This window comes from Pseudomonas sp. NFPP07 (assembly GCF_900115645.1).
Taxonomy (GTDB): domain Bacteria; phylum Pseudomonadota; class Gammaproteobacteria; order Pseudomonadales; family Pseudomonadaceae; genus Aquipseudomonas; species Aquipseudomonas chlororaphis.
The window spans coordinates 115344-171428 of the sequence record NZ_FOXG01000003.1; the positions used below are offsets into that span (position 1 = coordinate 115344).

General features: G+C 63.2%; 60 protein-coding genes and 1 pseudogene (2 of these 61 running past the window's edge). 59 read left to right on the forward strand and 2 right to left on the reverse strand.

All coding sequences use genetic code 11. The features are described from left to right. From BM019_RS08630 to BM019_RS08870, 49 genes and pseudogenes are all read left to right on the forward strand, one after another. On the forward strand, nt 1–648 hold the 3' end of the coding sequence (locus tag BM019_RS08630) for a TIGR00180 family glycosyltransferase (RefSeq protein ID WP_092418056.1). 2301 nt of this gene lie to the left of the window's left edge; the window shows 648 of its 2949 coding nt (coding positions 2302–2949); the start codon falls outside the window, past its left edge; the stop codon is at nt 646–648. Between the two features lie 30 nt (nt 649–678). Beyond that, a complete protein-coding gene (gene pseB / locus BM019_RS08635; protein ID WP_009042721.1) occupies nt 679–1680 on the forward strand; it encodes a UDP-N-acetylglucosamine 4,6-dehydratase (inverting) in 1002 nt (333 codons plus the stop codon). Continuing rightward, a complete protein-coding gene (gene pseC, locus BM019_RS08640; RefSeq protein ID WP_092418057.1) occupies nt 1677–2849 on the forward strand; it encodes a UDP-4-amino-4,6-dideoxy-N-acetyl-beta-L-altrosamine transaminase in 1173 nt (390 codons plus the stop codon). Before pseB ends, pseC begins: the two co-directional genes overlap by 4 nt. Further along, nucleotides 2846–3553 carry a pseudaminic acid cytidylyltransferase gene (pseF, locus tag BM019_RS08645; RefSeq protein ID WP_092418058.1) on the forward strand — a complete coding sequence of 236 codons (708 nt, stop codon included), beginning with the start codon at nt 2846–2848 and terminating at the stop codon, nt 3551–3553. Before pseC ends, pseF begins: the two co-directional genes overlap by 4 nt. Then, nucleotides 3550–4590: pseudogene (gene pseG, locus BM019_RS08650) on the forward strand (UDP-2,4-diacetamido-2,4,6-trideoxy-beta-L-altropyranose hydrolase); the annotation flags it as partial. The gene pseF and the pseudogene pseG, both read left to right, overlap by 4 nt. An 85-nt stretch (nt 4591–4675) precedes the next feature. Then, nucleotides 4676–5728 carry a pseudaminic acid synthase gene (pseI, locus tag BM019_RS08655; protein ID WP_092418060.1) on the forward strand — a complete coding sequence of 351 codons (1053 nt, stop codon included), beginning with the start codon at nt 4676–4678 and terminating at the stop codon, nt 5726–5728. A gap of 223 nt (nt 5729–5951) precedes the next feature. Then, entirely contained in the window at nt 5952–6878 is a 927-nt protein-coding gene (locus BM019_RS08660; protein ID WP_009042726.1) for a ketoacyl-ACP synthase III, read from the forward strand. An 81-nt stretch (nt 6879–6959) separates the two neighbouring features. Further along, complete coding sequence (locus BM019_RS08665) at nt 6960–8252, forward strand: motility associated factor glycosyltransferase family protein (RefSeq protein ID WP_009042727.1); 1293 nt, start codon at nt 6960–6962, stop codon at nt 8250–8252. Further along, nucleotides 8249–8518, forward strand: coding sequence for a hypothetical protein (locus BM019_RS08670; protein ID WP_009042728.1), 270 nt, complete (start codon nt 8249–8251; stop codon nt 8516–8518). Before BM019_RS08665 ends, BM019_RS08670 begins: the two co-directional genes overlap by 4 nt. Before the next feature lie 250 nt (nt 8519–8768). Next, entirely contained in the window at nt 8769–9620 is an 852-nt protein-coding gene (locus BM019_RS08675) for a flagellin domain-containing protein (protein WP_009042729.1), read from the forward strand. 72 nt (nt 9621–9692) lie between these two features. After that, the gene (locus tag BM019_RS08680) at nt 9693–10058 is read left to right on the forward strand and encodes a flagellar protein FlaG (protein ID WP_053277955.1); all 366 of its coding nucleotides are present in this window, start codon (nt 9693–9695) and stop codon (nt 10056–10058) included. Nucleotides 10059–10140: 82 nt separating this feature from the next. Further along, nucleotides 10141–11559, forward strand: a complete 1419-nt coding sequence (gene fliD, locus BM019_RS08685) for a flagellar filament capping protein FliD (RefSeq protein WP_009042731.1) — start codon at nt 10141–10143, stop codon at nt 11557–11559. A 128-nt stretch (nt 11560–11687) separates the two neighbouring features. Beyond that, on the forward strand, nt 11688–12083 hold the full coding sequence (fliS, locus tag BM019_RS08690; RefSeq protein ID WP_023968307.1) for a flagellar export chaperone FliS: 396 nt from the start codon (nt 11688–11690) through the stop codon (nt 12081–12083). Nucleotides 12084–12093: 10 nt separating this feature from the next. After that, complete coding sequence (gene fliT, locus BM019_RS08695) at nt 12094–12390, forward strand: flagellar protein FliT (RefSeq protein ID WP_007922640.1); 297 nt, start codon at nt 12094–12096, stop codon at nt 12388–12390. Nucleotides 12391–12563: 173 nt separating this feature from the next. Beyond that, a complete protein-coding gene (locus BM019_RS08700; protein ID WP_007922638.1) occupies nt 12564–14039 on the forward strand; it encodes a sigma-54 dependent transcriptional regulator in 1476 nt (491 codons plus the stop codon). A 128-nt stretch (nt 14040–14167) separates the two neighbouring features. Beyond that, on the forward strand, nt 14168–15361 hold the full coding sequence (locus BM019_RS08705; protein ID WP_175510622.1) for a sensor histidine kinase: 1194 nt from the start codon (nt 14168–14170) through the stop codon (nt 15359–15361). Nucleotides 15362–15366: 5 nt separating this feature from the next. After that, on the forward strand, nt 15367–16776 hold the full coding sequence (gene fleR / locus BM019_RS08710; protein WP_085530155.1) for a sigma-54-dependent response regulator transcription factor FleR: 1410 nt from the start codon (nt 15367–15369) through the stop codon (nt 16774–16776). A 128-nt stretch (nt 16777–16904) separates the two neighbouring features. After that, on the forward strand, nt 16905–17231 hold the full coding sequence (fliE, locus tag BM019_RS08715; RefSeq protein WP_007922633.1) for a flagellar hook-basal body complex protein FliE: 327 nt from the start codon (nt 16905–16907) through the stop codon (nt 17229–17231). Nucleotides 17232–17246: 15 nt separating this feature from the next. Next, nucleotides 17247–19034 (forward strand): flagellar basal-body MS-ring/collar protein FliF, encoded by a 1788-nt coding sequence (fliF, locus tag BM019_RS08720; protein WP_007922632.1) that lies wholly within the window; start codon nt 17247–17249, stop codon nt 19032–19034. After that, nucleotides 19027–20046, forward strand: a complete 1020-nt coding sequence (gene fliG / locus BM019_RS08725) for a flagellar motor switch protein FliG (protein WP_007922630.1) — start codon at nt 19027–19029, stop codon at nt 20044–20046. Before fliF ends, fliG begins: the two co-directional genes overlap by 8 nt. A gap of 9 nt (nt 20047–20055) precedes the next feature. Then, nucleotides 20056–20877 carry a flagellar assembly protein FliH gene (gene fliH / locus BM019_RS08730; RefSeq protein WP_092418062.1) on the forward strand — a complete coding sequence of 274 codons (822 nt, stop codon included), beginning with the start codon at nt 20056–20058 and terminating at the stop codon, nt 20875–20877. After that, nucleotides 20867–22225 (forward strand): flagellar protein export ATPase FliI, encoded by a 1359-nt coding sequence (gene fliI / locus BM019_RS08735; protein ID WP_009042736.1) that lies wholly within the window; start codon nt 20867–20869, stop codon nt 22223–22225. The genes fliH and fliI overlap by 11 nt, the downstream gene beginning before the upstream one ends. 6 nt (nt 22226–22231) lie before the next feature. Next, nucleotides 22232–22681, forward strand: a complete 450-nt coding sequence (gene fliJ / locus BM019_RS08740; protein ID WP_007922624.1) for a flagellar export protein FliJ — start codon at nt 22232–22234, stop codon at nt 22679–22681. A 118-nt stretch (nt 22682–22799) separates the two neighbouring features. Further along, on the forward strand, nt 22800–23105 hold the full coding sequence (locus BM019_RS08745) for an STAS domain-containing protein (RefSeq protein WP_009042737.1): 306 nt from the start codon (nt 22800–22802) through the stop codon (nt 23103–23105). 5 nt (nt 23106–23110) lie between these two features. Next, the gene (locus BM019_RS08750) at nt 23111–24817 is read left to right on the forward strand and encodes an ATP-binding SpoIIE family protein phosphatase (protein WP_092418063.1); all 1707 of its coding nucleotides are present in this window, start codon (nt 23111–23113) and stop codon (nt 24815–24817) included. Nucleotides 24818–24847: 30 nt separating this feature from the next. Next, the gene (locus tag BM019_RS08755) at nt 24848–25192 is read left to right on the forward strand and encodes an Hpt domain-containing protein (protein WP_007922619.1); all 345 of its coding nucleotides are present in this window, start codon (nt 24848–24850) and stop codon (nt 25190–25192) included. Nucleotides 25193–25303: 111 nt separating this feature from the next. Continuing rightward, a complete protein-coding gene (locus BM019_RS08760) occupies nt 25304–26662 on the forward strand; it encodes a flagellar hook-length control protein FliK (RefSeq protein WP_092418064.1) in 1359 nt (452 codons plus the stop codon). A 178-nt stretch (nt 26663–26840) separates the two neighbouring features. Next, complete coding sequence (fliL, locus tag BM019_RS08765; RefSeq protein WP_092418065.1) at nt 26841–27344, forward strand: flagellar basal body-associated protein FliL; 504 nt, start codon at nt 26841–26843, stop codon at nt 27342–27344. Between the two features lie 9 nt (nt 27345–27353). Further along, nucleotides 27354–28322 (forward strand): flagellar motor switch protein FliM, encoded by a 969-nt coding sequence (gene fliM / locus BM019_RS08770; RefSeq protein ID WP_009042741.1) that lies wholly within the window; start codon nt 27354–27356, stop codon nt 28320–28322. A 54-nt stretch (nt 28323–28376) separates the two neighbouring features. Continuing rightward, nucleotides 28377–28844: a flagellar motor switch protein FliN gene (fliN, locus tag BM019_RS08775; RefSeq protein WP_009042742.1), complete on the forward strand. Its 468-nt coding sequence runs from the start codon at nt 28377–28379 to the stop codon at nt 28842–28844. Then, nucleotides 28845–29282, forward strand: a complete 438-nt coding sequence (fliO, locus tag BM019_RS08780) for a flagellar biosynthetic protein FliO (protein WP_009042743.1) — start codon at nt 28845–28847, stop codon at nt 29280–29282. Next, nucleotides 29282–30031 (forward strand): flagellar type III secretion system pore protein FliP, encoded by a 750-nt coding sequence (fliP, locus tag BM019_RS08785; RefSeq protein ID WP_007922525.1) that lies wholly within the window; start codon nt 29282–29284, stop codon nt 30029–30031. The genes fliO and fliP overlap by 1 nt, the downstream gene beginning before the upstream one ends. A gap of 24 nt (nt 30032–30055) precedes the next feature. Beyond that, the gene (gene fliQ, locus BM019_RS08790; RefSeq protein WP_003184009.1) at nt 30056–30325 is read left to right on the forward strand and encodes a flagellar biosynthesis protein FliQ; all 270 of its coding nucleotides are present in this window, start codon (nt 30056–30058) and stop codon (nt 30323–30325) included. A gap of 3 nt (nt 30326–30328) precedes the next feature. Continuing rightward, nucleotides 30329–31111 (forward strand): flagellar biosynthetic protein FliR, encoded by a 783-nt coding sequence (fliR, locus tag BM019_RS08795; protein ID WP_085530161.1) that lies wholly within the window; start codon nt 30329–30331, stop codon nt 31109–31111. Between the two features lie 3 nt (nt 31112–31114). Beyond that, entirely contained in the window at nt 31115–32251 is a 1137-nt protein-coding gene (gene flhB, locus BM019_RS08800; protein ID WP_009042746.1) for a flagellar biosynthesis protein FlhB, read from the forward strand. Nucleotides 32252–32487: 236 nt separating this feature from the next. Further along, entirely contained in the window at nt 32488–34617 is a 2130-nt protein-coding gene (gene flhA / locus BM019_RS08805; protein WP_009042747.1) for a flagellar biosynthesis protein FlhA, read from the forward strand. 11 nt (nt 34618–34628) lie between these two features. Beyond that, nucleotides 34629–35945, forward strand: coding sequence for a flagellar biosynthesis GTPase FlhF (gene flhF, locus BM019_RS08810; RefSeq protein ID WP_009042748.1), 1317 nt, complete (start codon nt 34629–34631; stop codon nt 35943–35945). A gap of 118 nt (nt 35946–36063) precedes the next feature. Continuing rightward, nucleotides 36064–36894, forward strand: a complete 831-nt coding sequence (gene fleN / locus BM019_RS08815) for a flagellar synthesis regulator FleN (RefSeq protein ID WP_007922506.1) — start codon at nt 36064–36066, stop codon at nt 36892–36894. Next, nucleotides 36891–37631, forward strand: a complete 741-nt coding sequence (gene fliA / locus BM019_RS08820) for an RNA polymerase sigma factor FliA (RefSeq protein WP_007922505.1) — start codon at nt 36891–36893, stop codon at nt 37629–37631. The genes fleN and fliA overlap by 4 nt, the downstream gene beginning before the upstream one ends. Nucleotides 37632–37791: 160 nt before the next feature. Then, a complete protein-coding gene (locus BM019_RS08825; RefSeq protein ID WP_003183998.1) occupies nt 37792–38163 on the forward strand; it encodes a chemotaxis response regulator CheY in 372 nt (123 codons plus the stop codon). A gap of 29 nt (nt 38164–38192) precedes the next feature. After that, nucleotides 38193–38981: a protein phosphatase CheZ gene (locus BM019_RS08830; protein WP_009042749.1), complete on the forward strand. Its 789-nt coding sequence runs from the start codon at nt 38193–38195 to the stop codon at nt 38979–38981. A 12-nt stretch (nt 38982–38993) separates the two neighbouring features. Further along, nucleotides 38994–41285, forward strand: a complete 2292-nt coding sequence (locus BM019_RS08835) for a chemotaxis protein CheA (protein ID WP_092418066.1) — start codon at nt 38994–38996, stop codon at nt 41283–41285. A gap of 49 nt (nt 41286–41334) precedes the next feature. Continuing rightward, nucleotides 41335–42465: a protein-glutamate methylesterase/protein-glutamine glutaminase gene (locus tag BM019_RS08840; RefSeq protein WP_092418067.1), complete on the forward strand. Its 1131-nt coding sequence runs from the start codon at nt 41335–41337 to the stop codon at nt 42463–42465. Further along, entirely contained in the window at nt 42465–43205 is a 741-nt protein-coding gene (locus BM019_RS08845; RefSeq protein ID WP_007922500.1) for a flagellar motor protein, read from the forward strand. The genes BM019_RS08840 and BM019_RS08845 overlap by 1 nt, the downstream gene beginning before the upstream one ends. Nucleotides 43206–43220: 15 nt before the next feature. After that, nucleotides 43221–44105, forward strand: a complete 885-nt coding sequence (gene motD / locus BM019_RS08850) for a flagellar motor protein MotD (RefSeq protein ID WP_007922499.1) — start codon at nt 43221–43223, stop codon at nt 44103–44105. Between the two features lie 50 nt (nt 44106–44155). After that, a complete protein-coding gene (locus BM019_RS08855; RefSeq protein WP_007922498.1) occupies nt 44156–44944 on the forward strand; it encodes a ParA family protein in 789 nt (262 codons plus the stop codon). Between the two features lie 84 nt (nt 44945–45028). Next, nucleotides 45029–45925, forward strand: coding sequence for a CheW domain-containing protein (locus BM019_RS08860; RefSeq protein ID WP_092418068.1), 897 nt, complete (start codon nt 45029–45031; stop codon nt 45923–45925). 78 nt (nt 45926–46003) lie between these two features. Then, a complete protein-coding gene (locus tag BM019_RS08865) occupies nt 46004–46486 on the forward strand; it encodes a chemotaxis protein CheW (RefSeq protein WP_007922496.1) in 483 nt (160 codons plus the stop codon). Continuing rightward, nucleotides 46487–46879, forward strand: a complete 393-nt coding sequence (locus tag BM019_RS08870) for a DUF2802 domain-containing protein (RefSeq protein WP_037033950.1) — start codon at nt 46487–46489, stop codon at nt 46877–46879. Between the two features lie 100 nt (nt 46880–46979). Here BM019_RS08870 and BM019_RS08875 read toward each other — a convergent pair whose 3' ends face one another. Together BM019_RS08875 and BM019_RS08880 are read right to left on the reverse strand one after the other, a co-directional pair. Beyond that, nucleotides 46980–47309, reverse strand: coding sequence for an EscU/YscU/HrcU family type III secretion system export apparatus switch protein (locus BM019_RS08875; RefSeq protein WP_053260133.1), 330 nt, complete (start codon nt 47307–47309; stop codon nt 46980–46982). Then, nucleotides 47306–48877 carry a flagellar hook-length control protein FliK gene (locus BM019_RS08880; protein ID WP_092418069.1) on the reverse strand — a complete coding sequence of 524 codons (1572 nt, stop codon included), beginning with the start codon at nt 48875–48877 and terminating at the stop codon, nt 47306–47308. The genes BM019_RS08875 and BM019_RS08880 overlap by 4 nt, the downstream gene beginning before the upstream one ends. Before the next feature lie 198 nt (nt 48878–49075). Between BM019_RS08880 and ccmA the strand changes: the two genes are divergently transcribed. The 10 genes from ccmA to BM019_RS08930 all read left to right on the forward strand — a co-directional run. After that, complete coding sequence (ccmA, locus tag BM019_RS08885; protein ID WP_085530167.1) at nt 49076–49711, forward strand: cytochrome c biogenesis heme-transporting ATPase CcmA; 636 nt, start codon at nt 49076–49078, stop codon at nt 49709–49711. Further along, nucleotides 49708–50376, forward strand: coding sequence for a heme exporter protein CcmB (gene ccmB, locus BM019_RS08890; RefSeq protein WP_092418070.1), 669 nt, complete (start codon nt 49708–49710; stop codon nt 50374–50376). The genes ccmA and ccmB overlap by 4 nt, the downstream gene beginning before the upstream one ends. Nucleotides 50377–50452: 76 nt before the next feature. After that, complete coding sequence (locus tag BM019_RS08895) at nt 50453–51208, forward strand: heme ABC transporter permease (RefSeq protein ID WP_007922035.1); 756 nt, start codon at nt 50453–50455, stop codon at nt 51206–51208. Beyond that, a complete protein-coding gene (ccmD, locus tag BM019_RS08900) occupies nt 51205–51381 on the forward strand; it encodes a heme exporter protein CcmD (protein ID WP_007922041.1) in 177 nt (58 codons plus the stop codon). Before BM019_RS08895 ends, ccmD begins: the two co-directional genes overlap by 4 nt. Next, nucleotides 51378–51833 (forward strand): cytochrome c maturation protein CcmE, encoded by a 456-nt coding sequence (gene ccmE / locus BM019_RS08905; RefSeq protein ID WP_092418071.1) that lies wholly within the window; start codon nt 51378–51380, stop codon nt 51831–51833. The genes ccmD and ccmE overlap by 4 nt, the downstream gene beginning before the upstream one ends. A gap of 3 nt (nt 51834–51836) precedes the next feature. Further along, nucleotides 51837–53825 carry a heme lyase CcmF/NrfE family subunit gene (locus tag BM019_RS08910; RefSeq protein WP_009042759.1) on the forward strand — a complete coding sequence of 663 codons (1989 nt, stop codon included), beginning with the start codon at nt 51837–51839 and terminating at the stop codon, nt 53823–53825. Beyond that, on the forward strand, nt 53822–54358 hold the full coding sequence (locus BM019_RS08915) for a DsbE family thiol:disulfide interchange protein (protein ID WP_007922047.1): 537 nt from the start codon (nt 53822–53824) through the stop codon (nt 54356–54358). Before BM019_RS08910 ends, BM019_RS08915 begins: the two co-directional genes overlap by 4 nt. Beyond that, nucleotides 54355–54825 (forward strand): cytochrome c-type biogenesis protein, encoded by a 471-nt coding sequence (locus tag BM019_RS08920; RefSeq protein WP_009042761.1) that lies wholly within the window; start codon nt 54355–54357, stop codon nt 54823–54825. The genes BM019_RS08915 and BM019_RS08920 overlap by 4 nt, the downstream gene beginning before the upstream one ends. Continuing rightward, the gene (gene ccmI, locus BM019_RS08925) at nt 54822–56024 is read left to right on the forward strand and encodes a c-type cytochrome biogenesis protein CcmI (protein WP_092418072.1); all 1203 of its coding nucleotides are present in this window, start codon (nt 54822–54824) and stop codon (nt 56022–56024) included. The genes BM019_RS08920 and ccmI overlap by 4 nt, the downstream gene beginning before the upstream one ends. A gap of 11 nt (nt 56025–56035) precedes the next feature. Further along, a protein-coding gene (locus BM019_RS08930; protein WP_092418073.1) for a hypothetical protein crosses the window boundary here: on the forward strand, nt 56036–56085 show its 5' portion. Its footprint extends 352 nt past the window's final position; 50 of the gene's 402 nt are visible here — the first part of the coding sequence; it begins with the start codon at nt 56036–56038; its stop codon lies off the right edge, out of view.

The window sequence follows — 56085 nt, forward strand, 5'->3', positions numbered from 1 at the left end:
CGCGTGCTGCGCAGCCCGCGGCGCCTGAGCGCCTCGGCGCTGTACAACGCGGCGAGCCAGGAGGCCCGGGGCGAATACCTGGTGCTGCTGGCGGCCGACGGCGAAGTGGTCAATGCCGACTGGATGGAGAGCCTGCTCAATCAGGCGCAGCGGCCGGAGGTAGGGGTTGTCGGCGCGCGCCTGGTCGACGCCAAGGGTGCGACCACCTCGGCCGGCCTGGTTCTCGGGTTGAACGGGCATCTGGGGGCGGCGTTCGCCGGTGAGCCGAAAGGCGCCAGCGGCTACCTGAACGGCTTGCTCGCCGAGCAGGACTATTCGGCGGTCTCCGGCGCCTGCCTGATGATTCGCAAGGACGTCTACAACGCCGTCGGTGGCCTGGACGAAGAACACTTCGCCGAGGCATTCGCTGATGTCGACCTGTGCCTGAAAGTGGCCGATGCCGGGCTGTTGACGGTCTGGACCCCGCAGGTGCAGATCCTCCATCCGGGCATCCTGGCGGACGATACCCAGGTCGCGGCGGCGCTGCGTGACAAATGGCAGGCGCGCTTCGAACACGATGTAACTTACAACCAGAACCTGAGCCTCACCGGCAAGGGCTTCACTCCTGGCGCTCCTGCCAGTGTCGACTGGGCGCAACTGCTCGCATAAGCCTGGCTGACAGGAAAAAGGACTCAAGACATGTTCAACGGCAAATCGATTTTCATCTCTGGCGGCACCGGCTCGTTCGGGCGCAATTTCATCCGGCGCCTGCTGGAGCAATACCAGCCCAAGCGGGTGGTGGTGTTCTCCCGCGATGAACTGAAACAGTACGAAATGCAGCAGACCTTCAATGCGCCCTGCATGCGTTATTTCCTTGGCGACGTGCGTGACGCCGAGCGTCTGCGCCAGGCCATGCGCGGGATCGACTATGTGGTGCACGCTGCGGCCTTGAAGCAGGTGCCGGCGGCGGAATACAACCCCACCGAGTGCATCCGCACCAACGTCAACGGCGCGGAAAACATCATCGCCGCGGCCATCGACAACGGCGTGAAGAAAGTCATCGCCCTGTCCACCGACAAGGCGGCGAGTCCGGTCAACCTGTACGGCGCGACCAAGCTGCTGTCGGACAAGCTGTTTGTCGCGGCGAACAATATCGCCGGCGACCAGCCGACCCGTTTTGCCGTGGTGCGCTACGGCAACGTGGCCGGCTCCCGGGGGTCGGTGGTGCCGTTTTTCAGCCAGCTGATCGCCGAAGGCGCCCGCGAGTTGCCGATCACCGACGCGCGCATGACCCGTTTCTGGATCACCCTGGATCACGGGGTGCAGTTCGTGCTCGACAGCTTCTCGCGCATGCATGGCGGAGAGGTCTTCGTGCCGAAGATTCCGTCGATCCGGATCGTCGACCTGGCGCGCGGCATGGCGCAAAACCTGCCGCACAAGCAGGTGGGCATTCGTCCGGGGGAAAAACTCCACGAGCTGATGGTGCCGCTGGATGACGCGCGCATGACCCTGGAGTTCACCGATCACTACACCATCCAGCCGTCGATCCGCTTTACCAACGTCAACGTCGACTTTGCCGTGGACGGCCTGGGCGAACAGGGGCGGCCGGTGGGCGAGGCGTTCGAATACCGCTCCGACACCAATCCGCATTTTCTCTCGGTGGGCCAGATCGCCGAGCTGCATGCCAGGTTACCGGCATGATTCCCTACGGGCGCCAGAGTCTCGACCAGGCGGACATCGATGCGGTGGTCGCGGTGCTGCGGTCCGACTGGCTGACCCAGGGGCCGACCATCGAACGCTTCGAGCAGGCCATGGCCGCTCGCTGCGAGGCCGGCCATGGCGTGGCGGTGTGCAATGCCACGGCGGCCTTGCACATCGCCTGCCTGGCCGCCGGCCTGGGGCCGGGAGACCGGCTGTGGACCACGCCCAATACCTTCCTCGCCTCGGCCAACTGCGGACGTTATTGCGGCGCCGAGGTGGACTTCGTCGATATCGACCCGCACACCTGGAACATGGATGCCCGGGCGTTGGCGCACAAGCTGGAGGCCGCCGAGCGCATGGGCAGACTGCCCAAGGTGGTGGTGGCGGTGGCGTTCTCCGGGCAAAGCTGCGACATGCGCGCCATGGCGCAACTGGCGCAACGTTATGGCTTCGTGCTGATCGAGGATGCCTCCCATGCGGTGGGCGCGTCCTATGCCGGCCGGCCGGTGGGCTGTGGCGAATTCGCGGCGATGACGGTGTTCAGCTTTCATCCGGTGAAAATCATCACCAGCGCCGAGGGCGGCATGGTCCTGACCAACAGCCCGCAACTGGCGGACCATCTGCGCCGCTTGCGCAGCCACGGCATGACCCGCGACCCGGCGCAGATGACCGAGCCCAGCCACGGCCCCTGGTACTACCAGCAGACCGAGCTGGGTTTCAATTACCGCATCACCGATCTGCAGGCGGCCCTGGGCTTGTCCCAGCTGGACAAGCTCGACGCTTTCATTGCCCGGCGCCGGCAACTGGCGGCTCGTTATGACCGCCTGCTGGCCGATCTGCCGCTGACCCTGCCGCAGGCTCAGGAGCAGGCGCAGTCGGCCTGGCATCTGTACGTGGTGCGCCTGCAGCCCGAGCGCATCCGCCGCACCCATCGCGAGGTGTTCGAGGCATTGCGCGAGGCCGGGGTCGGGGTCAATCTGCATTACATCCCGGTGCATCTGCAGCCGTATTACCGCGACCTGGGATTTGCCGCGGGGGATTTCCCCGAGGCCGAGCGCTACTACGGCGAAGCCATCAGCCTGCCGCTGTTTCCGGCGCTGGACGATGAGCAGCAGACGTATGTGGCCGAGCAATTGCGCCAGCTTATCCAGGAGCCCGCCCAGCCTTGAGTGCCATCGCAATCATTCCCGCCCGTGGCGGCAGCAAACGCATAGCGCGCAAGAACCTCAAGCCGTTCGACGGCGTGCCGATGATTGCCCGCTCGATTGCCACGGCGCTGCGCTGCGGGTTGTTCGATCAGGTGCTGGTCAGTACCGACGACCCGGAGATCGCCGAGCTGGCAAGGGCCAGCGGCGCCACGGTGCCATTTATGCGTCCGGCCGAGCTGGCGGACGATTTCACCGGCACCGGGCCGGTGATCGTGCATGCCTTGAATGCGTTGCGAGAGCGTGGCGAGACCTTCGATTACGCCTGCTGCATTTACGCCACCGCGCCCTTGTTGCAACTGCGCTACCTGCGCCAGGGCTTGGCGGCGCTGGAGGCCCATCCTGAAAAGTCCTTCGCCTTTTCCGTGTGCAGCTTCGCTTTTCCGGTGCAGCGGGCCTTGACCCTGGACGAGCAGGGCGCGTTGACTTCGCTTTATCCGGAGTTTCGCAACACACGCTCCCAGGACCTGCCGCCGGCCTATCAGGACGCCGGGCAGTTCTATTGGGGGCGCAGCGAGGCCTGGTTGCGCGGCGACCTGGTGTTTTCCCCGCTCAGCCTGCCGGTAATCCTGCCGCGCCATCTGGTCCAGGACATCGACACCGAGGAGGACTGGCTACGCGCGGAGTATCTGTACGCGGCGCTGAAAGCCGGTGGAGAGCTGGAGTGAGAGTGCTGATCCGGGCCGACGCCTCGCCGACCATTGGTAGCGGCCATATCGCCCGCTGCCTGACCCTGGCTAGGGTCTTACGCGAGCAGGGCGCCACAGTGGCTTTCGCTTGCCGAAGCTTGCCCGGACAGCCATTGGATCGCCTGGCCGGACTGGGTTTCCAGACGTTCGCCCTGCCGGCGAGTTATCCGGGTGAATGCGCGCAGGACATCGAGGCGCCGCTGCCCTGGCAGGCGGATATCGCCGCCTTGCGGGCAGCGTTGCAGGATCAGCCGCGATTCGATTGGGTGCTGGTCGATCACTACGGCCTCGACCGGCAGTGGCAGCAGGCGGCGCGGCAATGGGCGCCACGGATTGCCGCCATCGATGACCTGGCCAACCGACGGCACGAGGTCGACCTGTTGCTCGACCAGAACTTCAGCGGCACGCCCCAGGCCTATGCCGGCCTGATCGACGCCGAGTGCCGGACGCTGCTGGGGCCGCACTTCGCCTTGCTGCGCGAGGAGTTCCGTTGTCCGCCGATCGCCATTCGCGAGCGAGCGAGTCGGGTGCTGGTGAATTTCGGCGGCTTCGATGCGGCCAGCCAGACCCACAAGGCGATGCTGGCCTTGAGTGCGTTGGACGACCTGCAGGTGGACTTTGTCGCCGGGGCCGGCAACCCGGCCTGGGCGCAGATGCAGGAACTGGCGGCCGGTCGCGGGCATTGGCGTTTGCACGCCTATGTCAGCGATTTTTCCCGCTTGATGGCCGAGGCGGACCTGTTTATCGGCGCCGGCGGCGGCACCAGTTGGGAGCGCGCTGCCCTGGGCCTGCCGACCCTGTGCATCAGCGTGGCCGGCAATCAAGAGGCCAATGCCCGGCTGCTGGCCGAGGCGGGCATGTATGTCTACCTGGGGCCCAGCGAGCAGGTGAGTGTCGAGCAGATCCGCCAGGCGGTCGCGGCGCTCGTTGGCGATTACCCGTTGCGCCAGAGCCTGGCGCAGCGCTCCCGGCAGCTGGTGGACGGGCAGGGTGCATTGCGGGTGGCGGCGGCCCTGTTCGAGATGACCGGCAATCCATTGCGCCGTGCCGGAGATGATCTGGGCACTGATGAATTTACGCGTGAATCGAAGGAAAACCCCAATGACTAGTTTCAAGATCGGCTCGCGCTCGATCGGCGCCGGCTCGCCGCCGTTCATCATTGCCGAGATGAGCGGCAACCATAACCAGTCGCTGGACGTTGCCCTGCAGATCGTCGAGGCCGCGGCCAAGGCCGGCGCCCATGCCCTGAAGTTGCAGACCTATACCGCCGACACCATGACCCTGGACCTGGAGCATGGCGAGTTCTTCATCAAGGATCCGGCCAGTCTCTGGGCCGGCTCTTCGCTGTATGCCCTGTATGAAAAGGCCCACACCCCCTGGCAGTGGCACGCGCCGATCTTCGCCCGCGCCAGGGAACTGGGGATGCTGGCGTTCTCCACGCCGTTCGATGAGAGCGCCGTGGACTTTCTCGAAAGCCTCGACGTGCCGGCCTACAAGATCGCCAGTTTCGAAAACACCGACCTGCCGCTGATCCGTCGGGTCGCGGCCACCGGCAAGCCGCTGATCATTTCCACCGGCATGGCCAGCATCGCCGAGCTGGACGAAAGCGTGCGCGCCGCCCGGGAGGCCGGCTGCAAGGATCTGGTGCTGCTCAAATGCACCAGCACCTACCCGGCTTCGCCGGAAAACAGCAACATCCTGACCATTCCCCATCTGCGCGCGCTGTTCGGCTGCGAGGTCGGTTTGTCCGACCACTCCATGGGCGTCGGGGTTTCCGTGGCCGCCGTGGCGCTGGGCGCCACTGTGGTGGAGAAACACTTCACCCTCGACCGCGCCGCCGGCGGGGTGGATGCGAGTTTTTCCCTGGAACCGGCGGAGCTGCACAGCCTGGTGGTGGAAACCGAGCGTGCCTGGCAGGCCCTGGGCCAGGTGCGTTACGGCGCGACCGAGGCCGAGCGGCAGTCGGTGTTGTACCGCCGTTCCCTCTATGTCACCCGCGATATGGCGGCGGGGGAGGTGTTCAGCAGCGATAACGTCAGGGCCATTCGTCCGGGCCTGGGGCTGGCCCCCAAGCACATCGACGCGGTCCTCGGGCGTTGCGCGCGCCAGGCCCTCAAGCGCGGTACCGCACTGGATTGGGCATTTGTCGAATAGTCGTTTGTATGGCTGATTCGGCAAAATAGCGTGACCTGCGAGTCATAACGCGCATCTTCACTGTATTGTATTGACCGGGGAGATGGCGCCTGGCCGGTAAACGGCGCAGTGATAGCCTTTTATTCTTCCCGCTGTCGCCTGTCAGGGGCGCCAGGATGTCTGTTTGTCGGCAGCCCCGGTCCGGTGGTCGGGGTATTCAGCTGTTTATTATTGGGAAGCCGTAATGATTGGCATAAAGAGCATTGCGAGCTACGTGCCTGTAGCCGGCGTAGACAATTACGCACAAGGTGCAAAATTCGAAAAGGATGAAGAGTTCATCCTGGGCAAGATCGGTTCGGCCTTCCTGCCGCGCAAAGACGCCACGCAGGAAACCTCGGACCTGTGTGTCGAAGCAGTCAATGCGCTGTTCGCCAACAACCCGCAACTGTCGCGCGAGTCGATCGACGCGCTGATCGTAGTCACCCAGAACGGCGACGAAGAAGGCTTGCCGCACACCGCCGCCATTGTCCAGGACAAGCTGGGCCTGCCGACCCACGTCGCGGCCTTCGATATTTCCCTGGGCTGCTCCGGTTATGTCTATGGCATCTACGCACTCAAGGGCTTCATGGAGGCCGCGGGCCTGAAGAACGGCCTGCTGGTCACCGCCGACCCTTACTCGAAGATCGTCGACCCGCAAGACCGCAACACCACCATGCTGTTCGGCGATGCGGCGACTGCTACCTGGATGGGCGAAGACGCTCCCTGGCAGCTGGGCAAGGCCAAATTCGGCACCGACGGTTCCGGCGCTCCGCACTTGAAAGTCACCGATGGCGTGTTTTTCATGAATGGCCGCCAGGTGTTCAACTTTGCCCTGCTGAAAGTCCCGGCGCATTTGAATGAGCTGCTGGATGAGTCCGGCCTGAAGGCGGAGCAGATCGATGCGTTCTGTATCCACCAGGGCAGTGCGGCGATCGTCGATGCCGTGGCGCGCCGTTTCGAAGGCGAGCCGGAGAAGTTCATCAAGGACATGGTCGAGACCGGTAACACCGTATCGTCGAGCATTCCGCTGCTGCTGGAAAAGCACGTGCTCGAGTCGAAGTGGCAACGTGTGGCCCTGAGTGGCTTCGGTGTAGGGCTGTCCTGGGGCTCGGCGATTATCTATCGCCCATGAGTTGATCCCGCGGCATCCAAAAATAGCGCCCAGGGTGTACCCTGAGCGCTATTTTTTTTGCATGAAGATAGGCGAGACAGCATGAGCGAAAGCTTCGAGGGCAATGCCCAGGCAATACAGGCTCGCTGGCCGCGACTGCTCGAGCGGTTGCTGGCGGAGGACAGTGCTGCGTTGCAGGCGGATCTGGTCGAAGGCCTGGGTTCGACCTTGAGTATTTCCGGCATTCAGCTGACCAGTCGCCACGATCGCACGGCGGAAGCACGAACCCAGGCGGCGAGCCTGCCGGCCGACAGCCCGGTGATCCATCTGTACGGTACCGGCTTGGGCGACTTGCAGCAGATACTGCTGGAGAACCCGGCACTGCAACGCTTGCAGGTGCACATCCTGAACGGCGCGGTGTTTGCGCTGGTGCTGCAATTGCTCGATCAGCAGGCCTGGTTGAACGATCCTCGAGTGGAACTGAGTTATGCCGGCGATCTGACGGAGATCCAGTTGCCGTTCTTCGCCTTGCCCTCCGAGTTGGTGCTGGCGGATGACTACAACGCCAAGATCCGCGATCGCCTGGTCAGTGAGGTGCACCTGGCCTTCAATAACCGCGACTTCGTGGCCGATTCCCCGGAGGTCGCCCAACGCCTGCAAGCGAGTGCCGAGCTGGTGGCCAGCGACAGTGACGTGGCGCAGCTGTTCGGTAGCCAGCCGGGGCGCGAGATTTTTGTGATTGCCACCGGGCCGAGCCTGGAGCGGCATTTCGAACGCTTGCGCGAGATTCGCGCCCAGGCCCGGCGGCCTCTGTTTATCTGTGTCGATACCGCCTACCGGCCGTTGCTCAAACAGGGGATCGAGCCGGATATCGTGGTCAGCATCGATCACCGGATTTCCAGCCTGCACCTGCCACCAGAAAAATCGGCAGCCATCACCCTGGTCTATCTGCCGATGGTCGATCCGCAGATTCTGACGCTCTGGCAGGGACCGCGTTACGTGGGGTATTCCGCCAGCCCGATTTACACGCGGATGCGCGGGCAATTGCCCAAGGCGCAGTTGTATGTCGGCGGCAGCGTGATCCATCCCGCGGTGGACCTGGCGGTAAAAATGGGCGCCGAGCAGGTTACCTTGTTCGGTGCCGACTTTGCCTTCCCGATGAACAAGACGCATGCCGGCTGGCTCGACGGTGAGCTGGGGCCGCAGCTGGGCGCGGCCCGGCACTGGGTACTGGACGGGCATGGCCAGCGGGTCAGGACCCAACTCAATTTCCGCAGTTACCTGTGCGAGCTGGAGCGTTTTATCGCCGGTCATCCGCGGGTGCGCTTCTATAACAGCAGTCGGGACGGGGCGATGATTGCCGGGACGACCTACCATCCGGAGTTCAGCCAATGAGCGCGATCGAGGGGCTGATCGCCCGCTTGCAGCAATGCGCCGAGGACTTTCGCCTGGGGCACGATGTCGAGACGGCCGTGACCATGGTCCAGTTGATGGGGGCGATCCAGCCGCTGATCGATACCGCGCCGCCAGAGCAGCGCCAGGACTGGGAGACGTTGCTTGGCCTGATGTTCGAATGTCAGCAAGGGCAAAACTGGCTGGCCCTGGCCGACTACCTGCAATACGAATGCGTTGAAGTGCTGCGTTCCCTCTCTGCTGGCTGAAACATTCCCTGCCTGCCCGGGCGATCTCCGCGCCCGGATCTTTTCCGGCATTTTCCTGGCGCCATTTTTCCACGGTTGGAAAACGCCGAGCCCTTGATTTACGAGGGGTGGCACGCTGATGGCAAATTTTTTTGAAAATCCCCTAAAGCAACTTGCATTGCCGACGATAACTATTACGAAGGTTCTCTAGGCCATACCCGGCGGTTGCCAGGGCCGGAAGCCGCAGTACCCAACCAACGAGGAATTCGTCATGGCTTTAACAGTAAACACTAACGTCACATCGTTGAACGTTCAGAAGAACCTGAACCGCGCTTCCGACGCTCTGTCGACTTCGATGACTCGCCTGTCTTCCGGCCTGAAAATCAACAGTGCAAAAGACGACGCCGCCGGCCTGCAAATCGCTACCCGTATGACTTCGCAGATCCGCGGTCAGACCATGGCGATCAAAAACGCCAACGACGGTATCTCCATCGCTCAGACCGCTGAAGGCGCTCTGCAGGAATCCACCAACATCCTGCAACGTATGCGTGAACTGGCTGTTCAAGCACGAAACGACTCGAACGGCACCGCTGACCGTGTTGCACTGAACAAAGAATTCGCTTCGATGTCGGACGAGCTGACTCGTATCGCCCAGTCGACCAACCTGAACGGCAAGAACCTGATCGACGGTTCCGCTGGCACCATGACCTTCCAGGTCGGTTCCAACACTGGTGCTACCAACCAGATCACCATCGCTCTGGCCACCGGCTTCGACGCTACTACCCTGGCTGTCAACTCCGGCGCCATCGCCATTACCGGTAACAGCAGCGCCACCGCTGAAGCCAGCTCCAAGGCTTCGATCGATGCAATCGACAAGGCTCTGTCGACCATCAACGCCAGCCGTGCTGACCTGGGTGCTGCACAAAACCGTCTGACCAGCACCATCTCCAACCTGCAGAACATCAACGAAAACGCCAGTGCTGCACTGGGTCGCGTACAAGATACCGACTTCGCTGCTGAAACTGCGCAGATGACCAAGCAGCAAACTCTGCAACAAGCTTCCACCGCAGTTCTGGCCCAGGCCAACCAACTGCCGTCCGCTGTACTGAAACTGCTTCAGTAATAGCTGGCTAAGCTTTGGCGGGGGAGTGCGCTGGTCGTGCTCTCTCGCTTTTTACTTTAAGAGGTGATGGACATGGATATGAGCGTGAAGCTGAACTTGTCTTATCCAGCGGCCAAGCCGGCAACACCTGTTGCTGACAAGCCAGTGGAGAAGCCTCAAGCAGACGTTGTGGCGCTGCCGACTGTCAAGGAAGAGAGTAAGGGCGGGCAAACCGAGCGGGACAAACTGAAAATGGCCATTCAGGAAATTGAAAAGTTTGTGCAATCGGTCAAGCGTAACCTGGAATTCTCGATCGACGAGCCTTCTGGCAAGGTCGTCGTCAAGGTCATTGCCAGTGACTCCGGTGAGGTGATCCGTCAGATCCCCAACGAAGAAGTCCTGAAGTTGGCCAATAGTTTGAATGATGCGAGCAGCCTGTTGTTCAGCGCTAAAGTCTGACAGCTGGCATGAAATTTGTTGCTATGTTCTTTTGGGCGTTGTAATGGTCAAAAGACCGGCGACACACTGAAGGGAGATCTCCATGGCAAGTCCAATTCTACCGGGTACCGGTCTAGGCTCCGGCCTCGATACCGGTGCTATCGTCAAAGCCTTGGTGAATGCTGATAAAGCACCCAAGCAAGGTCAGATCGACCGGGGAACTGCGAACAACACCGCAAGCATCTCCGGCATCGGCACCTTGAAGTCCTTGTTGTCGACCTTTCGGACCACCATTACCGAGCTCAGTAGCAAGACCAATCCGCAATTTCCCGGCTATGCCGCCACTACTTCCGAAAGCAAGTATGTAACGGCGGTCGCTGGCAATGCTGCGGTCAATGGCAGCTATGTTGTCGATGTGCAGAATCTTGCGACTTCCTCGAAAGTCACCAGTGCTGCCTTTGCTGGCGGTACTACAAGTGCTATTCCGACTGGTACCTTGAAAATCAGTCAAAATGGCACTGACTACAACCTCGATATAAAAGCCGGTGCTACCTTGCAGTCGGTGCGTGACTCGATCAACGCCGACGCATCGCTCAAGGGCGCGGGTATCAGCGCGAACATCGTGACCGACTCCTTTGGATCGCGTCTGGTGGTGGGTTCGACCACGACCGGTGCGGGCTCCGATATTTCTCTTAGCGGTATTGCCGGTCTGGAAATCGATGGCAGCAATGTCGTTGGCGCTTCCGGCTCGCCAATGACCGCCACTTCTGCTGGTTCCATTGGTGCGCTGGCGGTGGATGCCAAGTTCACCGTCGATGGCATGGCGCTGACCAGCAAGAGCAACTCGGTGGACAAGGCGGTTTCCGGGATGACCTTCAACCTGGTCGCCAAGGGCACCTCGACCATTACCGTCGCGGCCAACACCGATGGTTTGAAGGCTTCGATCCAGAAGTTCGTTGACGCCTACAATGCGGTGGCCAACAGTGTTAGCGCGCTGACCAAGCCGTCTCTGGATGATGATGGCAAGCCGACCATTCCGGCCCAGTTGACGGGTGACTCGTTGCCGCGCTCGATCCTGGCGGCCATGCGTGCGCCGCTGTCTGAAGTGGGATCTGGCGACAAGCTGACCGTCTTGGCGCAGTTGGGGATTACCACCAACCAGAAGACCGGTGCCCTGGACTTCGACACCACCAAGTTCACCGCGGCGATGAACGACAAAAAGCTCGGTGGCGAGGTGCAGGCCCTGTTCACCGGCGAAAAGGGCCTGTTGGAGCGCATGGACAATGCCATCAAGCCTTTTGCCCAGACCGGCGGTGTTCTCGATCAGCGTACGACTGAGCTGAACAAGACCAAGGCCAAGCTGACCTTGGATCAGGAGGCCCTGGACCGCCGTATCGAAACCCTGACGGCAGTACTGACCAAGAAGTACAACGACATGGACACCCTGGTGGGCAAGTTGAAAGCCACCGCCAGCAACATTACCTCGATGTTCGAGGCGTTGACTGCGCAACAGAAAGGCTGATTGATACCAGGCGCCAAAAGCCCGGCAACGTTTGTAGCGTTCCGGGCTTTTGGCTTTTGATCTAAAGTTTTTTGACGCCAGGTCGATACGCTGGTTATACGAACCCTTGAGTTTTGATGAGGTAGAACATGAATCCGATGTTAGCCCTTCGGCAATACCAGAAGATTGGTGCCCAGGCGCAGACTTCCGAGGCCAGCCCCCATCGTCTGGTGCAGATGCTGATGGAAGGCGGCCTGGATCGTATCGCCCAGGCCAAGGGGGCGATGGAACGCAAGGATATTCCCAACAAGGGTGTGTTCATCAGCAAGGCCATCGGCATTATCGGCGGCTTGCGTGAAGGGCTCGATCTGGAAAATTCACCCGACACCCTGGGCGATCTGGATGGCTTGTACACCTACATGATGACGCGCCTCACCGAGGCGAACATCAAGACCGATCCAAAGATTCTCGACGAGGTCGCCGATCTGCTGCGCACCGTCAAGGAAGGCTGGGACGCCATCGCTGCGCCGGGTCCGCAGTTCTAAGGAGATCACCATGAGTCTTGTATTGCAGCGCATCGAAGAAACCCGTGAAGCACTGGTCGCCGCCCTGGCCGAGCGTAACTGGGAAGCGATCGGTCAGTTGGATCTGGCCTGCCGTTCCTGCATGGAAGACATCTTGAGTGAAGCTCCGGAAGATGAAGCCGCGTTGCGCGAGAACTTGCAGGAGTTGTTGGGGGTTTATCGGCAGCTTCTTGAAGTGACGACAGGGGAGCGTCAGGCGATAGTCGACGAGATGTCGCAGATCCATCAAGCACAGAACGCGGCAAAGGTTTACCATCTGTTCGGTTAATTAACCCCTAAGTTAATCCGAATCCAGTGCGCCATAAATTTGACTGTGCACGCTTTTTTGACTTAACTAGTGGCTGTTTTCAGATTTCAGACGTCTATCAGGCTCAAAATGCCTACAAGCGTCTAGCTTGCCCTGATTCCGGGCATTGAGTTGACTAGGGAAGTTGCTATTGCATGTGGCGTGAAACCAAAATTCTGCTGATTGATGACGATAGCGTCCGCCGCCGCGACCTGGCGGTGATTTTAAATTTTCTTGGCGAAGAAAATTTACCCTGCGGTAGCCATGACTGGCAGCAGGCTGTCGGCTCATTGTCATCCAGTCGTGAAGTAATCTGTGTCCTCATCGGGACTGTAAATGCTCCTGGTGCACTTTTGGGCCTGTTAAAGACACTCTCAACCTGGGATGAGTTCCTTCCAGTTTTGTTAATGGGCGATAATTCTTCCATTGACTTGCCGGAAGACCAGCGTCGCCGAGTGCTTTCCACCCTGGAAATGCCACCCAGCTACAGCAAGTTGCTCGATTCCCTGCACCGCGCCCAGGTCTATCGTGAAATGTACGATCAGGCCCGCGAGCGCGGTCGCCATCGCGAACCCAACCTCTTTCGCAGTCTGGTCGGCACCAGTCGGGCGATCCAGCATGTCCGGCAGATGATGCAGCAAGTGGCCGATACCGATGCCAGCGTGCTGATCCTCGGCGAGTCCGGGACTGGCAAGGAAGTGGTGGCGCGTAACCTGCACTATCACTCCAAGCGTCGCGAAGCGCCGTTCGTGCCCGTCAACTGTGGTGCGATTCCGGCCGAGTTGCTGGAGAGCGAACTGTTCGGCCATGAGAAGGGCGCCTTCACCGGAGCCATCACCAGCCGTGCCGGGCGTTTCGAGCTGGCCAACGGCGGCACCCTGTTCCTCGACGAAATCGGCGATATGCCGCTGCCGATGCAGGTCAAGCTGTTGCGCGTGTTGCAGGAGCGTACCTTCGAGCGCGTGGGCAGCAACAAGACCCAGAGCGTCGACGTGCGGATCATCGCCGCGACTCACAAGAACCTCGAGAGCATGATCGAGGTCGGCAGTTTCCGCGAAGACCTGTACTACCGCCTGAACGTGTTCCCGATCGAGATGGCGCCGCTGCGTGAGCGGGTGGAAGACATTCCGCTGCTGATGAACGAGCTGATCTCGCGCATGGAGCATGAGAAGCGCGGTTCGATCCGCTTCAACTCCGCGGCGATCATGTCGCTCTGCCGCCATGGCTGGCCGGGCAACGTCCGCGAGCTGGCCAACCTGGTGGAGCGCATGGCGATCATGCATCCCTACGGTGTGATCGGTGTGGTCGAGTTGCCGAAGAAATTCCGCTATGTCGATGACGAAGACGAGCAGTTGGTGGACAGCCTGCGCAGTGATTTGGAAGAGCGAGTGGCGATCAATGGCCATACGCCGGACTTCGCCGCCACCGCCATGCTGCCGCCGGAAGGCCTGGACCTGAAGGACTACCTCGGTGGTCTGGAGCAGGGCCTGATCCAGCAGGCGCTCGACGACGCCAATGGCATTGTCGCGCGGGCTGCGGAGCGTCTGCGTATCCGCCGCACCACGCTGGTGGAAAAAATGCGCAAGTACGGCATGAGCCGTCGCGAGGGTGATGAACAGGCGGATGATTGACGCCTGTTTTTTAACCTGTTGAAAACCGGGCAGTTTTTTTCCGGCACGGGTATTGCTAAGTCTCTCTCAACGTTCCGTTTAACTGACGGTCAGCCACGCGAGAGAGCACGATGCCCCAAGCCGCCCAGATGTCTCCTGTTCCTGAAAGCCAGGGGCAAACGTCGTCCGTAGAGCAGGCAAGCCGGCTTGGCCTTGAGCAGGCGTTCGCCTTGTTCAACCAGATGTCGAGCCAGCTTACCGACTCCTACAGCCTGCTTGAGGCTCGGGTGACCGAGCTCAAGGGCGAACTGGCCGTGGTCAGCGCCCAGCGCATGCAGGAGCTGGCGGAAAAAGAGCGTCTGGCCAACCGTCTGCAAAACCTCCTCGATCTGTTGCCTGGCGGCGTCATCGTCATCGACGCCCAGGGGATTGTCCGCGAAGCCAACCCTGCCGCCTGCGACCTGCTGGGCCTGCCTCTCGAGGGCGAGCTCTGGCGGCATGTCATCGCCCGTTGTTTCGCGCCACGGGAAGACGACGGCCATGAGATTTCGCTGAAGGATGGGCGGCGGCTGTCGATCTCCACCCGTTCGCTGGATGCCGAGCCGGGCCAATTGGTGCTGCTCAACGACCTGACTGAAACCCGTCACCTGCAAGATCAACTGGCCCGCCATGAGCGCCTGTCGTCCCTGGGGCGCATGGTGGCGTCCCTGGCGCATCAGATTCGTACGCCATTGTCCGCCGCGCTGCTGTATGCCAGTCACCTGACTGAGCAGGAACTACCTGTCGCCACCCAGCAGCGCTTTGCCGGGCGGCTGAAGGAGCGGTTGCATGAGCTGGAGCATCAGGTCCGCGACATGCTGGTGTTTGCCCGGGGCGAGTTGCCGCTGACCGATCGCGTGACGCCCAAGGCGTTGTTGCAGTCGCTGCAGGCGGCTGCCCTGACCCATGTGCAGGACGTGCCCGTGCGCTGGCAGTGCGACAGCCATACCGGCGAGTTGTTGTGCAGCCGCGACACGCTGGTGGGGGCGGTGCTCAACCTGATCGAGAACGCCATCCAGGCCAGTGCCGGCCAGGTGCGTCTGAAAGTCCACCTTTATACCCGTGGCAACAGCTTGCGGTTATGCGTCAGCGATAGCGGCAGCGGTATCGACGCCGCGGTACTGGCGCGTTTGGGTGAGCCGTTTTTCACCACCAAGACCACGGGAACCGGCCTGGGGCTGACAGTCGTCAAGGCGGTGGCGCGTGCCCACCAGGGAGAATTGCTGCTGCGCTCGCGTCCTGGGCGCGGTACATGTGCGCTGATGGTTCTGCCACTGTTCTGCGGCGCTCAAGGAGTGGAGTGAAGGTAATGGCAATCAAGGTTCTACTGGTTGAAGACGATCGCGCCCTGCGCGAAGCCCTGGCGGATACGCTGCTGTTGGCCGGTCATGACTACAAGGCGGTCGGCAGCGCGGAGGAAGCGCTGGAGGCGGTGTCTGGCGAGTCGTTCAGCCTGGTGGTCAGCGACGTCAACATGCCGGGCATGGACGGTCATCAGTTGCTGGGCCTGCTGCGTGCGCGCCAGCCGCAATTGCCGGTATTGCTGATGACCGCCCATGGCGCGGTCGAGCGTGCGGTCGAGGCCATGCGTCAAGGCGCCGCCGACTACCTGGTCAAGCCCTTCGAGCCCAAGGCTCTGCTGGACCTGGTGGCGCGACATGCCCTGGGTTGCCTTGGGGCTGCCGAGGGCGAAGGGCCGGTGGCATTCGAGCCGGCCAGCGCTCAACTGCTCGAACTGGCGGCGCGGGTCGCTCGCAGCGATTCCACCGTGTTGATCTCGGGCGAGTCCGGCACCGGCAAAGAGGTGTTGGCGCGTTACATTCACCAGCAGTCCCATCGCTCCAGCCAGCCCTTTATCGCCATCAACTGCGCGGCGATTCCGGACAACATGCTCGAAGCCACGCTGTTCGGTCACGAGAAGGGTGCCTTTACCGGCGCCATCGCCGCCCAGCCCGGCAAGTTCGAACAGGCCGATGGCGGCACCCTGCTGCTGGACGAGATTTCCGAAATGCCCCTGGCCCTGCAGGCCAAGCTGCTGCGGGTGCTGCAGGAGCGCGAAGTCGAGCGGGTCGGGGCGCGCAAGCCCATCGCCCTGGATATCCGGGTGGTGGCGACCACCAACCGCGACCTGGCCGGCGAAGTGGCCGCGGGGCGGTTCCGGGAAGACCTTTACTATCGGCTGTCGGTATTCCCGCTGGCGTGGCGCCCGCTGCGCGAGCGTACCGCCGATATCCTGCCGCTGGCCGAGCGCCTGCTGGCCAAGCACGTCAATAAAATGAAACACGCTGCCGCGCGGCTGTCAGCCGAAGCGCAGGCGTGCCTGCTCGGCTATCCATGGCCGGGCAACGTGCGCGAACTGGACAACGCCATCCAGCGCGCACTGATCCTGCAGCAGGGCGGCCTGATCCAGCCGGAAGATTTCTGCCTGGGCGGACCGCTGGCTTGTGCGCCGCTGCCGGCCATGGCACCCGCCGCGGTGACGACGGTGCGCAGTGCGCCGGTGGAGGCCGAGGTGCCGCCAGCCGAGTCGGCGGGGGCCTTGGGCGACGATCTGCGGCGTCGGGAGTTCCAGATGATCATCGACACCTTGCGCACCGAGCGCGGCCGACGCAAGGAGGCGGCCGAGCGCCTGGGTATCAGCCCGCGAACCTTGCGCTACAAGTTGGCGCAAATGCGCGATGCCGGAATGGATGTCGAGGCGTATCTGTTTGCAACATGAGTCGTTTAAGACTGCAGCCATGCAGGCTTTTGTTCGGTGTCGCCGCGGAGCTGGCACCCTTGTTGCTAACACCTCACTAACCGCTGCGTGAGTGTCAAAAAATTGCGGGTCGTCGGAGAGAGTAGACCATGAGCCAAGGTATTGAATTTAATCGGTTGATGTTGGACATGCGAGCCATGCAAATGGACGCCATGGCCCAGCCAAAATCGGCCGCGGTGCCGCAGGTGAGCGGCAGCAGTTTTTCCGACATGCTTGGGCAGGCGGTGAACAAGGTCAACGACACTCAGCAGGCGTCCAGCCAGCTGGCCAGTGCCTTCGAGATCGGCAAGAGCGGTGTCGACCTGACCGACGTGATGATCTCCTCGCAGAAGGCCAGTGTGTCCTTCCAGGCGTTGACCCAGGTGCGCAACAAGCTGGTTCAGGCGTACCAAGACATCATGCAGATGCCGGTTTAAGGACGAGATTGAGTCATGGCAGAAGCAGTCGCCGATAACGTACCGGCCAAGGCCACTCCGACAGAAGGCAAGCCGCCGCTGTTCGGGTTGTCCTTTCTGGAAAACCTCTCCGAGATGACCATGTTGCGTCAGGTTGGCCTCATGGTCGGTCTGGCTGCCAGCGTGGCGATTGGTTTTGCCGTGGTGTTGTGGTCCCAGCAACCCGATTACCGTCCGTTGTACGGCAGCCTTGCCGGCATGGACGCCAAGCAGGTCATGGACACCCTGGCCTCCGCCGACATTCCCTACACCGTCGAGCCCAACTCCGGTGCCTTGCTGGTCAAGGCCGACGACCTGTCGCGCGCGCGCCTCAAGCTGGCGGCTGCCGGCGTGGCTCCGGGCGACGGCAATATCGGTTTCGAGATTCTCGATAAAGAGCAGGGCCTGGGCACCAGCCAGTTCATGGAGGCGACCCGTTACCGTCGTGGCCTGGAAGGCGAGCTGGCGCGGACCATTTCCAGCCTGAACAACGTCAAGGGCGCGCGCGTGCACCTGGCGATTCCGAAAAGCTCGGTGTTCGTGCGCGACGAGCGCAAGCCCAGCGCTTCGGTACTGGTCGAGCTGTATTCCGGTCGTTCGCTGGAGCCGGGCCAGGTGGTGGCCATCGTCAATCTGGTGGCGACCAGCGTTCCCGAGCTGAGCAAGTCGCAGATCACCGTGGTCGACCAGAAGGGCAACCTGCTCTCCGACCAGGCGGAAAACTCCGAACTGACCATGGCCGGCAAGCAATTCGACTACAGCCGCCGCATGGAAAGCATGCTGACCCAGCGTGTGCACAACATCCTGCAGCCGATCCTCGGCAACGACCGCTACAAGGCTGAAGTGTCCGCCGATGTGGACTTCAGCGCCGTCGAGTCGACCTCCGAACAGTTCAACCCGGACCAGCCGGCCTTGCGCAGCGAGCAGTCGGTCAACGAACAACGCTCCAGCAGCCTGGGCCCGCAAGGCGTTCCTGGCGCCCTGAGCAACCAGCCGCCATCGCCGGCCAGCGCACCGCAGACCACCGGTGGCGCCACCGCTGCCGCCGGCATGGTACAGCCAGGCCAGCCGCTGCTGGACGCCAACGGCCAGCAGATCATGGACCCGGCCACCGGCCAGCCGATGCTGGCGCCGTACCCGAACGACAAGCGTCAACAATCCACCAAGAACTTCGAGCTGGATCGCTCCATCAGCCACACCAAGCAACAGCAGGGTCGTCTGAACCGGCTGTCGGTGGCGGTGGTGGTGGACGATCAGGTCAAGGTCAATCCGGCCAACGGCGAAACCAGCCGTGCGCCGTGGAGCGCCGACGAATTGGCGCGCTTCACCCGTCTGGTGCAGGACGCCGTGGGCTTCGACGCCAGCCGTGGCGACAGCGTCAGCGTGATCAACGTGCCGTTCTCGGCCGATCGCGGCGAGGTGATCGCCGACATTCCGTTCTACTCGCAGCCCTGGTTCTGGGACATCGTGAAGCAGGTCCTGGGCGTGCTGTTTATCCTGGTCCTGGTGTTCGGCGTGCTGCGCCCGGTGCTCAACAACATCACCGGTGGCGGCAAGGGCAAGCAACTGGCGGGGCTCGGCAGCGATGTCGAACTCGGCGGCATGGGCGGCCTGGATGGCGAGCTGGCCAACGATCGCGTCAGCCTCGGCGGCCCGCAAAGCATCCTGCTGCCTAGCCCGAGCGAAGGCTATGACGCACAGTTGAATGCAATCAAGAGTCTGGTGGCAGAAGACCCGGGTCGAGTGGCCCAGGTCGTGAAAGAGTGGATTAACGCAGATGAGTGATAACCGAGCCGCTACCGCCAAACTGACCCGGGTCGACAAGGCCGCGATCCTGCTGCTGTCCCTGGGTTCCACCGACGCCGCGCAGGTGCTGCGCCACATGGGCCCCAAAGAGGTCCAGCGCGTGGGCGTGGCCATGGCGCAGATGGGTAACGTGCATCGCGAGCAGGTCGAGCAGGTGATGAGCGAGTTCGTCGACATCGTCGGCGACCAAACCAGCCTGGGCGTGGGCTCTGACGACTATGTGCGCAAGATGCTCACCCAGGCCCTGGGCGAGGACAAGGCCAACGGCCTGATCGACCGCATTCTGCTGGGCGGCAACACCAGCGGCCTGGACAGCCTGAAGTGGATGGAGCCGCGCGCCGTGGCGGACGTGATCCGTTACGAGCACCCGCAGATCCAGGCGATCGTGGTGGCGTACCTCGATCCGGACCAGGCGGGCGAAGTGCTTGGCAACTTCGACCATAAGGCGCGCCTGGACATCATCCTGCGGGTTTCCTCGCTCAATACCGTGCAGCCGGCCGCCCTGAAAGAACTCAACCAGATTCTCGAGAAGCAGTTCGCTGGTAACTCCAACGCCTCGCGTACCACCCTGGGTGGTATCAAGCGCGCTGCCGACATCATGAACTTCCTCGACAGCTCGATCGAAGGCCAGCTGATGGACTCGATCCGCGAAGTCGACGAAGACCTGTCCGGCCAGATCGAAGACCTCATGTTCGTGTTCAACAACCTCGCCGATGTCGACGACCGCGGCATCCAGGCGTTGCTGCGCGAAGTGTCTTCCGACGTGCTGGTCCTGGCCCTCAAGGGGTCGGACGAAGGCGTCAAGGAAAAGATCTTCAAGAACATGTCCAAGCGGGCTGCCGAACTGCTGCGCGACGACCTCGAGGCCAAGGGCCCGGTGCGCGTCAGCGATGTGGAAACCGCGCAGAAGGAAATCCTCACCATTGCCCGCCGTATGGCCGAAGCCGGAGAAATCGTTCTCGGCGGGAAGGGCGGCGAAGAAATGATCTAAGGTCGCGTTATGTCGTCCAGCAGTGATGAATCCCACAGCGACCTGATTCGCGCTCGGGACGTCGGTGGTTTCGACGTCTGGGCGCTGCCCAGTTTCGACCCCCATGTCCCCGAGCCCGAGCCGGAACCGGTGGAAGAGCCGCCGGCGCAGATCGAGGAAGTGCCGCTGGAAGAAGTCCAGCCACTGACCCTCGAAGAACTCGAGAGCATTCGCCAGGAAGCCTATAACGAAGGCTTCGCCACGGGCGAAAAGGAAGGTTTCCACAGCACCACGCTGAAGGTCCGCCAGGAAGCCGAGGTGGCCCTGAGCGCCAAGCTGGAGGCGCTGGAAACGCTGATGGGCAATCTGTTCGAGCCCATCGCCGAGCAGGACACACAGATTGAAAAAGCCCTGGTCAACCTGGTGCAGCACATGACGCGCCAGGTGATCCAGCGCGAGCTGGCCATCGACTCCAGCCAGATCGAGCATGTCATGCGCGAAGCCCTCAAGTTGCTGCCGCTGGGTGTGGGGAATGTGCGCCTGTACATCAATCCGCAGGACTTCGCCCAGGTCAAAAGCCTGCGCGAGCGCCATGAGGAAAGCTGGCGCATCGTCGAGGACGAAGCCATGTTGCCGGGCGGCTGCCGGGTCGAGACCGAGCACAGCCGGATCGACGCGACCATGGAAACCCGGATCGCCACGATCATGGACAAGCTGTCCGACCAGCTTCATGAGCAGGCTTTGCATCCCGCCGAACCGGACCTGAGCGTCGAGCTGGGGGCCGCCACCGGCAAGCCCGCCGCGGATGTCGACCCTGTCGACGCCGCGCAGGACCCCGCCGATGCGCCTTGACCGCACCAGCTTCGGCAAGCGCCTGAGCAGCTACGCCGAAGCCACCGAACTGCCGAACCAGCCGATTCTCGAAGGCCGCCTGCTGCGCATGGTCGGCCTGACCCTGGAGGCCGAAGGCCTGCGGGCGGCCATGGGCACGCGCTGCATGGTGATCAACGACGACAGCTATCACCCGGTGCAGGTCGAGGCCGAGGTGATGGGCTTCTCCGGCAGCAAGGTATTCCTGATGCCGGTCGGCAGCGTCGCCGGCATCGCGCCCGGCGCCCGGGTCGTGCCGCTGGCCGATACTGGCCGCCTGCCGATGGGCATGAGCATGCTCGGGCGGGTCCTCGACGGTGCTGGTCGTGCGCTGGACGGCAAGGGCGGGATGAAGGCCGAGGACTGGGTGCCGATGGACGGTCCGACCATCAACCCGCTCAAGCGCGACCCCATCAGCCGGCCGCTGGACGTGGGCATTCGCTGCATCAACGGATTATTGACGGTGGGCCGCGGCCAGCGTCTCGGCCTGTTCGCCGGTACCGGCGTGGGCAAGAGTGTGCTGCTGGGCATGATGACCCGCTTTACCGAGGCCGACATCATCGTGGTCGGGCTGATCGGTGAGCGCGGTCGTGAGGTCAAGGAGTTCATCGAGCACATCCTCGGTGAAGAGGGGCTCAAGCGCTCCGTGGTGGTGGCGTCGCCGGCGGACGATGCGCCGCTGATGCGCCTGCGTGCGGCCATGTACTGCACGCGTATCGCCGAATATTTTCGCGACAAGGGCAAGAACGTCCTGTTGCTGATGGATTCCCTGACCCGTTTCGCCCAGGCCCAGCGGGAAATCGCCCTGGCCATCGGCGAGCCGCCCGCGACCAAGGGCTATCCGCCGTCGGTCTTCGCCAAGCTGCCGAAGCTGGTGGAGCGTGCGGGCAACGCCGAGGCCGGTGGCGGCTCGATCACCGCGTTCTATACCGTGTTGTCCGAAGGCGACGACCAGCAGGACCCGATCGCCGACTCGGCGCGTGGTGTGCTCGACGGGCACATCGTGCTGTCGCGGCGCCTGGCGGAGGAGGGGCATTACCCGGCGATCGATATCGAGGCGTCCATCAGCCGGGTCATGCCGGCGGTGGTGACCCCGGATCACATGACTCGCGCCCAGTATTTCAAGCAGCTGTGGTCGCGTTACCAACAGGCGCGCGACCTGATCAGCGTCGGCGCTTACGTACCGGGCGGCGATCGCGAAACCGACGCCGCCATCTCGCTGCAGCCGTCGATGGTCGCCTACCTGCGCCAGGGGCTCAACGACAGCATCAGCCTGGGTGAAAGCGAAGCCCATCTGGAGATGGTGTTCGCTCCGGCGCCGGGCGGTTAATCCGTCATGGCCAACAGCCGTGCCGCGCGTCTGGCACCCGTGGTCGATATGGCCGAAAGCGCCGAGCGTACCGCCGCCCAGCGCCTGGGGCATTTCCAGGGCCAGGTGCGCCTGGCGGAAAGCAAGCTGGGGGACCTGGAACGCTTTCGTGCCGAATACCAGCAGCAGTGGATCGAGCGGGGCAGTGCTGGGGTTTCCGGCCAGTGGCTGATGAACTACCAGCACTTCCTCAATCAGCTGGAAACCGCCGTGGGCCAGCAGCGGCAAAGCCTGGCCTGGCACCAGAACAACCTCAACCGCGCCCGGGAAACCTGGCAGCAGGCCTATGCCCGGGTCGAGGGTTTGCGCAAGCTGGTGCAACGCTACATCGATGAAGCCCGCCAACTGGAAGACAAGCGCGAGCAGAAGCTGCTCGACGAGCTGTCCCAGCGCCTGCCGCGCCAGGATCCATACTGAGCGCCACCCCATTCGTCGCCGCCAGGCGCTCGTCAGCGACGCTTCGGCGGTTCGGGTTGCCCAGGCTTGTACGGGGTGCTAAACCTTGTACAGATTGCCAATCACAAGGAAGCGAATCATGTCAGTCGTTACTGAAGTTTCACCGGACGGGCACAAACTGACGATTTCGATCAAGGGGCGTTTCGATTTCGGCCGTCATCAAGAGTTTCGCGAGTCCTACGAGCACCTCAACACAAGGCCCGATTCCATAGTGGTCGACCTGAAAGACGCCACCTACCTCGACAGTTCCGCCCTGGGCATGCTCCTGTTGCTGCGCGATCACGCCGGCGGCGACGATTCCGACGTGCGAGTGATCAACAGCAACTCGGACGTGCGCAAGATTCTCGCCATTTCCAATTTCGACAAGCTGTTCGACATCAGTTGATCGACATGCAGTCGAGTGAGGCACCTCTGTGCGTGCTGATCGCCGAGGACGGCACCAGCGACCGTATGTTGCTGTCGAGCATCGTCCGGCGCCAGGGGCACGAAGTGCTGACGGCGAGTAATGGCGCCGAGGCGGTGGAGCTGTTCATCCAGCAGCGCCCGCACCTGGTGTTGATGGACGCGATGATGCCGGTGATGGACGGTTTCGAGGCGGCCCGGCAGATCAAGCATCTGGCTGGCGAAGCGCTGGTGCCGATCATTTTCCTGACCTCGCTCACCCAGAGCGAGGCGTTGGCGCGCTGCCTGGAAGCCGGTGGCGACGATTTTCTGGCTAAACCCTACAGCCCGGTGATCCTGGCCGCCAAGATCAAGGCCATGGATCGCTTGCGGCGCCTGCAGGAAACCGTGCTGCAGCAGCGCGACCAGATCACCCAGCACCATGACTACCTGCTCAACGAGCAGCGGGTGGCCAAGGCGGTGTTCGACAAGGTGGCGCATTCCGGCTGCCTGAACGCGCCGAATATCCGCTACCTGCAGTCGCCGTACGCGCTGTTCAACGGCGATTTGCTGCTGGCTGCCTTTACCCCGACGGGCGACATGCATGTGCTGTTGGGGGATTTCACTGGCCACGGCTTGCCGGCGGCGGTGGGCGCGATGCCCCTGGCCGAGGTGTTTTACGGCATGACGGCCAAGGGGTACGGGCTGCCCGAAACCCTGCGCGAGATGAATGCCAAGCTCAAGCGCATCCTGCCGGTCGGCATGTTCTGTTGTGCGACGCTGCTGTGCCTGAGCTTCCAGCGGCGGGCGGTGGAGGTGTGGAACGGCGGCATGCCGGATGGCTACCTGCATCGCCTGGCAAGCGGGGAGCGGGTGCCGCTGGTGGCGCACCATTTGCCGCTGGGGGTGCTGGGCGCCGAGGCATTCGACGACCGCACCGAAGTCTTTCCCATGGCCCTGGGCGACCGGGTATTCCTGTTGTCCGATGGGGTGATCGACACCTGCGACGCCAACGAGCAGTTGTTCGGTGTCGAGCGCCTGCAGCGGGTGTTTGCCGCCAACCGCGAGCCGGACCTGTTGTTCGAGGAGATCCAGCGGGCCCTGAGCGAGTTTGGCGGGGATGCGCGGGACGATGTGAGCATGGTCGAGGTCAGCCTGCTTGAGGCGCGGAAGCTGACGCCGCCGGCGTTGGTGTACTCCGACAGCGGTCAGTCCTGCCCGCTGGACTGGTCGGTGAGTTTCGAGTATCGCGCCGCGACCCTTAAACGTTTCAACCCTTTGCCTTACCTGTTGCAATTGCTGCTGGAAGTACATGGCCTGCGGGCACAGAGCGGGGCGCTCTACAGTGTGCTGGCCGAGTTGTATTCCAATGCCCTGGAGCATGGCGTATTGGGCCTGGACTCGAGCCTAAAGCGCGACGCCCAGGGGTTTTCCCGCTATTACCGGGAGCGCGCGGTACGCCTCGAAGCCTTGCAGGAGGGTTTTGTGCGGGTGCACCTGCAAGTGGAGCCTCAAGGGGCTGGCGGTCGTTTGCTGATCCGGGTCGAGGACAGTGGCAGCGGTTTCGATGTCGGGCGGGTGATGGCGCGGCCCATCGATGGCGATCGTCTTTCCGGGCGCGGCGTCAGCCTGATCCGTCAGCTCAGCCGGCGTGCCAGCTGGTCTGACGATGGTCGTAGTGCCTGCGTGGAGTTTTCTTGGGAGCCTCTGGCATAATTCGCCGATTCTTGATCAAGGAGTGAGCAAGTGTCTGAGATTCATCTGGATCACGAGGTGCTGAACGCATTGCAGGAAGTCATGGAGGATGAGTATCCGTTGTTGCTCGACACCTTCCTCTGTGACTCCGAAGAGCGTTTGCGCCAATTGCACAAAGTCGACGACCCCCGTCAACTTGTCGCCACTGCCCATAGCTTCAAGGGCAGCAGCAGCAATATGGGGGCGATTCGCCTGGCCGAGCTCTGTCATCAGTTGGAGCAGCGTGCCCAGGGCTCGTCGTTGCGCGGTATCGAGCAGCTGGTCGGCGAGATCGATGGCGAATTCGCCATTGTCCGCCAGCTGTGCGAGCAGGAACGCCAGCGTTTTCACTGCTGAAAAAACCGCTGCAGCCCAGGCTTTTCCCCGCGAGCCAGCAAAGCTGGCTCGACCTTTGCAGTCAAGTCTCCCAACTGTACCTACGATCCCAGTGCAGCGGAGACCGTTTTCATGCCCCTTACCCCGAACATGCTTCTTCAGGCCGCCTCCCAGGCCAAGACTCAAGCGGCTTCCGCCACCCCCCAGGCCAGCGCCGCCGAGCCCGGGGACAAAGGCGCAAGCTTTGCCCGGGTGTTCGCCAAGGAGGCACTCGGCAAGCCGGTAGCGGCTGCCGACGGCCCGAGCAAGCCGGCTCGCGACAAGGGAGGCGAAGCCGCTGCCAAGGTGGATCCGGGCAAGGGCAAGACTGCCGCCGCCGAGCCTGCGGTTGCCGATAGCGGCAAAACCTTGCCTGCCGACAAGGCTGTTGCCAGTGACGAAAAAGTCGCCAATGACCAGGCCGCGAGCAGCGATCAGCCGCTGGCCGAGAGCACACCGGTCGACCCGACCCTCGATCCGGCGCTGATGCAGGCGACCCAGCCGTTGCCGGCGCCCGAGCCGGAAGTGGCGGCCGCGCCGGTTCCGGCACAGCCGCCAGTGCAGCCGCAAACGCAGCCGGTTATACCGGTGGTGACCAGCACTGCGACGCCAGTGCCGGTCGATCCGGAATTCGATCCTGAAGCCGATCCGCTGGATGCGCTGCCGGTGGTGCGCCTGGCCATGGAGCAGAGCGGCCATGTCTCGGCTTCCAGCCAGGCGCAGAGCAAGGCGGCGCCGACCGTGGTGGCCGATGATGGGCCGACTTCGGCGCAGACCTTCGCCAGCGGCATGGCCACTATGCTGGACCTGCAGGTGGACAAGGACAGCACCGAGCAGGGCGGCGAAAAGGCCTTCAGCGGCCTGCTCGATGACGGTCTCAAGGACCTCAAGAGCGCTGCCAGCGACACCCGCGTCGACGATTTCGCCAACCGCCTGGCGGCCCTGACCCAGGCGGCTACGCCCAAGACCGCCAATGCCGTCCCGGTGAACCAGCCGCTGGCCATGCATCAGAGCGGCTGGACCGAAGAAGTGGTCAACCGGGTCATGTACCTGTCCAGCGTCAATCTGAAGTCGGCCGAGATCCAGTTGCAGCCGGCCGAGCTGGGGCGCCTGGACATTCGCGTGAACATGGTGCCGGACCAGCAGACCCAGGTGACCTTCATGAGTGCCCATGTCGGCGTGCGCGAGGCCCTCGAAGGGCAGATGCATCGCCTGCGCGACATGTTCCACCAGCAAGGCATGGGGCAGGTGGATGTCAACGTCTCCGACCAGTCGCGCAACTGGCAGGGTGGCCAGGAGCAGGCCCAGCAGGGGCAGCATCGCAGCAACGGCACCAGCGCCAGCGGTGGGCGCCTGGATGGCCTGGATGAAGAGTTGCCGCCGAGCGTCGCCGAAGTCGCCGCCAACACCAGCACGGTCATCGGCACCAGCGCCGTCGACTATTACGCCTGACCCGCTTCGGGCGTCATTGAACAGAAGATCGCCAGCCGTGTGACTCCGCGGCTGGCGATCTTTTGCTTTGCGCTTCCCCTATCCCTTCAGTTCACCCCAATTCAGACAAATCTGGCATAACACTTGCTCTTGCCTTGCCGTGCGACTGTGAAAACCCGATTAGTGACGGATTATTGGCATGGCGAAGAGCGAAGCAGCAGAGAAAACCCCCGCCGGGAAAGGCAAACTCAAGCTTATCCTCTTGATTGTTCTGGCCTTGTTGCTGGCGATCGGTTTGTCCGTCGGGGCGACCTGGTACTTCATGCACAGCAGTGCCCAGAGCAAGCCTGCCGAGACGGCCGAGGCGAGCAGCAGCGTCAAGCCGGCGGCCATCTATGAGCCCATGGCGCCAGCCTTCGTGGCCAACTACACGCAGAACGGCCGCCAGCGCTACATGCAGGTGAGCATCACCCTGCTGGCGCGCAACCAGGCCGATCTGGACGCGCTGAAAGTGCATATGCCGGTGATCCGCAACAACCTGGTCATGCTCTTCTCCGGCCAGAGCTTCGACACCCTGGCGACTCCGGTCGGTCAGGAAATGCTGCGTCAGAAGGCCACCGCCAGCGTGCAGGAAGTGGCCCAGAAAGAGGTCGGCAAAGTGGTGGTCGAGCAGTTGCTCTTTACTAACTTCGTACTGCAGTAGGAACACGACATGGCCGTGCAGGACCTGCTGTCCCAGGATGAGATCGACGCGCTGCTGCATGGCGTCGATGACGGTCTGGTACAGACCGAACACGCCGCCGAGCCCGGCAGCGTCAAAAGCTACGACCTGACCAGCCAGGATCGCATCGTCCGCGGACGCATGCCGACCCTGGAGATGATCAACGAGCGTTTTGCCCGCTACACCCGTATCAGCATGTTCAACATGCTGCGCCGTTCGGCGGACGTGGCGGTGGGCGGCGTGCAGGTGATGAAGTTCGGCGAATACGTGCACTCGCTGTACGTGCCGACCAGCCTCAACCTGGTGAAGATCAAGCCGCTGCGCGGTACCGCGCTGTTCATCCTCGACGCCAAGCTGGTGTTCAAGCTGGTGGACAACTTCTTCGGCGGCGACGGTCGTCACGCCAAGATCGAAGGCCGTGAATTCACCCCGACCGAATTGCGCGTGGTGCGCATGGTGCTGGAGCAGGCTTTCGTCGACCTGAAGGAAGCCTGGCAGGCGATCATGGAAGTCAACTTCGAGTACATCAACTCCGAAGTGAACCCGGCCATGGCCAACATCGTCGGCCCGAGCGAAGCGATCGTGGTCTCGACCTTCCACATCGAGCTCGATGGCGGTGGCGGCGACCTGCACGTGACCATGCCGTACTCGATGATCGAGCCGGTGCGGGAAATGCTCGACGCCGGCTTCCAGTCGGACCTGGACGACCAGGACGAGCGCTGGAGCAAGGCCCTGCGCGAAGACGTGCTGGATGTGGATGTGCCCTTGAGCGCCACGGTGGCCCGCCGGCAGTTGCGCCTGCGCGACATCCTGCACATGCAGCCAGGGGATGTGATCCCGGTGGAGCTGCCTGAAGACATGATCATGCGCGCCAACGGCGTACCGGCGTTCAAGGTCAAGCTCGGTTCGCACAAGGGCAACCTGGCCCTGCAAGTGATCGAGCCGATCGAGCGCCGTTGAGCGGCGTTGTTATGAATTCGCTTTGTTAATGATTTTTTGCCCGCCGAGGACAACATGGCTGACGAACACGAAATGACTTCCGCAGAAGACCAGGCCCTGGCTGATGAGTGGGCGGCTGCCCTGCAGGAAACCGGCGACGCCGGGCAAGACGATATCGATGCCTTGCTGGCGGCCGATGCGGCCAGCGCGCCGGCGTCCAATCGCCTGCCGATGGAAGAGTTCGGCAGCGTGCCGAAGAACAACGAGCCGGTGACCCTCGACGGGCCGAACCTGGACGTGATCCTGGATATCCCGGTATCGATCTCCATGGAGGTCGGCAGCACCGACATCAACATCCGCAACCTGCTGCAGCTCAACCAGGGTTCGGTGATCGAGCTTGATCGCCTGGCCGGCGAGCCGCTGGACGTGCTGGTCAACGGCACGCTGATCGCCCATGGCGAAGTGGTGGTGGTCAACGAGAAGTTCGGCATCCGCCTGACCGACGTGATCAGCCCGAGCGAACGCATCAAGAAGCTGCGCTAAGTGAGAAAGGCACTCGCGCTGTTCCTGGCCTGGCCGCTCTGGGCCCTGGCCGCCGAGCCGGTGGCCGGTACCGCCGCGCCAGTGGTTGGCAGCAGCGGCGTGGCCGGGCAGCTGACCCAGCTGGTGCTGGGCCTGTTGCTGGTGGTGGGGCTGATCTTCTTCCTCGCCTGGCTGTTGCGCCGGGTACAGCAGGCCGGACCGGCCGGCAAGGGCCAGGTCATCGAGCTGATCGGTTCGCGGGCGCTTGGCCCGCGGGACCGGCTGGTGCTGGTGCAGGTCGGCAACGAACAGATTCTGCTCGGCCTGACGCCGGGCACCATCACTGCGTTGCATGTGCTCAAGGAGCCGGTGCAGGTGCCGAGCACCGAGCAGGCGACTCCGGAGTTTGCCCAGCGCCTGATGGAGCTGCTGGGCAAGGATCAGAAGGATAAGAAGTAATGCCGTTGCGCCTCCTCTTGATGTTGGCCCTGATGCTGGCGGCGCCGCTGGCGCTGGCGGCCGACCCGTTGTCGATCCCGGCGATCACCCTCGGCACCAATGCCGACGGCCAGCAGGAATACTCGGTCAGCCTGCAGATCCTGTTGATCATGACCGCGCTGAGCTTCATTCCGGCGTTCGTCATGCTGATGACCAGCTTTACCCGGATCATCATCGTGTTCTCGATCCTGCGTCAGGCCCTGGGCCTGCAGCAGACGCCGTCGAACCAGATCCTCACGGGCATGGCGTTGTTCCTGACGATGTTCATCATGGCCCCGGTGTTCGACCGGGTGAACCAGGATGCCCTGCAGCCGTACCTGGCGGAGAAGCTCAGCGCCCAGGACGCGGTGGCCAAGGCCCAGGTGCCGATCAAGGATTTCATGCTGGCCCAGACCCGCAGCAGCGACCTGGAGCTGTTCATGCGCCTGTCCAAGCGCACTGATATCGCGACGCCGGACCAGGCGCCGCTGACGATCCTGGTGCCGGCCTTCGTCACCTCGGAGCTGAAGACCGCGTTCCAGATCGGCTTCATGATCTTCATTCCGTTCCTGATCATCGACCTGGTGGTCGCCAGTGTGCTGATGGCCATGGGCATGATGATGCTCTCGCCACTGATCATTTCCCTGCCGTTCAAGATCATGCTGTTCGTGCTGGTGGATGGCTGGGCGCTGATCATCGGCACCCTGGCGGGCAGTTTCGGTGGTGTTTAGAACCTTGTTGGCGGGTGACGCGTTATGACGCCTGAAGTCGCGGTAGACCTGTTTCGCGAAGCGCTCTGGCTGACCACCATGATGGTCGCCATCCTGGTAATCCCCAGCCTGCTGGTGGGCTTGCTGGTGGCGATGTTCCAGGCCGCCACCCAGATCAACGAACAGACCCTGAGCTTCCTGCCGCGCCTGCTGGTGATGCTGGTGACGCTGATCGTCGCCGGTCCCTGGCTGGTGCAGACCTTCATGGAATACATCCTGCAGTTGTACGGCAGTATTCCGCAGTTGATCGGCTGAATCATGTCTCTGCTGGCGCTTACCGATACGCAGATCAGCACCTGGGTCGCCAGCTTCATGCTGCCGCTGTTTCGTATCGGCGCCGTGTTGATGACCATGCCGGTCTTCGGCACGACCCTGGTGCCGACCCGTATCCGCCTGTATTTCACCCTGGCCATCACGGTCGTGGTGGTGCCGGGCCTGCCGCCCATGCCGGCGGTCAATGCACTGGATCTCGGCGGGCTGCTGCTGATTGCCGAGCAGATCATCATCGGCGCCTTGTTCGGTTTCTCCCTGCAGTTGTTCTTCCAGGCTTTCGTGATCGCCGGGCAGATCATTTCGACGCAGATGGGCATGGGCTTCGCGTCCATGGTCGACCCCACCAACGGTGTTTCGGCGGCGGTGATCGGGCAGTTCCTGACCATGCTGGTGACCTTGCTGTTCCTCGGCATGAACGGGCATCTGGTGGTTTTCGAGGTGCTGACCGAGAGCTTCACCACCTTGCCGGTGGGCAGCGCGCTGCTGGTCAACCATTTCTGGGAAATCGCCGGCAAGCTGGGTTGGGTGCTGGGCGCCGCGCTGTTGCTGGTATTGCCGGCGATCACCGCGCTGCTGGTGGTGAACATCGCCTTTGGCGTGATGACCCGCGCGGCGCCGCAGCTGAACATTTTCTCCATCGGCTTTCCGCTGACCCTGGTGCTGGGCCTGGTGATTTTCTGGGTCAGCCTGGGCGACATTCTCAACCAGTACCAACCGCTGGCCGTCGAGGCCCTGCAGTTGCTGCGCAACCTGGCACAGGCGCGTTGAACCATGGCTGAGAGCGAGAGCGGTCAGGACAAGACAGAAGACCCCACGGAGAAACGCAAGAAGGACTCCCGGGAAAAGGGCGAGATTGCCCGCTCCAAGGAACTCAATACCCTGGCGATCACCATGATCGGCGCCGCCGGCCTGCTGATCTACGGCGCGGGAGTGGCCCAGGACCTGCTGGAAATCATGCGCCTGAATTTCTCCCTGCCGCGCGAGGTGCTGCTCAGCCCCGGCGCCATGGGCCTGTACCTGCTGCATTCGGGCAAGATCGCGATTATCGCCGCGATGCCGATCCTGCTGCCCCTGGTGCTGGCGGCACTGATCGGTCCTATCTCCTTGGGCGGCTGGCTGTTTTCCACCAAGAGCCTGGCGCCCAAGTTCAGCCGCATGAACCCGCTCAGCGGTATGAAGCGCATGGTGTCCCCGACCTCGCTGATCGAGTTGCTCAAGGCCTTCGCCAAGTTCGTGGTGATCCTGATCGTCGCCTTGTCGGTGCTGTCTTCGGATATCGATGATCTGCTGCGTATCGCCCACGAGCCGCTGGAGCAGGCGATTATCCACAGTGTGCAAGTGGTGGCCTGGAGCACCTTGTGGATGGCCTGCGGGCTGATCCTGATCGCCGCGGTGGACGTGCCGGTGCAGCTGTACCAGAGCTACAAGAAGCTGCTGATGACCAAGCAGGAAGTGCGTGACGAGCACAAGGATCAGGAGGGGCGTCCGGAGGTCAAGCAGCGGATTCGCCAGGTCCAGCGCGAGATGTCGCAGCGGCGGATGATGGCGGCGATTCCCGAGGCGGATGTGGTCATCACCAACCCGACCCACTACGCCGTGGCGCTCAAGTACGACGCCGAGAAGGGCGGGGCGCCGGTGTTGCTGGCCAAGGGCAGCGATTTCCTGGCGCTGAAGATCCGCGAGATCGCCGTGGCCAACGAGGTGTTGTTGCTGGAGTCGCCGGCGCTGGCGCGTTCGATCTATTACTCCACCGAGCTGGAGCAGGAAATCCCCGCCGGGCTTTATCTGGCGGTGGCCCAGGTGCTGGCGTATGTCTATCAGATTCGCCAGCACCGGGCCGGCAAGGGCAAGCGCCCCGATCCGCTCAAGGACCTGCCGATTCCGCCGGATTTGCGTCGCGATTCCTGAGGTCGGCGTTGGCTGTGCCGACGTTATCGCGAGCAGGCTCGCTCCTGCAGAGTCCACGCCCGGCCTGTAGGCGCGAGCGTGCTCGCGATGGCGCGAAAGCGCCTTGCGCGACGACTGATGGCGCAACGCCATAAATCAGTTTGTGTTCCAGGCCAAAGTTGGAAGGCTTCTTGCAATACCCGCCCTGCGCCGCCTCCAGGCGTCAAAAGTTTGCTTCAAGGGAACGGGGAATACCGGTGGATCGCTCTCAGTTAATCAGTACGGCTCGCACTAACCTGGCCGACCTCAGTCGGGGGAACCTGGGGGTGCCGCTGTTGCTGCTGGTCATGCTGGCCATGATGATGCTGCCGGTGCCGCCGTTCCTGCTGGACGTGTTCTTCACCTTCAACATCGCCCTGTCGATCGTCGTGCTGCTGGTCTGTGTGTATGCCCTGCGGCCGCTGGATTTCGCGGTGTTCCCGACCATCCTGCTGGTGGCGACCCTGTTGCGCCTGGCGCTGAACGTGGCCTCCACGCGGGTGGTGATGCTCCACGGCCAGGACGGTCACGCCGCCGCCGGTAAAGTGATCCAGGCCTTCGGCGAGGTGGTGATTGGCGGCAACTACGTGGTCGGTATCGTGGTGTTCGCGATCCTGATGATCATCAACTTCGTGGTGGTGACCAAGGGTGCCGGGCGGATTTCCGAGGTGAGCGCACGTTTCACCCTCGATGCGATGCCGGGCAAGCAGATGGCCATCGACGCCGACCTCAACGCCGGCCTGATCGACCAGGCCCAGGCCAAGGCCCGCCGCTCGGAAGTGGCCCAGGAGGCCGAGTTCTACGGTTCCATGGACGGTGCCAGCAAGTTTGTCCGCGGTGACGCCATCGCCGGCCTGCTGATCCTGTTCATCAACCTGATCGGCGGCATGGCGGTCGGTATCTTCCAGCACCACATGTCCTTCGGCGATGCCGGCCGGGTCTACGCCTTGCTGACCATCGGTGACGGTTTGGTGGCGCAATTGCCATCGCTGCTGCTGTCCACCGCGGCCGCGATCATGGTGACCCGTGCTTCCGGTTCCGAAGACATGGGCAAACAGATCAACCGGCAGATGTTCGCCTCGCCCCGGGCCCTGGCTGTCGCCGCTGGCCTGATGGCGGTGATGGGCCTGGTGCCGGGCATGCCGCACTTTTCCTTCCTGAGCATGGCGGCCCTGGCGGCTGGCGGCGCGTACCTGTTCTGGAAACGCCAGAACGTGGTCAAGGTCAAGGCGCTGGAAGAGGTCAAGCGCCAGCAGGAACTGCTGCCATCGCCGGCCCGCGCCCAGGAAACCAAGGAGCTGGGCTGGGACGATGTGACCCAGATCGACATGATCGGCCTGGAAGTCGGCTACCGCCTGATTCCCCTGGTGGACCGCAACCAGGGCGGGCAATTGCTGGCGCGGATCAAGGGCGTGCGCAAGAAGCTGTCCCAGGACCTGGGCTTCCTCATGCCCACCGTGCATATTCGCGACAACCTCGACCTGGCGCCCAGCGCTTACCGGCTGACGCTGATGGGGGTGATCCTGGCCGAGGCCGAGATTTACCCGGATCGCGAACTGGCGATCAACCCGGGGCAGGTCTATGGCACGCTCAACGGCATCAACGCCAAAGATCCGGCCTTTGGCCTGGAGGCGGTGTGGATCGAGATCAGCCAGCGCGCCCAGGCGCAGTCGCTGGGCTACACCGTGGTCGACGCCAGCACCGTGGTCGCCACCCACCTCAACCAGATTCTATACAAGCACTCCAGCGAGCTGATCGGCCACGAAGAAGTCCAGCAGCTCCTGCAATTGCTGGCCAAGGGCTCGCCGAAGCTGGCGGAAGAGCTGGTGCCGGGCGTGCTTTCGTTGTCCCAGCTGCTCAAGGTGCTGCAGGCGCTGCTGGCCGAACAGGTGCCGGTGCGCGATATCCGCAGCATTGCCGAGGCCATCGCGAACAATGCCGCCAAGAGTCAAGATACTGCCGCTTTGGTGGCCGCGGTGCGTGTCGGATTGTCGCGCGCCATCGTGCAAAGCATTGTAGGCACTGAGTCCGAGCTGCCTGTGATCACCTTGGAGCCCAGGTTGGAACAGATTTTGCTCAATAGTCTGCAGAAGGCAGGACAAGGCTCGGAAGAGGGTGTCCTGTTGGAGCCAAGCATGGCTGAGAAGCTGCAGCGTTCGTTGATCGAAGCCGCGCAGCGCCAGGAAATGCAAGGTCAACCGGTGATTCTGCTGGTAGCCGGTCCGGTCCGCGCGATGCTCTCGCGGTTCGGGCGCCTGGCGGTCCCGGGCTTGCACGTGTTGGCGTACCAGGAAATCCCTGACAACAAGCAAGTGACCATCGTTGCGACAGTAGGGCCCAACGGCTGAGGTAGTGGGTTATGCAAGTTAAGCGTTTTTTCGCCGCCGATATGCGTCAGGCCATGAAGCTGGTTCGTGATGAGCTGGGCGCCGACGCCGCCATCATTGGCAATCGCCGCATCGCCGGCGGTGTCGAGCTGACGGCTGCCCTGGATTACAAACTGTCGGCGCTGGCGCCACGGGTGCCGAACATGGAGCTCGAGGACGAACTGCGCAAGACTCAGTCGCGCATCGTCACCGCCCAGGCCGAACTGAGCCTGCGTGGCGACGGCGATGCCAGCACCAATCGCCAGCTGTTCGCCGGCCTGCCGCTGACCGCCGCCGAGCCGCTGATCGAACCTACGTTCAACGAGCCGCAGCGCCCGGCCCCGGTAGTCGCCGCGCCGGCTGTCGATCAGCGGGCACTGGACTCGATGCGTTTTGAACTCAACGGCCTGCGCGAGCTGCTGGAAGTCCAGCTCGGCTCCCTGGCCTGGAGCCAGCTGCAAGGCAGCCGGCCCGAACAGGCCAACCTCTGGCGGCGCCTGCAGCGTATCGGCTTGTCCGGTCCGCTGGCCCGCGACCTGCTGGCACTGATCACTGAAATCGACGAACCCCGCCAGGCCTGGCGCATGCTCCTGGCCCACCTGGCGCGGATGATCGCGACCCCGGAAGTCGAGCCACTGGAGGAGGGCGGCGTGATCGCCATGGTCGGCCCCGCCGGCATGGGCAAGACCACCACCCTGGCCAAGCTGGCCGCGCGTTATGTACTCAAGTACGGCGCGCAGAACATCGCGCTGGTGAGCATGGACAGCTACCGCATCGGCGCCCAGGAACAGCTCAAGACCCTGGGCCGGATCCTCAACGTCTCGGTGACCCATGTCGACCCGGGCCAGTCCCTGGCGCAAGCCCTCGATCCGCTGCTGCGCAAGCGCGTGGTGCTGATCGACACCGCCGGCCTGCAAGCCAGCGACCCGGCCCTGCGCATGCAGCTGGAAAGCCTGGCCGGACGTGGCATCCGGGCAAAAAATTATCTGGTCTTGGCAACCACCAGCCAGAAACAGGTTCTAACCGCCGCATACCACAGCTACAAGCGTTGCGGGCTGGCCGGCTGCATCCTGACTAAACTGGATGAAACCGCCAGCCTTGGTGAGGTGTTGAGCCTGGCGATCAGTCACGAACTCCCCGTTGCCTATCTGACCGATGGCCCGCGGATTCCGGACGATCTGCACTTGCCGCGCCGTCATCAGCTGGTCAGTCGTGCGGTGAGCGTGCAGATGCAGGAAGAACCCAGCGAAGAAGCCATGGCTGACATGTTCGCTGACCTCTACCACAACCCGACCAAGCGGGTTGGCTGAGGGAATCATGAAAAGATTGCAATGTACCTACATCGATGGTCTGCCAGGCATTGTTCCGTTGGTGAACGCGCAGCCAGTTATGTGGCCCCGTCTAAGTAAGACAAGGTAAAGAAAGAACATGGGCAGCATGCATCCCGTACAGGTGATCGCGGTGACCGGCGGCAAAGGTGGCGTCGGCAAGACTAACGTGTCAGTGAACTTGTCCCTGGCCCTAGCGGAGCTCGGCCGGCGCGTCATGCTGCTGGACGCCGACCTGGGTCTGGCCAACGTCGACGTGCTATTGGGGCTGACCCCCAAACGGACCCTCGCCGACGTGATCGAAGGCCGCTGCGAGCTGCGCGATGTGCTGCTGCAGGGGCCGGGTGGAATCCGTATCGTGCCGGCGGCGTCCGGCACCCAGAGCATGGTTCATCTGAGCCCGGCGCAGCATGCCGGCCTGATCCAGGCCTTTAGCGACATCGGCGACAACCTCGATGTGCTGGTGATCGACACCGCCGCCGGCATCGGCGACTCGGTGGTCAGCTTCGTCCGCGCGGCCCAGGAAGTATTGCTGGTGGTCTGCGACGAGCCGACCTCGATCACCGACGCCTACGCGCTGATCAAGCTGCTCAACCGCGACTACGGTATGAACCGCTTCCGCGTGCTCGCCAACATGGCGCAGAGCCCGCAAGAAGGGCGCAACCTGTTCGCCAAGTTGACCAAGGTCACGGATCGCTTCCTGGACGTGGCCCTACAATATGTCGGCGCCGTGCCTTACGACGAATGCGTGCGCAAGGCCGTGCAAAAGCAGCGTGCGGTCTATGAGGCGTTTCCGCGTTCGAAATGCGCGCTGGCGTTCAAGGCCATCGCGCAGAAGGTCGATACCTGGCCGTTGCCGGCCAACCCACGCGGACATCTGGAATTTTTCGTCGAGCGGCTCGTGCATCAGACAGCGGGACCGGTGCTATGAGCGCCAGCGGCTACAACCTTTACAAAAAGTCGGCACGTGACAGCCAGTACGAATTGATCGAGCGCTATGCGCCTCTGGTCAAGCGTATTGCCTATCACTTGCTGGCGCGCCTGCCGGCCAGTGTCCAGGTCGAAGACCTGATCCAGGCCGGGATGATCGGTCTGCTCGAAGTGTCGACCAAGTACGACGCGAGCAAGGGCGCGAGTTTCGAGACCTACGCGGGTATCCGTATCCGCGGTGCGATGCTCGATGAGGTCCGTAAAGGTGACTGGGCGCCGCGTTCGGTACATCGCAATACCCGGATGGTGAGCGATGCCATTCGCGCAATTGAAGCTAAAACCGGTCGTGACGCTAAAGATCATGAAGTTGCGGCCGAACTTCAATTGAGTCTCGACGATTATTACGGGATTTTGAACGACACCTTGGGCAGTCGCCTGTTCAGCTTCGACGACCTGTTGCAGGACGGTGAGCATGAAGGGCTGCATGAGGATGGCGCGAGTGCTCATCTCGAGCCGTCGCGCGACCTGGAGGACGAACGTTTCCAGGCCGCGCTGGCGGACGCGATTGCCAATTTGCCGGAGCGTGAGCGACTGGTCTTGGCGCTGTACTACGACGAAGAGCTGAACCTCAAGGAAATCGGTGAGGTCCTGGGGGTCAGCGAATCGCGGGTCAGCCAGTTACACAGCCAGTGCGCGGCCCGTTTGCGGGGGCGTTTGGGAGAGTGGCGAGCGCGCTGACAGGCAGTGTGGGGGACACTGCGGACGAGACTGGCACGACGTGGCCGGGCTTGCGGTGTGTATTCCATGCAGTCGTTGAGTGCTCTGCCTGATTGATTGAATGGCGCGTTCAGGTGCTGGACGCGTTTAAGACTGCTTGGAGGTCGAATTGGACAAGAACATGAAAATCCTCATCGTTGATGACTTCTCAACGATGCGGCGGATCATAAAAAACCTGTTGCGTGACCTGGGGTTCACCAACACGGTCGAGGCTGACGATGGCACCACCGCCATTCCGGTCCTCAACAGTGGGAGCATCGACTTTCTGGTAACGGACTGGAACATGCCCGGCATGACCGGTATCGATCTGCTGCGCCATGTGCGCGCCGATGAAAAACTCAAGCACCTGCCGGTACTCATGGTGACCGCTGAAGCCAAGCGCGAACAGATCATCGAAGCTGCCCAGGCCGGCGTAAACGGTTATGTGGTCAAGCCCTTCACGGCCCAGGCGTTGAAAGAGAAGATCGAGAAGATCTTCGAACGCATCGGTTGAGAGTGGAATCATTCCGCCACGGGGGAGCTATGGAGCACAACGAATCTTCATTGGGCGATTTCGAATCGACCCTGAAAAAACACGCACTCGAACTGGTCGACAGCCTTGAAAAAGGCAAGTTCGGCGAAGCCGTGCAACTGATCCATGAGCTCAACCAGACCCGTGACCGCGGCCTGTACCAGGAGGTCGGCAAGCTCACCCGCGAGCTGCATAGCGCCATCGTCAATTTCCAGATTGACCCGCATATGCCGCAAGCCGAGGAAGTTTCACAGATCACGGATGCCACCGAGCGCCTGTCCTATGTGGTCAGGCTGACCGAGGCCGCGGCCAACCGCACCATGGATCTGGTCGAGAGCGCCACCCCGCTGGTCAATGGCCTGAGCAGCGAAGCCCAGGCCCTGAGCGCCGATTGGGGGCGTTTCATGCGCCGCGAACTGGGCGCCGAGGAATTCCGCGACCTGGCCCGCCGGGTGGACGGTTTCCTGACCCGCAGCGAGCAAGAGACGCGCGCGGTATCGAGCAACCTCAACGACATTCTGCTGGCGCAGGACTACCAGGACCTGACCGGTCAGGTGATCAAGCGCGTGACCCAGTTGGTCACCGAAGTCGAGAGCAATTTGCTCAAACTGGTCCTGATGGCCAGCCAGGTCGATCGTTTTGCCGGCATCGAACATGACCGGGAATCGATCCTCGCTGAAAAAGATCCGCAAAAACATCTGGCCAAGGGTGAAGGTCCGCAGATTCATGCCGATAAACGTGAAGACGTTGTATCCGGTCAGGACGATGTCGACGATTTGCTTTCCAGCCTTGGATTCTAGGAGCACCCATACATGAGCTTCGGCGCCGATGAAGAAATCCTTCAGGATTTTCTGGTTGAGGCCGGCGAGATTCTAGAGCAACTGTCCGAACAACTGGTCGAGCTGGAAAGCCGGCCGGACGATGCGGATCTGCTCAACGCAATTTTTCGCGGTTTTCACACTGTAAAAGGGGGCGCCGGCTTCCTCCAGCTCAACGAGCTGGTGGAGTGCTGCCACATCGCCGAGAACGTGTTCGACATCCTGCGCAAGGGTGAGCGCCGCGTCGACGCGGAACTGATGGACGTGGTGCTCGAAGCGCTGGACGCGGTGAACGGCATGTTCGGCCAGGTGCGCGAGCGTACCGAGATCACCGCCGCCACCCCGGAGCTGCTGGCTGCCCTGGCCCGCCTGGCCGAGCCTGCGGGGGCCGAGGAGGTCGCCGCGCCGGTGGCCGAGGTTGAGACAGTTGTCGAAGCCGTTGCCGAGCCGGTCGCCGAATCGACCGAAAGCGAGTCCGGCGATATCACCGACAGCGAGTTCGAGCAGCTGCTCGATTCGCTCAATGCCGCCAAGGCCGAGGCCGAAGCCCCGGCTGCTATTGCTCCCGCGGCACCCGTTGCCGGCAGCGAAGCGGCCAGCGACGAAATCACCGACGCCGAGTTCGAGTCGCTGCTCGATCAATTGCATGGCAAGGGCCAGTTCGCACCGGATGCGGTGGCCCCTTCGGCCACGGCGCCGGCTGCGGAAAAAGCCGCGGCCAGCGACGAAATCACCGATGACGAATTCGAAGCCCTGCTGGACCAGCTGCATGGCAAAGGCAACTTTGCGGTCGATGCGCTGGACTCCGCGGTAGCAGCGGCGGTGCCGCCGGCAGCACCAAGCGCGGCCGCCGCCGGTAGCGACCTGATCACCGACCAGGAATTCGAATCCCTGCTCGACGAGCTGCATGGCAAGGGCAAGTTCTCTGAAGTGCCCGCTGCCGCGGCGACCGTGGGTAGCGCAACGGCCGTCACGGCTCCGGCGCCTGCCGCCGTCGCCAAGCCCGCGGTGAAGAAGCCTGAAGCCAAGGCCGAAACGCCAAAACCGGCTCCAGCCGCTGCTGCGGCGCCCGCTCGTGCTCCGGCTGCCGCCCCGGCGGAAAAGCCGGTCAGCGAAGCCGAAACCACCGTGCGGGTCGATACCGCGCGGCTGGACGAAATCATGAACATGGTCGGCGAGCTGGTGCTGGTGCGTAACCGCCTGGTGCGCCTGGGGCTCAACAGCGGCGACGAAGCCATGTCCAAGGCCGTGTCGAACCTCGACGTGGTCACGGCCGACTTGCAGACCGCGGTGATGAAGACCCGGATGCAGCCGATCAAGAAGGTCTTCGGGCGCTTCCCGCGCCTGGTTCGCGACCTGGCCCGCCAGCTCAAGAAAGAGATCAACCTGGAGCTGGTCGGCGAAGAGACCGACCTCGACAAGAACCTCGTCGAGGCCCTGGCCGACCCGCTGGTGCACTTGGTGCGCAACGCCGTCGACCACGGTATCGAGTCGCCGGAAGAGCGCGAGGCCTCGGGCAAGTCCCGTGGCGGCAAGGTGGTGCTGGCGGCCGAGCAGGAAGGCGACCATATCCTGTTGTCGATCTCCGACGACGGCAAAGGCATGGACCCGAACGTCCTGCGCGCCATTGCGGTCAAGCGTGGGGTGATGGACAAGGATGCCGCCGATCGCCTGAGCGACACCGAGTGCTACAACCTGATCTTCGCCCCGGGTTTCTCGACCAAGACCGAGATCTCCGACGTGTCCGGCCGCGGCGTGGGCATGGACGTGGTGAAGACCAAGATTTCCCAGCTCAACGGTTCGATCAACATCTACTCGACCAAGGGCCAGGGTTCGAAGATCGTCATCAAGGTGCCGCTGACCCTGGCGATCATGCCGACCCTGATGGTGATGCTGGGCAACCAGGCGTTCGCCTTCCCGCTGGTCAACGTCAACGAAATCTTCCACCTGGACCTGTCGCGCACCAACGTGGTCGACGGCCAGGAGGTGGTGATCGTCCGCGACAAGGCGCTGCCACTGTTCTACCTCAAGCGCTGGCTGGTCAGTTCCGCCGCTCACGAAGAGCAGCGCGAAGGCCATGTGGTGATCCTTTCGGTCGGCACCCAGCGGATCGGCTTCGTCGTCGATCAACTGGTCGGCCAGGAAGAAGTCGTCATCAAGCCATTGGGCAAGATGCTCCAGGGAACCCCGGGCATGTCGGGCGCCACCATTACCGGTGACGGCCGCATCGCACTGATTCTCGATGTTCCGAGCATGCTCAAGCGTTACGCCGCACGGCGTATTTGAATACCGGAGGGGCGGGGCCATTTGCCTTGCCCCGCCTAACGGAGTGTTTATGGCAGTCAAGGTCCTGGTGGTGGATGATTCGGGTTTTTTCCGCCGCCGCGTCTCGGAAATTCTTTCAGCGGATATCAATATCCAGGTCGTCGGTACCGCGACCAACGGCAAAGAGGCGATCGATCAGGCGCTGGCACTCAAGCCGGACGTGATCACCATGGACTACGAGATGCCGATGATGGATGGCATCACGGCCGTGCGGCACATCATGCAGCGCTGCCCGACGCCGGTATTGATGTTCTCCTCGCTGACCCATGAAGGCGCCCGGGTAACCCTGGATGCGCTGGATGCCGGTGCGGTGGATTTCCTGCCGAAGAACTTCGAAGACATCTCGCGCAATCCCGAGAAGGTCAAGCAACTGCTGTGCGAGAAGGTCCATAGCATCTCGCGCAGTAACCGTCGTTTCAGCAGCTACAGTGCGCCGGCGCCACAACCGGCGGCGGCACCGAAGCCCGCGCCAACGAGCACCAGCAGCTTCGGCGGCACGGCCCCGGCGCGCCCGGCTCCGGCGCCGATTCCCGCCCGCACGCCGGCCGCTGGCGCGTCGTCGCCGGCGCCCAAGCGCAAGGCCTACAAACTGGTGGCCATCGGTACCTCCACTGGTGGTCCGGTGGCGCTGCAGCGGGTGCTGACCCAGTTGCCGGCCAACTTCCCGGCGCCGATCGTGCTGATCCAGCACATGCCGGCGGCCTTCACCAAGGCGTTCGCCGAGCGCCTGGACAAGCTCTGCCGGATCAGCGTCAAGGAAGCCGAGGATGGCGACATCCTGCGTCCGGGCCTGGCGCTGCTGGCACCGGGCGGCAAGCAGATGATGGTCGACGGCCGTGGCGCGGTGAAAATCCTCCCGGGCGACGAGCGCCTGAACTACAAGCCGTGCGTGGACATCACCTTCGGTTCGGCGGCCAAGTCCTACGGCGACAAAGTTCTGGCGGTGGTCCTCACCGGCATGGGCGCCGACGGTCGCGAAGGCGCGCGCCTGCTCAAGCAGGGTGGCAGCGCGGTCTGGGCCCAGGATGAGGCGAGCTGTGTGATCTACGGGATGCCGATGGCGATCGTCAAGGCGGAGCTGGCGGATGCGGTGTACGGCCTGGACGACATTGGCAAGCACCTGGTCGAGGCCTGTCTCTGATGGATGTTCTAAGCCTCATCGGGATCATCATGGCGTTCGTCGCCATTATCGGTGGCAACTACCTGGAAGGCGGTCATCTGTCGGCCCTGGCCAATGGTCCGGCGGCGCTGATCGTGCTGGGCGGGACCATCGGCGCGGCGTTGCTGCAATCGCCGCTGAGCGCCTTCAAGCGGGCCATGCAGATCCTCGGCTGGATCCTGTTTCCGCCGCGGGTCGACCTGCCCGGGGGCATCGACCGTGTCGTCAACTGGAGCCTGACCGCCCGCAAGGAAGGCCTGCTGGGCCTGGAAGGCGTGGCCGATGCCGAGCCCGACACCTATTCGCGCAAGGGCTTGCAACTGCTGGTGGACGGCGCCGAGCCGGAGTCCATCCGCAGCATCCTGGAAGTGGATTTCTACACCCAGGAAAGCCGCGACATCGAAGCGGCAAAAGTCTTTGAAAGCATGGGCGGCTACGCGCCGACCATCGGCATCATCGGTGCGGTCATGGGCCTGATCCATGTGATGGGCAACCTGGCCGACCCTTCGCAGCTGGGCAGCGGTATCGCCGTGGCCTTCGTCGCGACCATCTACGGCGTGGCCAGCGCCAACCTGGTATTGCTGCCGATCGCCGCCAAGCTCAAGTCCATAGCCTTGCGCCAGTCGCGTTATCGCGAAATGTTGCTTGAAGGAATCCTGTCGATTGCCGAAGGTGAAAACCCTCGTTCCATTGAGTTGAAGCTGCAAGGCTTCATGGATTGATGGGGGTAATGGACTATGTCCCGTCGTCGCCGGCATGAAGAACACGTCAACCATGAGCGTTGGCTGGTGTCCTACGCGGACTTCATCACCTTGCTGTTCGCCTTTTTCGTGGTCATGTACTCGATCTCCTCGATCAACGAGGGCAAGTACAAGGTCATTTCCGAAGCGCTGATCGGCGTGTTCACCGATTCGGACCGCGCCCTCAAACCGATTCCCATCGGTGAGGAGCGGCCCCAGACCGTGACCCCGGCCAAGCCGCTGGTCAAGGACAGCGAGCAGACCGACGCCGGTATCGCCGGTGCCAGCGATCCGCTGAAAAGCATCGCCGACGATATCAGCGCGGCCTTTGGCGACCTGATCAGTTCCAACCAGATGACCGTGCGCGGCAACGAGCTGTGGGTCGAGATCGAACTCAACTCCAGCCTGTTGTTCGGCAGCGGCGATGCCATGCCCAGCGACCTGGCGTTCAACATCATCGACAAGGTGGCGGCGATCCTCAAACCCTTCGACAACCCGATTCACGTCGAGGGCTTTACCGACAACCAACCGATCCAGACCGCGCAGTACCCGACCAACTGGGAGCTGTCGTCGGCTCGCTCGGCGAGCATCGTGCGGATGTTGGCGATGCAGGGGGTCAATCCGCAGCGCCTGGCATCGGTCGGCTACGGCGAGTTCCAGCCGGTAGCCAATAACGCGACGGCCGATGGCCGTGCCCGCAACCGTCGGGTGGTGCTGGTGGTGTCGCGCAATCTCGACGTACGCCGCAGCCTGACGGGCACCGGCACCGCCCATGCGACACCGGATGCGGCATTGAAGCGGGCTGGCACACAAACTGCACCTACGTCAGTCAAGACGCCGGGACGCGAGAGTGCCGTCAATTCTCCGTCACCGGCTTTATAACTGGGTGCTATTTCTCGGCTGGCCCGTGCCTGCCGGGAGGAACAATCTGAATGAGAGTCTGGGCAGTTGCCAATCAAAAGGGTGGCGTCGGTAAGACCACCAGTTCCATCGCTTTAGCCGGGTTGCTGGCCGAGGCGGGCAAGCGCGTGGTCGTGGTCGATCTCGACCCCCACGGCTCCATGACCAGCTACTTCGGCTATGACCCCGACAGCCTGGAACACAGTAACTACGACCTGTTCCTGCACAAGGGCAGCGTCCCCGAGGGCTTGCCCGGGCAGTTGCTGCTGTCGACCAGCGACGAACGTATTTCCCTGCTGCCCTCGAGTACCGCGCTGGCCACCCTGGAGCGCCAGTCGCCGGGGCAGAGCGGCCTGGGCCTGGTGATCGCCAAGAGCCTGGCGCAGCTGTGGCAGGATTTCGACTATGCGGTGATCGACAGCCCGCCGTTGCTTGGCGTGCTGATGGTCAATGCCTTGGCGGCGAGCCAGCAACTGGTGATCCCGGTGCAGACCGAGCACCTGGCGGTCAAGGGCCTGGAACGCATGGTCAATACCTTGGCGATGATCAACCGTTCGCGCAAACAGGCGCTGCCGTTCAGCATCGTGCCGACCCTGTTCGACCGCCGCACCCAGGCGTCCCTGGGCACCTTGCGGGTGCTGCGCGACAAGTTCCCGGATGAGATCTGGCAGGGCTATATCCCGGTCGACACGCGCCTGCGCGATGCCAGCCGGGCCGGGTTGACGCCTTCGCAATTTGACGGCAAGAGCCGCGGCGTACTGGCCTATCGCGCCTTGCTCAAGCACCTGCTGGCGCAGCAACTTGTCCCGCAGGTGGCCTGACGTGGCGGAGCATTCAAGTCTGCTGCCGGTCCGGCCGATAAACCCTACAGGTCACTGTGCTGGGCTTTATCCGTGGGCATCCTTATGAACCGTCCTATCGACGTCACGTCCCGGCCGCAGCTGGCGCTGCAGTCCTACCTGGACGCGTTGCTGCAGGACGCCACCGAAGAAGAATTCGCGGTTCCCGAGGCGCTGCCGCAGGTTCAGGCAGCGGTAGAAGAAGTAGCGGTGTCGAGCGAGGTCCTGGATGAGTTCCAGGCCGCGGTGCTCGAAGAACAGGCTCGCGATGCCCAGGTCCAGCGTGCGCCGGCTGCGGTTGTCGCGCCGGTAGTGCGGGTCGAGGAACCGATGGTCGCCCCCGTGCTGGAGGCGCCCGCGCCATTGCCGGCCACCTTGTCGACCGTTGCGCCCTTGCTGCAAGGCCTGGTCGAACCGGTGGTCGAGGTGCATCGGCCGCCAAGCAGCACGCCACCCCCGGTGGCGGCTGATGACCGGCCGAGCTGGGCGGCGGAACCCTTCGAGTGCCTGCTGTTCGATGTCGCCGGGTTGACCCTGGCGGTGCCGCTGGTCTGTCTGGGGTCGATCTATTCCCTGGCGGGGCATGAGCTGACACCGCTGTTCGGTCAGCCGGAGTGGTTCCTCGGGATCCTGCCGAGCCAGGCCGGCAACCTGAAGGTGCTGGATACCGCGCGCTGGGTGATGCCGGATCGCTACCGCGACGACTTCCGCCAGGGCCTGCAATACGTGATCTCGGTCCAGGGCTACGAGTGGGGGCTGGCGGTGCATCAGGTCAGCCGCTCGTTGCGCCTGGACCCGAACGAAATCAAATGGCGCAGCCACCGTGGCCAGCGGCCATGGCTGGCGGGCACGGTCATCGAGCATATGTGCGCGCTGCTGGACGTTTCCGAGCTGGCCGAGCTGATCGCCAGCGGCGGCGCGAAACACTTGGCTATCAGCAAACCGGCGCCGAAGCCGATATAGACCAACAACAGGCTGCGCCGACGGTGCGGCCACACAGAACACACACCGTTTCCAACGGTTTTTTGAGGGGTCAGGGGTATGAATAAGTCGTCGTCCGCACAGAGTTCCGAAGATCCGATCCTGCAATGGGTAACCTTCAAGCTGGATAACGAGTCCTACGGCATCAACGTGATGCGCGTGCAGGAAGTCCTGCGCTACACCGAGATCGCGCCGGTACCGGGTGCCCCGAGCTACGTGCTGGGCATCATCAACCTGCGTGGCAACGTGGTGACCGTGATCGACACCCGCCAGCGTTTCGGCCTGGTGCCCACCGAGGTCAACGACAACACCCGTATCGTGATCATCGAAGCCGACAAGCAAGTGGTCGGGATCATGGTCGACAGCGTGGCGGAAGTGGTTTACCTGCGTCAGTCGGAAGTCGAGACCGCGCCGAACGTCGGTAACGAAGAGTCGGCCAAGTTCATCCAGGGCGTGTGCAACAAGAACGGCGAGTTGCTGATTCTGGTTGAGCTGGACAAGATGATGAGCGAAGAAGAGTGGTCGGAACTGGAGAGTATCTGATTGATTCTCGAGGTTGCGGTTATTGTCCTGTTCCTCTTTTGGGCAGGCACACTGGCGATGTTCCTGGCCTATATCCGCGCTCAGCGGCAGATCGCCGCCCAGCAGGCCCAGGGCGATGCGCTGCGCGATCAGCGCATCAAGGACCTGGCCAAGCGCGTCGACGATTACCAGAACGGTACGGTGCGCATGGGCGAAGACCTGCATGAGCTGCGCGCGGTGGTCGGCCCGTTGCCGGACAAGCTGGCCCAGCTGGAACAGCGTGATCCGTCGAGCCTGTCCTTCGCCCAGGCCGCGCGCCTGGTGGGCATGGGCGCCAGCGTCGACGAACTGACTCAGTCCTGCGGCTTGACCCAGGCCGAGGCCGAGTTGATGAGCAAGCTGCACAAGAGCTGAAATCCCTCTGTAGCCGCTGCCGCAGGCTGCGCCAAGGCCGAAGGGCTTCAGCGATCCTGAGGTCCTGCGGCCGATCGCAGCCCGCGGCAACGGCTACAGGTCAGTAATCCTCCCCGCTTTCCGTCACATCCTTCTCCAGCGCCGCTTCCTGCGGCTCATGCCCGGCCGGGAACTTGCCCTTGAGGTTCCAGGCGAAGGCGATGATTTCGGCAATGGTCCGGTACAACTCCTCGGGAATGCTGTCGCCCAGCTCCATGCGCGCCAGCAGTTTCACCAGCTCGGCGTTCTCATAGATCGGCACTTCACAGTCGCGGGCGATTTTCAGGATGGCTTCGGCCAGTTCGTCGTCGCCCTTGGCGGTCAGCGTGGGCGCGTGCTGGCCGTCGTACTTGAGGGCGATGGCCTGGCGTGGCGGGTTGGGATTATTCATGCGGTTTCATCGACCCAGCGTTGTTCCAGTCGGGTTTTCGGGCCCTGCGGTGGCGTGCCGAGATGGCAGTCCAGATCGCCGACATCCAGGCCGGACGCGAGCAGCCGTTCACGCAGGCTGCCCAGATGGCTTTCGATCAGGCTCGCGGTAAATGGCCGCTGCGCCCAGAGCTGGCTGGACAGGCGGCCCTTGAGCAATTGCGCCTGCACCTGTAGCGGGCCCAGGGGTTCGAGGTCGAACGCCAGTTCGACGCGCCACAGCTGCTGCTTCGGTTCGCGTTCATCGCGTTTTTCCTCGGGCGGTTTTTCCGCCGGGTCTTCGCGCTGGAACTTGACCTGCAAGGGCACGATGTCCTGCATCGTGCGCATCGGGATCTCCAGTTGCCAGGTGGTCAGCAGCCGACCGTCATCGGTCATGCCGCTCTGTTCCAGGCTCGCCAGCTGATGGCTCTGCAAGCGCGAAACAGCGGCCGCGGCCAGGCGCAGCAGGTGTTCCAGGTCGCCTTCCTCCTCGAGGCTTTGCAGCAGCCGCGAGGGCAGGGGGAAGCCACCCGGCTGAGGCCTGGCGCTGACCTGGCCGAGGGTGCCCAGGGCGCTGCGCACAAAGCTCGGCAGCACCTGGGCCAGGGTGTTGGCGGCAATGATCGCGTTGAAATTGGTGCTGGCCGGCAGGCCTGGCGTCATCTGGGCGATCAGGCGCAGCAGGTTGCCTTTCAGGTCAGCCGCCAGGGCCGGATTGTCGCCGGCCAGCAGCCGTGACTCGAGAAAGGCACCGCTGTTGCCCAGGGCCTGGGCCAGCGCCTTGGGATTGCTCAGTTGCTGCAGGTCGGGCAGGCCGGCGAGCAGCTTGTCCACCGTGGCGCGCAGTTCGCTGGAGGTGTCGTCGGAGGGCGGCAGGTTCTGCAACGCATTGATCAGGCCTGTCAGCGAGGCCTGGCGGCTTTGCTGGGCGGCCAGTTGCTGGGCGATCGCCAGTTGCTCCTGGCGCCCGCTCAGCGGCACGAAGCTCAAGCTCTGCGAGCCTTGCACCTGGGCGCTCAGCAGGCTGCCGATGCGCAAGGGTTGCGGGCTGTCGATGCTCAGGGTGCTGCCGCTCAGGGCGGTGTTGAGCAGGCTCACCAGCGAGCGGTAGACCGCCGGTTGTCCGGCTGCCTGGGGTTGTAGCTGGGTGGTCAGCACCTTGCCCTGCAGCAGGGTGCCCACGGGAAGCTGTGCGGTGTCCAGGCGGGTCAGGGTGGCGACGCTGGCGGCAATCGCCTGCTGCACGGTGATGGCCAGGTTGCCCGCCGAGGGCTGGGTCACCGCCAGGCTGGTGCCCAGGGGCAGCGGCTGGTTGCTGGTGGCCTGGACGGTGGTCTGCCGGCCGCTGTCGAGGGTCAGCTTGAGCAACAGTTGGAACGTCTGGTCCGCCTGCTTGAGCGACAGTACTTCGGCCTTGGCCGATTGGCCGGCGGCGATCAGGCCTTCCAGGGGCTGCAGCAACTTGAGCAATTCACCACTGATCGGCAGCGCGCGCACGGTTCCCGGCGTCAGTTGGGGCAGCGGAGGAAGGGTGATTTCGCCTGTCATCTGGACACAACCTGTGGAGAAATAAGCCCTCTTGAGAGTAGGGCATCGCATGTATAATGCCGCCCGTCTTCGGGGAGCGTGGCGAAAACATCGCAAAAGTTTGACGCAGCTCTCTGGAACAGGCCGCCGATGCGTTTATTCTGCATCTCTTTAACGGCTGCTCCACCGCCGACTTGAACCGTAAAGGCCCGCGATCATTTGACCAGTCCTCTTCTAGAAGCCGTAGCGCTTGCCTGTGAGCGCGACCTGCGGCTGCTCTTCGAAAAGCTCGAACTGCGTCTGGCCAGCGGCGACATGTTGCAGATCAGCGGTCCCAACGGCAGCGGCAAGACCAGCCTGTTGCGCCTGCTGGCAGGGCTGATGCAGCCGACCAGCGGCCAGGTGCTGCTCAATGGCCAGCCGCTCAATGCCCAGCGCGCGGAGCTGGCGCGCAATCTGTTGTGGATCGGCCATGCGGCGGGGATCAAGGACCTGTTGAGCCCCGAGGAAAACCTCAGCTGGCTCTGCGCCCTGCATCAGCCCGCCGATCGCGAGGCGATCTGGCAGGCCCTGGCGGCGGTCGGCCTGCGCGGTTTCGAGGATGTGCCCTGCCACACCCTGTCCGCCGGCCAGCAGCGCCGGGTGGCGCTGGCCCGGCTGTACCTGGACAGCCCGCCGCTGTGGATTCTCGACGAACCCTTCACCGCCCTGGACAAACAGGGCGTGGCGCAACTGGAAGAACACCTGGCCGGCCACTGCGAACGCGGCGGCATGGTGATCCTCACCACCCACCACACACTGAGCCGCCTGCCGGCCGGCTATCGCGACATCGATCTGGGGCATTGGGCCGTATGAGTGTTTTCGGACTGCTGGTTGCCCGCGAATCCCGGCTGCTGTTCCGCCGTCCCGCCGAACTGGCCAACCCGCTGGTGTTTTTCGCCATCGTTGTCGCACTGTTCCCATTGGCGGTGGGACCTGAGACACAATTGTTGCAAACCTTGTCTCCAGGGCTAGTCTGGGTAGCGGCCCTGTTATCGGTTTTGCTCTCGCTGGACGGGCTTTTTCGCAGTGATTTCGAGGACGGATCCCTGGAACAGTGGGTCCTTTCGCCGCACCCCCTGCCTCTTCTGGTTTTGGCCAAGGTGCTGGCACACTGGGCCTTTTCCGGCCTGGCACTGGTATTGCTTGCGCCCCTGTTGGCACTGATGCTCGGCCTGCCCACAGCCTGTCTGCCGGTGCTGTTGCTGTCCCTGTTGCTGGGCACTCCGGTGCTCAGCCTGCTGGGCGCGGTGGGCGCGGCGTTGACAGTAGGGCTCAAGCGTGGCGGCCTGTTGCTGGCGCTGCTGATCCTGCCCCTGTACATCCCGGTATTGATTCTCGGCAGCGGCGCCTTGCAGGCGGTCTTGCAGGGCATGCCGGCGACCGGTTACCTGCTGTGGCTTGGGAGCCTGACCGCCCTGGCAGTAACCCTGACACCTTTTGCAATAGCGGCTGGCCTGAAGATCAGCGTCGGCGAATAATGAGGTCTGATCAAATTTTGATCAGTAAAGACCCTGGCTGTGCGTGACAGCGCGCGGCACCCGTGATGGAAACAGTATGAACTGGACCTGGTTTCATAAGCTCGGCTCGCCCAAGTGGTTTTACGGCATCAGCAGCAAGCTGTTGCCCTGGCTGAGCATCGCAGCCTTGCTGCTGATCACCGTCGGCGTCGTTTGGGGCCTGGCCTTCGCGCCGCCGGACTATCAGCAAGGCAACAGCTTTCGCATCATCTACATCCACGTTCCCGCGGCCATGCTGGCCCAGTCCATCTACGTGATGCTGGCGGTGTGCGGGGTGGTGGGCCTGGTGTGGAAGATGAAACTGGCCGATGTCGCCCTGCAATGCGCGGCGCCCATCGGGGCCTGGATGACTGCCGTGGCGCTGGTCACCGGGGCCATCTGGGGCAAGCCGACCTGGGGCTCGTGGTGGGTCTGGGACGCGCGCCTGACCTCCATGCTGATCCTGCTGTTCCTGTACTTCGGCCTGATCGCCCTGGGCAACGCCATCAGCAATCGCGACAGCGCGGCCAAGGCCTGCGCGGTGCTGGCCATCGTCGGGGTGATCAACATCCCGATCATCAAATACTCGGTGGAGTGGTGGAACACCCTGCACCAGGGCGCGACCTTCACCCTCACCGAAAAGCCGGCGATGCCCGTCGAGATGTGGCTGCCGCTGTTGCTGACGGTGCTGGGCTTCTATTGTTTCTTCGGCGCCGTGCTGTTGCTGCGCATGCGTCTCGAAGTGCTCAAGCGCGAAGCCCGCGCCAGCTGGGTCAGGGCCGAAGTGCAGAACAGCCTGGAGGCGGCATCATGAGTTTTTCTTCCTTCGCCGACTTTCTCGCCATGGGCCATCATGGCCTGTATGTCTGGTCAGCCTACGGCATCTGCCTGGTGGTGCTGATCCTCAACGTGGCGGTGCCGTTGCTGGCCCGCAAGCGTTACCTGCAACAAGAGGCGCGTCGTCTGCGCCGGGAGAACAATCAGTGAATCCGCTGCGTAAAAAGCGTCTGTTGATCATCCTCGGTGTGCTGGGCGGCGTGGGCGTTGCCGTCGGCCTGGCGCTGAGCGCCCTGCAACAGAACATCAATCTGTTCTACACCCCGACCCAGATCGCCAACGGCGAAGCCCCCCATGACACGCGGATCCGCGCCGGCGGCATGGTGCAGATGGGCTCGCTGCAACGCTCGGCGGACTCGCTGGACGTGCGTTTCGTGGTCACCGACTTCAACAAGGCCGTGACCATCACCTACCGCGGCATCCTCCCGGACCTGTTCCGCGAAGGGCAGGGCATCGTCGCCCTGGGCAAGCTCAACGCCGACGGCGTGGTGGTGGCCGACGAAGTGCTGGCCAAGCACGACGAGAAGTACATGCCGCCGGAAGTGACCAAGGCCCTGAAAGACAGTGGGCAGTCGGCGCCGGTTCCGGCCAAGGAGGGCTGAACGATGACATCCGCACTCTTCATTCCCGAGCTCGGTCATCTGGCGATGATCCTGGCCCTGTGTTTTGCCCTGGTCCAGGCCGTGGTGCCACTGCTCGGCGCCTGGCGCGGCGACCGCCTGTGGATGGGCCTGGCGCAGCCCGCGGCCTGGGGGCAGTTTACCTTTCTCGCATTTGCCTTCGGCTGCCTGACCTATGCCTTCATGGTCGACGATTTCTCGGTGGCCTATGTCGCCAGCAACTCCAACAGCGCCTTGCCCTGGTACTACAAGTTCAGCGCGGTGTGGGGCGCCCACGAGGGCTCGTTGCTGCTCTGGGCGCTGATCCTCGGGGGCTGGACCTTCGCCGTGTCGGTGTTCTCCCGGCAGTTGCCGCAAGTGATGCTGGCGCGGGTGCTGGCGGTGATGGGCATGATCAGCACCGGCTTCCTGCTGTTCCTGATCGTCACCTCCAACCCCTTCGCGCGGATTCTGCCGCAGGTGCCCGGCGACGGTCGCGACCTCAACCCGCTGCTGCAGGACATCGGCCTGATCGTGCACCCGCCGATGCTCTACATGGGCTATGTCGGTTTCTCCGTGGCCTTCGCCTTCGCCATCGCCGCCTTGCTCGGCGGGCGCCTGGACGCGGCCTGGGCGCGCTGGTCGCGACCCTGGACCATAGTCGCCTGGGCATTCCTCGGCATCGGTATCACCCTCGGCTCCTGGTGGGCCTACTACGAACTCGGCTGGGGTGGCTGGTGGTTCTGGGACCCGGTGGAAAACGCCTCGTTCATGCCCTGGCTGGTGGGCACCGCGTTGATCCACTCGCTGGCGGTCACCGAAAAGCGTGGCGTGTTCAAGAGCTGGACCGTGTTGCTGGCCATCGCCGCGTTCTCCCTGAGTCTGCTGGGGACCTTCCTGGTGCGTTCCGGGGTGCTGACCTCGGTCCACGCCTTCGCCTCGGACCCCGAGCGCGGCGTGTTCATCCTGATCTTCCTGCTGTTCGTGGTCGGCGGCTCGCTGACCCTGTTCGCCCTGCGCGCGCCGGTGGTCAAGAGCCAGGTCGGCTTCAACCTGTGGTCGCGGGAAACCCTGCTGTTGGGCAACAACCTGGTGCTGGTGGTGGCGGCCTCGATGATCCTGCTGGGCACCCTGTACCCGCTGGTGCTGGATGCCCTGACCGGGGCCAAGCTGTCGGTCGGCCCGCCGTACTTCAATGCGCTGTTCATTCCACTGATGGCGCTGCTGATGGTGGTGATGGCGATCGGCGTGGTGGTGCGCTGGAAAGACACCCCGGTCAAATGGCTGGTGAGCATGCTGACCCCGGTGCTGCTGGGCAGCGCCGCGCTGGCGGTGGTGGCCGGTATCGTCTACGGCGACTTCAACTGGGCAGTGTTGGCGACCTTCATGCTGGCGGCCTGGGTGTTGCTCGCCGGGGTCCGCGATATTTTCGACAAAACCCGCCACAAAGGCCTGGTCAAGGGCCTGCCGGGCCTGACCCGCAGCTACTGGGGCATGCAACTGGCGCACCTGGGCATCGCGGTCTGCGCCCTGGGCGTGGTGCTGTCGAGCCAGAACAGCGCCGAGCGCGACCTGCGCCTGGAGCCGGGCGAGTCCATGGACCTGGCCGGTTATCACTTCGTCTTCGAGGGCGCCAAGCATTTCGAAGGCCCCAACTTCACCTCCGACAAGGGCACGGTGCGGGTGGTCCGCGACGGCAAGGAAGTTGCCGTGCTGCACCCGGAAAAACGCCTTTACACGGTACAGAACTCGGTGATGACCGAGGCCGGCATCGACGCCGGTTTCACCCGTGATCTCTACGTCGCCCTCGGCGAGCCGCTGGGCGATGGCGCCTGGGCCGTGCGGGTGCACGTCAAGCCGTTCGTGCGCTGGATCTGGTTCGGCGGCCTGCTCACCGGTTTCGGCGGCCTGCTGGCGGCCCTCGACCGGCGTTATCGGGTCAAGGTGAAGACCCGGGTGCGCGAAGCCCTGGGCATGACAGGAGCCACTGCATGAGACGCTGGATAATGTTGTTGCCGCTGGCGCTGTTCCTGCTGGTGGCGGTGTTCCTGTACCGCGGGTTGTACCTGGACCCGGCCGAGCTGCCGTCGGCGATGATCGGCAAGCCGTTCCCGGAGTTCTCCCTGCCGTCGGTGCAGGGCGACAAGACCCTGACCCGTGCCGACCTGCTGGGCAAACCGGCGCTGGTCAACGTCTGGGGCACCTGGTGCATTTCCTGCCGGGTCGAGCACCCGGTGCTGAACAAGCTGGCGCAGCAGGGCGTGACCATCTACGGCGTCAACTACAAGGACGTCAACGCCGACGCCCTGAAGTGGCTGGTCGAGTTCCACAACCCCTATCAGCTGGATATCCGCGACGAGGAGGGCACCCTGGGCCTGAACCTCGGGGTGTACGGCGCGCCGGAAACCTTCTTCATCGACGCCAAGGGCATCATCCGCGACAAGTACGTCGGGGTGATCGACGAAACGGTGTGGCGCGAGAAGCTGGCCGCCAAGTATCAGGCCCTGGCCGATGAGGCCAAGCCATGAAGCGTTGGCTGGCCGCGGCCGTCCTGGGCCTCTGCATCGCTGGCGTGGCCCACGCCGCGATCGATACCTACGAGTTCGCCAACGACGCCGAGCGCGAGCGCTTTCGCGAACTGACCAAAGAGCTGCGGTGCCCCAAGTGCCAGAACCAGGACATCGCCGACTCCAATGCGCCGATCGCCGCGGACTTGCGCAAGGAGATCTTCCGCATGCTCGGCGAAGGCAAGGACAACCAGCAGATCATCGATTTCATGGTCGACCGCTATGGCGACTTCGTGCGCTACAAGCCGGCCCTGACCGGCAAGACCGCCTTGCTCTGGTTCGGCCCCGCCGGCCTGCTGCTGGGGGGCGTGGTGATCATCGCCGTGATCGTCCGGCGTCGGCGCGTGCAGCGCAGCGACAGCCCGAGCACACTTTCCGCCGAGGAGCGTCAGCGCCTCGACCAACTGTTGGATAAAGACCGCGAATGATTGATTTCTGGCTCGCCGCAGGCCTGCTGCTCCTGGTAGCCCTGAGTTTTCTGCTGATCCCGGTTCTACGCGGCCGTCGCGCCCAGCGTGAAGAGGATCGTACCGCGCTGAACGTGGCGCTTTATCAAGAACGCGTGGCCGAGCTGCAAGGCCAGCAGGCCGAAGGCGTGCTCAGCGCCGAGCAGATGGACAGCGGCCGCGCCGAAGCCGCGCGCGAACTGCTGGCCGACACCGAGGGCGCAGAACTGGCTGGGGTATCGCGTCTGGGCAAGCCGCTGCCATTGCTGGCGGCGCTGCTGGTGCCGCTATTGGGCCTGGGCCTGTACCTGCATTTCGGTGCCAGCGACAAGGTCGAGCTGACCCGTGAATTCGCCCAGGCCCCGCAATCCATGGAAGAGATGACCCGCCGCCTCGAGCGCGCGGTCGCCGCCCAGCCGGATTCCGCCGAGGGCCTGTACTTCCTCGGCCGTACCTACATGGCCCAGGACCGCCCGGCGGACGCGGCGAAGATCTTCGAGCGCACCGTGGCCCTGGCCGGGCGCCAGCCGGAACTGCTCGGCCAGTGGGCGCAGGCGCAGTATTTCGCCGACGGCAAGCGGTGGTCGGACAAGGTCCAGGCCCTGACCGACGAAGCGCTGAAGGCCGATCCGAAGGAAGTCACGAGCCTCGGCCTGCTGGGCATCGCCGCCTTCGAAGGCGAGCGTTATCAAGAGGCCATCGATTACTGGAACCGCCTGCTGGCGCAATTGCCGGCGGACGACAACTCGCGCGCCGCGCTGCAGGGCGGTATCGACCGGGCCACCGAGAAGCTGCTGGCCAGCGGCGGCAAAGTGGCCCAGGCACCTGCGCCCAAGGCCGCCGCGCTGCTCAAGGTGCGGGTCGAGTTGGCCGCCGAGCTGAAAGCCAAGGTGCAGCCGGGCGACAGCGTGTTCATCTTTGCCCGTGCGACTTCCGGGCCGCCGGCACCGCTGGCGGCCAAGCGCCTGACCGTGGCCGACCTGCCGGTGACGGTGGAGCTGGGGGACGCCGACGCGATGATGCCGCAGTTGAAACTGTCGAACTTCCCGGAAGTCCAACTGGTTGCACGCATTTCCCGCGCCGGCCAACCGACTGCCGGTGAGTGGGTCGGTCGCAGCAAGCCCCTGGCCAGCAGCACCACCGCGCCGCAACAACTGACCATCGACAGCCCGGATAAATAAGAGAAGCCGCCATGACCGCCATTGCCCGCATCACCCTGTTAACACTGGTCCTGGGGTTGAG

Coding starts and splice junctions, on each gene's coding strand:
- pseB (WP_009042721.1), top strand. CDS start 679: ATGTTCAACGGCAAATCGATTTTCATCTCTGGCGGCACCGGCTCGTTC.
- pseC (WP_092418057.1), top strand. CDS start 1,677: ATGATTCCCTACGGGCGCCAGAGTCTCGACCAGGCGGACATCGATGCG.
- pseI (WP_092418060.1), top strand. CDS start 4,676: ATGACTAGTTTCAAGATCGGCTCGCGCTCGATCGGCGCCGGCTCGCCG.
- BM019_RS08660 (WP_009042726.1), top strand. CDS start 5,952: ATGATTGGCATAAAGAGCATTGCGAGCTACGTGCCTGTAGCCGGCGTA.
- BM019_RS08665 (WP_009042727.1), top strand. CDS start 6,960: ATGAGCGAAAGCTTCGAGGGCAATGCCCAGGCAATACAGGCTCGCTGG.
- BM019_RS08670 (WP_009042728.1), top strand. CDS start 8,249: ATGAGCGCGATCGAGGGGCTGATCGCCCGCTTGCAGCAATGCGCCGAG.
- BM019_RS08675 (WP_009042729.1), top strand. CDS start 8,769: ATGGCTTTAACAGTAAACACTAACGTCACATCGTTGAACGTTCAGAAG.
- BM019_RS08680 (WP_053277955.1), top strand. CDS start 9,693: ATGGATATGAGCGTGAAGCTGAACTTGTCTTATCCAGCGGCCAAGCCG.
- fliD (WP_009042731.1), top strand. CDS start 10,141: ATGGCAAGTCCAATTCTACCGGGTACCGGTCTAGGCTCCGGCCTCGAT.
- fliS (WP_023968307.1), top strand. CDS start 11,688: ATGAATCCGATGTTAGCCCTTCGGCAATACCAGAAGATTGGTGCCCAG.
- fliT (WP_007922640.1), top strand. CDS start 12,094: ATGAGTCTTGTATTGCAGCGCATCGAAGAAACCCGTGAAGCACTGGTC.
- BM019_RS08700 (WP_007922638.1), top strand. CDS start 12,564: ATGTGGCGTGAAACCAAAATTCTGCTGATTGATGACGATAGCGTCCGC.
- BM019_RS08705 (WP_175510622.1), top strand. CDS start 14,168: ATGTCTCCTGTTCCTGAAAGCCAGGGGCAAACGTCGTCCGTAGAGCAG.
- fleR (WP_085530155.1), top strand. CDS start 15,367: ATGGCAATCAAGGTTCTACTGGTTGAAGACGATCGCGCCCTGCGCGAA.
- fliE (WP_007922633.1), top strand. CDS start 16,905: ATGAGCCAAGGTATTGAATTTAATCGGTTGATGTTGGACATGCGAGCC.
- fliF (WP_007922632.1), top strand. CDS start 17,247: ATGGCAGAAGCAGTCGCCGATAACGTACCGGCCAAGGCCACTCCGACA.
- fliG (WP_007922630.1), top strand. CDS start 19,027: ATGAGTGATAACCGAGCCGCTACCGCCAAACTGACCCGGGTCGACAAG.
- fliH (WP_092418062.1), top strand. CDS start 20,056: ATGTCGTCCAGCAGTGATGAATCCCACAGCGACCTGATTCGCGCTCGG.
- fliI (WP_009042736.1), top strand. CDS start 20,867: ATGCGCCTTGACCGCACCAGCTTCGGCAAGCGCCTGAGCAGCTACGCC.
- fliJ (WP_007922624.1), top strand. CDS start 22,232: ATGGCCAACAGCCGTGCCGCGCGTCTGGCACCCGTGGTCGATATGGCC.
- BM019_RS08745 (WP_009042737.1), top strand. CDS start 22,800: ATGTCAGTCGTTACTGAAGTTTCACCGGACGGGCACAAACTGACGATT.
- BM019_RS08750 (WP_092418063.1), top strand. CDS start 23,111: ATGCAGTCGAGTGAGGCACCTCTGTGCGTGCTGATCGCCGAGGACGGC.
- BM019_RS08760 (WP_092418064.1), top strand. CDS start 25,304: ATGCCCCTTACCCCGAACATGCTTCTTCAGGCCGCCTCCCAGGCCAAG.
- fliL (WP_092418065.1), top strand. CDS start 26,841: ATGGCGAAGAGCGAAGCAGCAGAGAAAACCCCCGCCGGGAAAGGCAAA.
- fliM (WP_009042741.1), top strand. CDS start 27,354: ATGGCCGTGCAGGACCTGCTGTCCCAGGATGAGATCGACGCGCTGCTG.
- fliN (WP_009042742.1), top strand. CDS start 28,377: ATGGCTGACGAACACGAAATGACTTCCGCAGAAGACCAGGCCCTGGCT.
- fliP (WP_007922525.1), top strand. CDS start 29,282: ATGCCGTTGCGCCTCCTCTTGATGTTGGCCCTGATGCTGGCGGCGCCG.
- fliQ (WP_003184009.1), top strand. CDS start 30,056: ATGACGCCTGAAGTCGCGGTAGACCTGTTTCGCGAAGCGCTCTGGCTG.
- fliR (WP_085530161.1), top strand. CDS start 30,329: ATGTCTCTGCTGGCGCTTACCGATACGCAGATCAGCACCTGGGTCGCC.
- flhB (WP_009042746.1), top strand. CDS start 31,115: ATGGCTGAGAGCGAGAGCGGTCAGGACAAGACAGAAGACCCCACGGAG.
- flhF (WP_009042748.1), top strand. CDS start 34,629: ATGCAAGTTAAGCGTTTTTTCGCCGCCGATATGCGTCAGGCCATGAAG.
- fleN (WP_007922506.1), top strand. CDS start 36,064: ATGGGCAGCATGCATCCCGTACAGGTGATCGCGGTGACCGGCGGCAAA.
- fliA (WP_007922505.1), top strand. CDS start 36,891: ATGAGCGCCAGCGGCTACAACCTTTACAAAAAGTCGGCACGTGACAGC.
- BM019_RS08825 (WP_003183998.1), top strand. CDS start 37,792: ATGAAAATCCTCATCGTTGATGACTTCTCAACGATGCGGCGGATCATA.
- BM019_RS08830 (WP_009042749.1), top strand. CDS start 38,193: ATGGAGCACAACGAATCTTCATTGGGCGATTTCGAATCGACCCTGAAA.
- BM019_RS08835 (WP_092418066.1), top strand. CDS start 38,994: ATGAGCTTCGGCGCCGATGAAGAAATCCTTCAGGATTTTCTGGTTGAG.
- BM019_RS08840 (WP_092418067.1), top strand. CDS start 41,335: ATGGCAGTCAAGGTCCTGGTGGTGGATGATTCGGGTTTTTTCCGCCGC.
- BM019_RS08845 (WP_007922500.1), top strand. CDS start 42,465: ATGGATGTTCTAAGCCTCATCGGGATCATCATGGCGTTCGTCGCCATT.
- motD (WP_007922499.1), top strand. CDS start 43,221: ATGTCCCGTCGTCGCCGGCATGAAGAACACGTCAACCATGAGCGTTGG.
- BM019_RS08855 (WP_007922498.1), top strand. CDS start 44,156: ATGAGAGTCTGGGCAGTTGCCAATCAAAAGGGTGGCGTCGGTAAGACC.
- BM019_RS08860 (WP_092418068.1), top strand. CDS start 45,029: ATGAACCGTCCTATCGACGTCACGTCCCGGCCGCAGCTGGCGCTGCAG.
- BM019_RS08865 (WP_007922496.1), top strand. CDS start 46,004: ATGAATAAGTCGTCGTCCGCACAGAGTTCCGAAGATCCGATCCTGCAA.
- BM019_RS08875 (WP_053260133.1), bottom strand. CDS start 47,309: ATGAATAATCCCAACCCGCCACGCCAGGCCATCGCCCTCAAGTACGAC.
- BM019_RS08880 (WP_092418069.1), bottom strand. CDS start 48,877: ATGACAGGCGAAATCACCCTTCCTCCGCTGCCCCAACTGACGCCGGGA.
- ccmB (WP_092418070.1), top strand. CDS start 49,708: ATGAGTGTTTTCGGACTGCTGGTTGCCCGCGAATCCCGGCTGCTGTTC.
- BM019_RS08895 (WP_007922035.1), top strand. CDS start 50,453: ATGAACTGGACCTGGTTTCATAAGCTCGGCTCGCCCAAGTGGTTTTAC.
- ccmD (WP_007922041.1), top strand. CDS start 51,205: ATGAGTTTTTCTTCCTTCGCCGACTTTCTCGCCATGGGCCATCATGGC.
- BM019_RS08910 (WP_009042759.1), top strand. CDS start 51,837: ATGACATCCGCACTCTTCATTCCCGAGCTCGGTCATCTGGCGATGATC.
- BM019_RS08915 (WP_007922047.1), top strand. CDS start 53,822: ATGAGACGCTGGATAATGTTGTTGCCGCTGGCGCTGTTCCTGCTGGTG.
- BM019_RS08920 (WP_009042761.1), top strand. CDS start 54,355: ATGAAGCGTTGGCTGGCCGCGGCCGTCCTGGGCCTCTGCATCGCTGGC.
- ccmI (WP_092418072.1), top strand. CDS start 54,822: ATGATTGATTTCTGGCTCGCCGCAGGCCTGCTGCTCCTGGTAGCCCTG.